The organism is Cohnella caldifontis, from assembly GCF_029360585.1.
GTDB classification, from domain to species: Bacteria; Bacillota; Bacilli; order Paenibacillales; family Paenibacillaceae; genus Cohnella; species Cohnella caldifontis.
The window spans coordinates 1-55,340 of sequence record NZ_JAQZSJ010000027.1 but is presented as its reverse complement, the minus strand read 5'-3'; the positions used below and the strand labels follow the sequence as shown (position 1 = coordinate 55,340).

Here is a 55,340-nt window from a genome sequence, read left to right as displayed (position 1 = left end):
CTTGCCCGTGATGCCCTAAAAAGCGACCCGTTCAGCAAGCCCTATTTAAAGGAGCATAATGTAATATGAAAAAATTGTTTTATGCAATGGTACCCGCACTGCTATTAACTGCGTGCTCCGAGGCGACATCAAACATCACAAATTCACCGACTCCTTTATACGCGGCAACAGCAAATCCAATCCAACCTTCGCTTACAGCCGCATCCAACACAATCCTTGTAACGGGACCACTCACATTGTCAAGGAACGATCTATTCCCGATTACAAAAAAGCAAGAATACTTGAGTGTGGTACTTACTAATGGAAAGTATTTCGAAGACTGGTCCCCAGGGCCTTTAATGGGTCGCAATTGGAAAGGGGAATTCCAAATCCAGCTTTCAAATGAAAACGGCGAAGTGAAAAGTGCCGTCGAATTAAACGGTTATTTTAATGATGAAATAGTGTTCAACTCGTTCTTTGACATCGATTTCGATGATTACAACGGGGATGGGAATATCGACTTTACCATTGGTCAATATGCATCGAGTAACGGTGGTATATTTAAACTGTTTACGCTTGATAAGTCTGGACGAATCGAAGAGTTGCCTATTAAGGGGCATCACGAAATATTCATGAGCGGTACTGGGCGTTATTCCACCAAGTTAGCTAAAAACAAATTGGGTTTTTCAAGCACGTTTTATGACAATAGTATTGGAAAAGACGTCATACAATCCTTTGTATGGGACGGAAAAGAATTCGTCAGTGAATCGAAATTCGATCAACCGATTACGGATTCAGATTACGATGTCTCTAATTTGGAACTGCCCCTGCCGAAGGGATGGAACTTGAGTACCGGAGACCGCTTTAACGCATCCATCACCGACGAGAACGGAGTTAATCTCGGGAGTGTTGTCACGTACCCGTATGCTGACGATTTTGACTTCAAATTTTATAAGCCCGACCATAGCGAAACCACAAGTGAAGAAGCGATCGAAACTCCCATCGGAAGCGGCAAGCTATATACGCTCGACGCTGACAACGGTACAGCCGCCTCCGGACTGACCGGCACACATGACGTCTATTTCGCTGTCATCCCGATACAAGACAAAATTATTTACGTACTGGAATTTTCAAAGCATGATAAGAAGGCAGCGACCAAAAAGCAATTTGTTGGTTTATTGAACGGGTTACGGTTAAAAAAGTGAACACCAACCGATTGGAGATAAGGCTGATCAGGGAGGTCCTTCAGCCCTTCGTTGTTGTTGGTCGATTACGCTAACTGGGAACGATAGTTGAATTAATTAGTAGAGAGCCGTTCAATCAATTTGTGGCTCTGCAATACCGAAAGTTCGCTAAAGCTATGATTAGAGGCCTTATATATGAAAGTTCAGGAGAACGCCCTTTTTGCGGCGTTCCCTTTTTATATAGATACTATTCAAACAGCCGGTTGCCCTGAAATATTCAGCGCAGCCGGCTTTTTGTGTGAAAGGAGAAATGTAGGATGTCCAAGGTGATCGCACTCGCCAATCAGAAAGGCGGCGTGGGCAAGACCACAACGGCGGTCAATCTGGGGATAGGTTTGGCTGGCGATGGAAAAAAGGTTTTGCTGGTCGATGCGGACGCTCAAGGCAACCTGACGGATTCGTTAGGGTTCCACGAACCGGATAATCTGTCAGTATCTTTAGCCACATTGCTGGCGAAAAAGATGCTCGAAGAATCCTATGAAGCGCGGGAAGGTATTTTGCATCACCATGAAGGCGTTGACCTGATGCCAGGCAACATTGAACTGTCTGCTGTTGAAGTATCGCTCGTCAATACGATGAGCAGAGAAACGATTTTACGTTCGTACATCGATTCGGTTAAAGCCGATTACGATTACGTGCTGATCGATTGCATGCCGAGTCTTGGCATGTTGACCATCAACGCGTTGGCGGCAGCGGACAGCGTCATTATTCCAGTGCAGGCGCATTATTTGCCGGTCAAAGGAATGACTCAACTGTTGCAGACTATTGCCCGTGTGCGCAGGCAGATCAATCCAAAATTGGTTTTGGACGGTGTGCTGCTCACGATGATTGACAGTCGGACAAAATTTGCCAAAGATATCTCCTTCATTCTTCGGCGGGACTACGGAGACATGTTACGTGTATTTAACACAGAGATTCCATTATCCATTCGCGCGGCGGAAACCAGCGCCAAGGGAAAAAGCATTTATGCCCATGACCCCAATGGTCAAACGGCAAAGGCTTATGCCGCCTTTACAAAGGAGGTGCAAGGCATTGGCAGCGAAAGACGACATGCGCGCCAGCATCAAACTGACCACAGTCGCTGATTTATTCTCCACTGAGGAGAGCCGCGCCGAGCAGCAGCGGGAAAAGGTGATGGAGATACCTTTGTCGGAAATCAGCGATTTTCCCGGCCATCCGTTCAAGGTGAAGGCGGATGAAGAGATGCTGGAAATGGCAGAAAGCATAAAGCAATATGGTGTACTGGTTCCCGGTCTGGTTCGTCCAAAGACAGACGGCAGCTATGAAATGGTAGCCGGTCATCGGCGTAAGAAAGCCAGTGAATTGGCGGGCAGAGAAATGATGCCTTGTATCGTTCGCGAACTGGACGACGATCAGGCAACCATCATTATGGTGGACAGCAACCTGCAACGAGAAAATATTTCGCCAAGCGAGAAAGCCTATGCCTATAAAATGAAGATGGAGGCGATGAATCGGCAAGGACAACGAACCGACTTAACTTCCCGACAAGTTGTCGGGAAGTTGGAAAGTGCCGATGTTCTTGGTCGAGAAGTTGGAGAAAGCGGTAGACAAATTCAACGCTACATCCGCCTTACCGAACTGACCCCCTACATTCTCGAAATGGTGGATGATAAACGAATTGCCTTTAATCCGGCCGTAGAGCTTTCTTACTTGGACGAAGAAGAACAGAAAGCCCTGTACGAAACGATGCAGTCCGAGGACTGCACTCCCTCGCTAGCGCAGGCGCAACGCATGAAAAAGCTGAGCCAGGACGGGCGGCTTAATGTGGATGTGATTTTCTCGATTCTCACGGAGGAAAAGCCGAACCAGAAAGAAAAGATGACCATCCAACGCGAGCGGATCGATCGCTTCTTTCCGAGGGAGTTTACTGAAAAGCAAAGGGAAGACCTGATCGTTCAACTGCTCGAAAGCTGGTATAAAAAGCGGCAACGGGAACAGGAACGTTAATCTGTATCCTGTTCGGCAGGCACTCTCCCCTAGGACGGAGAGCTTTTTTATGCCCATTTTTGGGGAGGCGATTCATGGTGTATTTCACGAAAGGGAGGCGTCGTCAATATGAGCGCCTGATGCAAGAAAAGCCGGGTTTCAACCGCTTTGAAGTTTTGGAGGATGAGACCGAGCAGCCGCGCACGCGAAACAAGAAATCTCGTGAAGCCGGTCAATCAAAGCGAAGCCGGGGAACGAAGAATCACCGCAATTTTCCAGGAAATGAGGACGGACAATGGAAGAAATAAAGCGAATGGTGGACAACTATGAAGTCGTTCAGGCCATCTCCATCGGGAAGGTGGAAGTGCTGCTTGGCATAGACGAAACCAATGCCGAACGTCCGCACATGGTTTGTACCTGCACCCGAAACAATTCGTTGGGTGTCGAGCAATTTTACGGGTTTGCAACCGGCGCGGATTATCTTGAAGCCGTGCATGACTTTGTTTCCCGCGTGCAATGGGAGCTGGAGGATCTCAAAGAAGAAAGGGCCAGTGTCAAGGTGCCCCTATCTCCCCTTACCCAAGCCCAATGCCAGCCGATTCGCGAAGACATGCGCATTGACAACCAGGTTGTTGTCATCCGGCCGGAACGGTTGCGACCCGAATATCGCACCGCTGTTAACCAGCTTGTGCTGGCACTAAGCGGTTTTGGCACCTCTGCCAATTCCCGAGGTCGCGCCGTCTACGTGATCAATCTGTATACCAGTGAAGAGGCTCGCTGGAATCGGGAGGATTTTATGGGTCTGATAAAACCGGAGCATATGCCTGCATGGGCGCAAGAAAAACTGGAGCAGCATCAGATTGGAACTCGGCAAAAGCCGAAGCGCCGTGACGAAGCCCGGTAAGAGATGAAATTCCATATAAAGGAGAAAGGAGACGTGAGCGATGTCGTGGACGTATCGGCACCGCAAGACGCTTATAATCGTCGCGATTGCCGTAAGCGTTTGTTTACTTGCGGCTGCGGCCATCTATTCTCTGATTAAGCAATCTGAGCAAGAGCAGAAACAGCAGCAAATGAAGGAACATTATGAAAAGCAAATCGAAGAACTGAAATCGATAAAGGAACAATCGCGCAGAAGCGTTTGGACTGTAGCGCGCACCATTCCTGCCGGTGACACGGTGAAGGCGGAAGACCTCAAGTCTGTCCCGATGCCTGCGAATCTGGTGCCGCAAGGGATGATTGCCGATCAGAATGCGGTCATCGGCAAAAGCGCCAAAATCGAATTACAGCCAGGCACGCCGTTGATGCCTTCCATGCTGTACGAGAGCGCGCCGATCCCGAAGGATTTGCGTGTGCAGGAGTTTCATGTCATTCAGCTTCCCTCCAATCTGCAAAAGGGACAGTACATCGACGTGCGAATCAACTTCCCGACCGGCGAGGATTTTATCTTGCTGTCGAAGAAGAAGGCGCGGGAGTTGTCCGGCAATGTCATCTGGCTGGAAATGAACGAGCTGGATATATTACGGACTTCAAGCGCGATCATCGATGCCTACTTGCAAGGCGCGCGGCTGTATGCCCTGCCCTACATCGAGCCGGGCTTGCAGGAATCGGCGGTAGTCAATTATCCCGCCAATCCGAAGGTGCTCGATTTGATGGAACATGATCCGAACCTGCTCGAAAAAGCGACAACCGAGCTTGCCCGCCAACTGCGAACGACACTGGACGACAACCTGAAGGCGATGAGCGAGTCGGACAAACTGCGCGTAACGAGCGGCAGCGTAACGGTTCAGCAGCAATTGCAAAACGAACGGATTGTCACGCAGCAAGGCAATGCCATGCATGAGGCGACCCCATCGCCGCCACCGGCAGGCGCAACGGTTACGGTCGATCAGGAACCGCCAGCAGCGCAGCCGCTGCCCTCCTCTTCCGTTCCGACAACGACGAGTGAGAATCGGCCGGAAACGTCAGCGGAGTCTACATCATCTGTTTCAACAGATCCGGCACCAGCTTCGCCGTCTGGAGAGACTGCAAAAGTGGATAAATTGGAGCAAATACTTAATCAGTGAAGGAGGCCGTCATGAAAAAAGTCGTATTTTTTGGCGCGCCGGACAAAAGCCACCTGCTCCTTGTGCTGGGCAAGCTGCTCACGGCGATGGAGCGAAAGGTGCTGATCGTGGATTCCACCCTTGCCCAGTCCATGCAAGGCTATTTGCCGCGAACGGATTTCGGCTGTTCGCTGCGGGAGTTTGAAGGCATCGATGTGGCGACCGGGCTCATCACGCCAGCGCAATTGGAACGTTCTTTGTTTCAAGCCGGAGGCGAAACAGCATACGATGTCATGCTGCTCGACACCGATTACACCGAATTTGTGAAAGGACGGGAGTTGCCGGGCTACGACAAGCGGGTTTGGTGCAGCAATTGGAGCCGACTCGGCATGCATAAAAACGCGGAACTGATGCAGCGGCTGTGCCTTCACGAAGCGGAAGGTCAGCCGCTTTCGTTTTACAAACTGATTGCTCCCACTCTGCCGATCGCCATACCCGAGTCGTATATCGATTCGCTGCTGCCGCAGCAGGCGATACGTTGGGAGGACACCGTGTTCCGCTTTCCGCTGGACGAACGGGATATGTCGGTCGAACTTGACAACCAGCATCATGGCCGCATCGACATCAGGCGGCTGTCCGGGGCGTATCGCCGGAACGTGCTGGACATGCTGCAACAGTTGTTTGAGTGCGATGCCAAAACCGCCCGGCGGGCATGGGCGCGGTCCCGAAGGCGCGGGTGAATCCAGGAATGTTGCACGAAAGGAGATGAAGCAAATGGGTTATACCGTGGTGTTTTGGAGTCCGGTTTCGGGACAGGCCGGTACGACGAGCAACCTGATTGCCGCCGCGGCGCTGCTCGGATTGGAATACTCCTCGCGCCTTTTGTTGCTTGGGCATTTGCAAAGCGAATACGCGGCCATCGAACGCGGCTTTTACCCGAGACGTTCCTGGATGAGCAGAGCGGACGCCCCGTCTGACGCGGGCATCGACGCGCTGCTCAGGCTTTTGCAAAACCGCAAGCTGGAACCGAACAGGTTGCGGGATTACACGCTGCCGCTGCTCGCCGATCGACTCGACATCCTTCCGGGATCGAACAAGCCGGATGCATCGTTTGTTTCCGCCGCACAGGACTGGCTTGCGCCCCTTTTGGAATTGACAAGTCGCGCTTACGATCTGTTATTGCTGGACGGCGGAAGCGGCAACCTTTCGGCGTGGACACAGGCGCTGCTGCGTCAGGCGAATTTGCTGGTCGTCTGTCTGCCTCAAAACGCGCTCAAGCTGGAGCAGGCCTTTCCGCTGATGGAGGCGCAGCTTCAGTCCGACCGGAAGCATTTGCTTGTATTCGGACAATACGATCCTCGCTCCGCTTTGACCGTTAAGAATATCAAGCGCCAGTTCCATCGGCGGGAGCCTGCGTACCCGATTGTCCATAATACGGGCTGGCTGGATGCGACCCAACAAGGAGAAGCCGTCCGTTTTTTATTTCGCAACCGGCAGGTGCCGCGCGATCATAAAAACTATCCCTTTATGCAACAGGTGCGGGCATTGGCGCAGGCGATCATCAACAACGTCGGACTGAACAAGCCTCTTTTCGGCGGGAAGGAGGACGATGACCGATGATGTTCGCGCTGAACGCTTTGCTTCTGGCGGGCATCCTCATCGCGGTAGGCGTCCTGCTCTATTTGCGCATGAGCCGCCGCTTGCCGGAACAGCCGGACGAAAAACCGGTCTATACGCTGGAAGCGATGACCGCGTTCGTGAAAGAGGCGCTGCACGAGATGACAAGCAGCAACCTGATCGATTTCGGCTTGTCGGAAGAAGAATACCGCCGCCGCAAAAACAAGCGCGCGGAACTCAAGAAAGCGTTGCGGGGCTGCACGTCCGGGGATTTGCGGGACAAGGCGTATGTGAAGCAGGTAATCGCCGATTTGCTCGACCAGCGCTACAATCTGGACGACGATAATCTGAACCGGCTTCTGCCTTTTGACGATCCGAAGTTGCTCTCGCCGCAAGATCAGTTTGACATCCTGCTCTATCTGTTTAAGAAACAGTATCGGTTGAGAGCGCTGGACGAACTGATCCGCCAATACGAACTGGACCGCCCCAAGCGGAGCATGGAAGACGAGGAGACCGAGTCGTACCGGATTACCGCCGACGAAATCCGCGACATCTACAAGCAGGAAGCGCGCAAGCTGTCTGCCGAGGACAAAACGCAGATCGTTGTGCAGCGGATATACCAGCAGTACAAAGGGTTTAGCGTCATCGACGAAATCCGCGACATGAAAATTGACGGCGTATCGGGAGGCGTCTCCGGCATCCCGCCCTCGATGTGGGAAGGCGAATGGAGCTTGGAGGAAGAAGCGCAGCTTTCCGAGGTGCCAAGGTCGCATGACAGCGTGTGGCTGTTTTATAAAGGGAAATCCATTCATTTGAGTTTTCTGTCCTTCGGCTCGGAGCAAGAACTCCGGCGCGTATGCCAGAACGTGTACAAACATAATTTTCCCGGCCAATTGTCCGAGGCGAACGGCTTTAAGGTGAACGAAATGGCCGATGGCTCCCGCGTCGTCGTGCTGCGCCCCCGGTTCAGCGAATCGTGGGCTTTTTTTGTGCGCAAATTCGATGTGCAAAACGCCACGCTCGAACAGTTGATCCAGGACGACAACGCGGAGTTGCCTATCGGACTGATTCGATATCTCGTCATGGGTGAGCGCATTACGGCCATTACCGGCGCGCAGGGCAGCGGCAAGACGACGCTCTTGATGGCGATGGTGCGCTACATTCCGGCCATCTTGCCGATTCGGGTGCAGGAAATGAGCTTTGAACTCCAGCTTCGGAAAATATACCGGGATCGCAACATTTTAAGCTTGCGGGAAACGGAAACGATCTCCGGGCAGGACGGTCTGGACATCCAGAAAAAAACGGACGGCTCGGTCAATATTTTGGGAGAAGTGGCGACCGACCCGGTTGCGGACTGGATGGTGCAGATGGCGCAGGTCGCGTCGCTGTTCACCTTGTTTACGCATCATGCCAAAACGTTCCGCGATCTCGTCTATTCGCTGCGCAACTCGCTGCTGAAGACAGGGGTGTTTACAAACGAAAAAGTGGCCGAGCAGCAGGTCGTCAGCGTCATCAACTTCGATATTCACCTCAGGCGGGACGCGGACGGACATCGCTACATCGAACGAATTACCGAATGCGTCCCGGTGGAGCAGGAGATGGCTTATCCGGAGACGTTTCGCCACAAAACGACGACCGAGGAGAAAATGACGGCGTTCATGGAGACGATGCTGGAATATTTCCGCCGCTCGACGGACCGACCGCTTTACGTCGCGCGGAACGTCATCGAGTACCGCGACGGACGCTATGTCGCCGTTCATCCGTTGTCCGAGCGAAGCCGCAAGGAAATCGCTGCATGCCTCGCCGGGCCGGACCAGGCGGCGTTCGAGGCGTTTTTGGCGGTTCACTGGGGGGATAGCGATGAGGCTAGAATGGCTGTCCCTGTTGCTGGGCGCCGCGACGGTGCTGTTCCTTGCGATGGTGGCGGCGTTTCAATGGGTATCCCGCCACGGTTCGGACGTGGAGGCCGTTCGGCGGTATGAAGCGTTGCGCAAACCGGGCAAAGTCCGCAAGAAGCAAGCGCTGCACAGCGTGTTGCAGCAGTTGTATCGCGTTTGCGAACGCGTGCCGATCCTGCGCCCTTATTTGCTTCATATTCGCAAACGAATGACCATTCTCCAGCTTGGCGACGAATGGAAGCTGCGGCTGGAGACGATGCGGACGGCACTGCTGATTTGGGGCGTGCTGCTCGCGGCGGCTATTCCACTGGCGCTCGGCGTGCGCGACCCGGCCGCGCTCGGCATGATTGGCATCGGCTTCTGGGTTGGCCACGGAATCCTTTCCGACAATCTGGTCCATCGGCTGGAGACGCGACTGCTTCGGCAACTCCGGCATTTTTTCTCGGATGTGCGTCATCATTATCATCGTCATGGCATGGTGGAAGAAGCCATTTATGAAGCGGCGGACGGCGCGCCGTATGAGATGGCGCTGCACGGACACGAAATATACGAAGTGCTCACGGCAAGCGACGCCGAGCAGCGGCTGGCGCAGTATATCGAGAGCGCGCCGAACCGCTATTTGCAGGGCTTGGCCGGGCTGTCGCATCTGGTGAAGGAATACGGCGACAAACGAACCGCAGCCGGTTCCGTGTACTTGAAGGCGCTCGGGAAGCTCGCGACAGAACTGAATCTGGAACTGCTGCGCCGCGAGCGCCTCAGTTTCCTGTTGCAAGGACTGACCGCCATCGCGCTGTTGCCGCTCTTGTTTACCCGGCCGATCGAAGCTTGGGCCAGCCATTACTTTCCGGCCATGGACGCCTTTTATGCGAGCACGACCGGCTGGATCGTGAAAATCGGCCTGATGGCGGTCGTATGGCTGTCCTACGTCCTGCTGCGGAACATTCAGGAGCTGGACGCGAGTCCAAAACCAACCGGCCGAAAAAGATGGGAGAAACGGGTTTGCGAATGGCCGTGGATGCGCTGGCTTGTGCATCGTTTCGGTCCCGCCCCCGGTTCCCGGGAAGCTGACCGCATGGTCAAGCTGCTTAAAGACACCGCGTCGCCGCTTCGGCTGGAATGGCTCTATGTGCAGCGCATCGTGGCGGGGGGCATGGCTTTTCTGGCAGTGCTCGGGATGTTTATTACGCTTCATGCCGCAAGCCGGCATCAAATCCTGTATGTGCCGGTAAAGCCGGGCATCCTGTTCGGCCAACTTTCGCCGGAGGAGGAAGCCAAGGCGCGCGAGGCGGCGGCGCTCGATCGCCGCATCATCGATCGCGTAAAGGAGGTGAAGCACCGCACCGAAGAAACGGTGATGGCCCTGCTCCGCAGCGAAACGCCGACGGCGAATCAGGACGATCAGCTTCGCGCCGCGGCTCGGCGCATTATGGGCAAGCTCACGAAGCTGGACAATCAGTATGTAATGTGGTGGGAAGCGCTCCTCGCCGCTCTCGCGGGATGGGGCGGCTACGCCATGCCGGTCGGCGTTCGGATGTTTCAGCGGCGCATGCGGCAGATGGAGATGAAGCATGAAGTGGATCAGCTGCATGCCGTCATCGCCATGCTGGCGGATCTGGACCGGATGTCGGTCGAGCATCTGCTCATCTGGATGGAACAGTTTGCCCGCGTGTTCAAGGAACCGCTGCAAACCTGCTTGCTCCATTTCGAACAGGGCGCAGATCAGGCGCTGGCGCAGCTGAAAGAGGATGCGCCGTTTGTGCCGTTCGTCCGCACGGTCGAAAAGCTGGAACTGGCGGCGCAAAGTTTGCCGATTCGGGAAGCGTTCGACGACCTGGAGTCGGAACAGGCTTACGCGCAGGAGCAGCGCAAACAGGAGTACGAGCAATTGATTGAGCAAAAGGCAGGCTGGGGAAAATGGATCGGGTTTGCGCCGATGATGGCCCTCATTTTCGGCTATCTGGTCATTCCGCTCGTCATCGTCAGCTTGCACCAGATGTCCGTTTACTACGAACAGCTTCAGCGCATTCAGTAAGCGGACATGTTGCGGCGCTTTCCAAACGGGAAGTGTCTTTTTTTATTCCAAATTTCATTTAAAGGAGAGATCGGTTCATGTCCAACGCGCAAAAAGCACTCGTGATGGCGGCAGGCATTTTTCTTGCCATCGCGCTCATTACCCTCGCGGTCGTGCTGTTTATTTCCGCGCAAGACTCCACCAAGGCGGCGCAAAGCAATTTCAGCAATATCCAGACGGAGCTGTCGCAAACGGCGTTTACGGTGTACGACAACACGACGTTGTCGGGCAGTCAGGTGGTCAACGCGCTGCGCAAGTTCAGTGATAAAGAAGAGTTCGGCATCCAGATTGTCACCGGGAAAAATCCGGCGGGTCAGTGGTATGGCAAGGTGATCAACACGGGTGTTCCGATCGACAGCGTGACCTACGGTTCAGTGGTTGGTGATGCGCCGGGGCAACTGAGCCATGCACTCGATGAAGCGAATATCAACTACGTCAATCCGAGCGGCAAATTTCGGGCGCAACTGGTGCACGATAGCAGCAACGTCATTCGCGGCATCGTGTTTCGGCAGCAGTAAGCGTCTTTACTGACATCACAACGCTGACGGGGCGTCCTTTCGGGTATAGACGGACGCCCCGGCGTTTTCAAGGAGGAAGCCGATGGAACATGCACCCAGAACGATGCTGGAAATGAGCGTGGCCTGTCTTCTCTTTCTGATGGCCGCAACGAGCGGACTCATGCTCTTTCAAACCGGGGCCGCGCTGAACGCCACCGCCTATGTGTCGGGAAAGACGCTGGATCGCAACATGCAGATGACGTTTTCGCCGATTGCCGGCGACGGCACCGTATCCGGCGCAGAGGTAGCGCAGTCCGTTGCCCGGCTGGAGACGGGAGACGCGGAAATTGTGGTGGACGGCGTTCGATACGCGCCGCCGCTCGATCGGGACCCGTTCGTCCCCGCCGGCATTCGCCTGAATGCCCGGTATACGGCAGTCGCCCAGCGGGATGCGTCCGGGCGGCTGCTGCGCCTCATTTTCGCTTTACGCTAAGGAGAATGCCATGAACAGTTTCTCGAAAGTTTTCGCGGCGCTCATTGCCGTTCTTTTGCTCTACCTCTACCCCATTTCCGCAGCCTTCGACCAGCAGGACGATATTTCGGAACTGGTCGTATTGAAAGCGACGACAACGTTTGTGGATGCAGTGCGGGACAAGGGCTTTGTGTCGCCGAGCATGTATACGGACTTTATGGAGGCGATTGCGGCAACGGGCAACACCTTCGATGTGCAAATGGAACACGGAAGCAAAAAGTACGTGCCGGTTTACGACGATCCGACAAGGCCGGACACGTTTCGGGACAGCTACGAAGTGCACTACGACATGTTTTACAACGCGCAGATCCTGCCTGTACTCTTCCCGAACAGCGCGGCCGCAAAAGACGATCCGGCGCGACGCTACAAGCTGCGGGTCGGCGACACGTTTGCGGTCACGGTCAAAAATACGAACCGGACTCCCGGCACGATCCTGTTCGATTTTCTGAACCAGGCCATCAGTCCGAATGAAAAAATCTTCATTCCTTACGGCGGGGTGGTGCGCAATGAGGCTGATTGAATGGGCCATTGTCGGGGCGCTTATTTTTCTGCCGTTTGCGACCGTGAATCGCATCGAGGTCGAAACGCAGCGGAAGGCGATATTGACCGAGCTGCGCTATAATGCCGCGCTGGATGCCGCGGTGGATGACGCAGCGCGGATGTTGACCGTCAATGCAAATCAGCAGCGGGAGACGCAATACGAATTGGCCAAGCGGGTGGCGCTGAACAAGGACGAGGCGATTGCCGCATTTTATCAAACGCTGTACACAAGCTTCGGCATTGCCGACGATCCCGTTGCGCAAGGCGTGCTGGGTCGGTATATCCCGGCTATTGCGGTGATTGGTTACGATGGCTTCTACGTCTATGCCGAGGAGGAGTGGACGGGAGCCGACGGGAAAACGGAGCGGAAACCGGTTTGGGGAGCGAAAAAGCCGTATGCTTACGCCGATTCATCGGGTAACAGCCTTTCGTTTACGCTGGATGATTTCGTCCTCGCTTACGATGCAGGCAGCCGGAGTTGGCACGAAGGCTTGCGCGCCGACGTCGGGCAGCAGACGAATATTGCGATATTAAAGGATGCGAAGCGATTTGAGCAGGTGCGCCGGAGCACCATCGTCCGCACAATTGAAGACGAACTCGCGTACCGGATCAATAAACACAACGAATCGGTTTCCCGATTTGGTCTCTCCTACACGTTTACATTGCCAACGATTTCACAGGAAGAATGGAACAATACCGTGGATGACGTCGGGGTGCTTGCTTTTATCCAGGGCGTTCCGATGGGAGGCAAGTTTTATAACAATTACGCCCTCGGCGGTAGCCGAATACTCAAGAAACCGGAGATTGTCGGAGCCAGGAAAGGAAGCATGAAGGTGTATTACCGCAGCACATGCGGCTTTACTTATCCGGTGGAAGAGACGTTTTCCAGCGAAAAAGCGGCCGCGCAAAAAGGCTATATGCCGCTGGACTGTCCTGTCTCGCCATCTTAACGAGACAGCGATGTTTCGGAAAGTGGACACGCCGTCAGATCGGCTCTATGATGAACCTGACAGTAGAAATCTTCCAAACTTGTCATGATCCCTATGAAGAGAGGAGTAAATGGCGTGAGAAAATGGATAATTGCAGGACTTGCCGCCGCGATGCTTTGCAGCTTGTTCACCGTAACAGCAAGCGCGGCGAGCAACCCTCCGTCCTTTGTCAGCGTCGTCATGGACGGACAAAAAATCTGGTTTCCCGATGCGCAAGCATTTGTCGATGAAAACGACCGGACGCTCGTGCCGGTTCGATTCATCGCGGAAAAGATGGGCGCGAACGTAGGCTGGGAACCCGAAACCATGACCGTACCGATTGAGCGGGACGACCTGCATATTGTGCTTACGATTGGCGATAGCAAGGCGCTCGTCAACGGCAAAGAGGTGGCTTTCGATTCGCAGGCGATCACCAGCGGCGGCCGGACGTTTGTCCCGCTGCGTTTTGTCAGCGAAGCGCTGGGGGCGGAAGTGAATTGGGATAGTCCGACATCGACCGTCTTTATTTCCACAGAAGAAGACGCCAATGCAAAGTACGATGAATGGGGTCGCCTGATTCGCACAACCCATTTGCCGAAGAACGCGAAAGATTACCCGTACATTCTCGCCGATGTGCCGAATGAAGCCTACGAGATGGCCTATCCCTACTCGCATCCTACGGACAGCAAAGTTTCATCGGTATTGTATTCAACCATACCGGAATTCAATAAGAAAAACGTGGATATATGGATGAGCCAACTGAAAACGTTTGGTGCACTTTGGCTGAACGTAGATTACAAAACGATTGACGACACGTGGGCGCAGGCGGTATTCGCCACGAAAATGCAAAGCTCCAATGCGGAATTGAAATACATCCAGCGGTATGTGGATTGGGTTAAAGAAAACAAGATTCAAATTGAAGGATACCTTGATCCCGAGCCTTCCATGATTTATAAAGACGGGTTTGGAAATAATTATGTACGTTCCAAGTTCAGAATCAAATTCAACTCATTCACGGAAAGTAAAAATTTGCTGTACGATGAGCGGTTCCCCAATGATCGCAAACTCGATAAGCAGGTTTGGTACGAAGGTTACGCGGATATTTCCCTTTCCACGAATGTTGGCGGCGATTGGGGCAGTACATTGAAAGTCGATCCGGGAGCCAGTTTATTCCGCAATTATTTCATCAGAAAGGCGGACTCGGAATAGATGAAGAAAAACAAATTCATAAAATCGGCGTTGAGCGTGCTTCTGGCATGCTCTTTTTTATTTTCGGGTTTTCCTTTCACAGCGAAAGCCGAAATCCCAAAAGTAAGAACCGAGGCAGGAAAAATCAGCTTTGAAATCACAAGTACGGCTGCAACGTCATCCATTAAATACAGAACTGTGGGTTGGACGGTGCGCCGTGACCAATTATGTACGAATTCGACGCCCAAGCAGTGCGGCGATCCGAGAAGCGGCCAACGCGCTTCTTTTTTGGACCAGCAAGTACGGCAAGTAGGACAGGAACCGAATCCGCCCATCCCCGGCCAGCCTGTCACGACCTATTACGAAGTCAGCGAGGCGCTCGTCACGGAAGGTATGTGGAAAGCGGGCATGGGCGACATCAAAGACAACGACGACTTATATTTGTATGCCATCATGGTGTCTATCGACGGAAACGGCAACGTACGCAAAGGGCCATTCTATACGTTGGATGAGATCAAGAGGGCCGAACCTTGGGCGCATCCGGACGATTTGGACGATTATTTCGGCATTCATGTACCCTATCGAAGCGCGGAATTTCCCGTCGATGTCATCGCAAAAACCGTTGACGGCACAGTCATTCAAAAACCGGAAGTTACATTTCTAAAGGGCAAATACAAAGTCGGGGAAACGATCGATCATGAATTTCCCGAAACGATTGAGGACAACGGAAAAACGTATACGATCGTTCGCTCCTATTTATCGCCCAAGCAGGACCCGACGCGGAAAGACTGGCTGCAAGAAAATCCCGAAACGAATCCGAAGGTGCGAACGCGAAGCTTTACGGTGCATCTGGGCGGAACGGACGCGGTTGCCGAATATGCGGAGAACAATCCGGTGAAAGCCATCTATCAAAAAGAAGACGGCACCAAACTCAAAGAAGTGGACAAAGGCGTTTTCGCTACCGGGGATGAGGCGAATCATACGTTCGAAGAGCAAGTCACATATGGCGGTCAAACGTATGAGATCATCCGATCTTATATTACAAATAATACCAAACCCGACGAGAAGCTGTTCATTCAGGAAAAAGGCGACCCCAACCTCAAAGAGCGCTCCATTCTGGTGGGATCGGGCGGCTCCAACTTTATCGGCATTTACAAAATTCCCTCCTCGGTAACGGTCACGTCCCGGATTGAAGCGCCGGAAACGGTCGACCAAAACGTGACCGAAGTGGACGGGGATTTTGTTTTTGAAGTCGAGTCGCTAAAGAATTTGAAGTCATACGAGATCACGGATATTCGAAATGCCAGGCTCGTTCAAACGGGCGACAAAACCGGAACCCTCTCCGGCACGTCAACGAGTAAAACGATTCCGATCAAAATCCCGTTCACGTCCGGAGACAAAGTGAGCGTGCAAATCACCGTCGTCGTGAAGGATGTGGACGGCAATACGGGGGATTCGACATCGGACCATTCGGTGCGTAAAGGCGACGGGGGCGGAGAACCTCAACCTGGCGATTCCCAGCAGGCCGAAGCGATGGAGCCGAACGTTTCTGCCGTCATTCAGGCGGATGCGCGCGGCTCAGAAAAATTTGATGTGCTGCAAGGCATTCCGACTTCAGAGAGCCTGTATGTGAACGCTTTGGCCAAATCGTACTTGTACCGAAACACGTTCACGGAAACGACCGGCACGAAGCAATACCCGATTCAGGTGAGTAAAACATATACCCTTACCTGGACGGAGACGCGATCCGGCCCGCCCGATGCGGACGGGAATCCGACGACCATTACCGTTCCGCGTTCAGATACACAGACGGTCACCAAAAACTATTTGATTGAACGCAAGTACAGCTTCTGGACGATTCAAAATCTCGAAGTGTACAGCATTCAAAAGGCGACGGTCTCCAATTATGCGCTTCCTTCGGGGACGGTTACACTGGAGCCGAATGGCTATACGCCGCCAACCGTTTCCGCCGCGCATGATGCGTCGCTCAGCGCGCATATTACCGATCCGGTTTATTCGAATGTGACGCTGCCCGGACAAACGATTTCCGGCGGTTCCAGCCGGCCTTCCGTACCGAACGAGGACTGGAAGTCAACTGCAGAAAGCGCCATCGGCAAGATTAAGGTGAAAAACGACTCGTTCGTTTTTAACGGAAATACGATTATGGACAATCGAATCGTTGAAGAAAAAGCACCGACGCCGGGGGCGATACCGGCCCCGTCGATGATCGGTCAGGATGTGCTGTACGGCAAAGGTTATCTCATTGACGCTTCCAAAACGAACAAAGCGAATCAGCCGAGTACCGGCACCATCTTTTATACGCTGGTCAAGGGCATTGGCGGCGGAGAAAACAAGAGCTTTCCGATCGGCGGCATCAATCCGGTGACCGTGCATACGCCGGTGGTGAACTACGCCTCGGTGTCGGACGATCAGGACCACAACCAGAAGACAACACCGACAGCGGGAAGATCCGCGCTTATTCTGGACCGGCCCTTTACCGTGACGATTCCGACAAGCGGCCCGCACAAGGACATCAAGGGCTACGGCAATCGGGATTATGCCAAGTATGTGAGGTACAAGCAGGTACGCTTTCCGTTCGATGTGTACAAAGCGGATCGCACGACGCTCGTCCCCAAGGACACGTGGGTATCCATCCCGGTCGGCCAGATGCAGACGACCTTCTATTTGCCCGTTTGGGTGGACGAGGGCCATTACGAAGTGTTATTCCGTACCTTCGCAGAAAACAGCCCGGCATCCTTCACATCCCAGATGAATGCTAATCTGGACTTGTCCAAACATGTGGCTACGCAGGTGGTTCCGGTGGAAGTGATCGGCCGCCTTTATGACTTCCGCATCACCGACATTGCCGATTTTGCATGGGAATCGGTGTTCCGCACCCAAAAGGGCAGCGCGACGCCGACAGGAAACGTCTATTGGGTCGGCACGAAAGGCATTGACGGCGCGGCGAGAGGAAATACTCCTCCCTACGTGCTGCCGGTACGGCAAGGCAGTCACTCGGAGAGCGGCAAGAAAAATGTTGTGGTCAAAACGGGTTACCATGTCAAATTCGAAGTCATGACGAAAGGCAACATGTTCGGCTCGGGCGACGGGATTAAAGTCACGCCAACCTTTTACTTCGTAGACAGCAAAGGCCGCAATCGGCAGGAAGTCGATCTTTACTATCATTCAGGCAGTCAGCGGTTTATTCGCATCGGTTCCAGCGACGATGTTGAGAAACGGTATGTGACGCTCGACGCTCGCCTGCGCAATGTGCCGAAGCAGGAGTTGACCGACACCGCAGCAACGCTTTGGTCGCTAAACGGTTCGCCCGGAGCGAAGCAGACGTTTATCGAACAATATGTAAAGGATGCGCAGAAGCCGACGTATGTGGGCGGCTACGATATCATGCTGCTGCCGCCTCAGCTTCGGACGTTCGTCGGAAGCATGCAGGTGCCCTCCGGCATCGATGCGGCCCGCGCCAACGCTTCGGTGCAGAAGTGGTTTGGCGAATACAGCTTGCCCGCCGCGCCGTACGTGGTGCCGAAAGGCTTCAATCTGGCCGAGTACGGCCGCACGCACCGGCTGGACGACCATGCGCCCGTATTTCTGAAGGATGGGTACATCATCGTCAATTTCAACATCGAAACGATCCGCAATCAAGACTTGAACCACCCGCATCTGCAATACAAAAACGCGCCGCTGGACAATCAGTGGCGAATGGAAGGGTTTCAGCGAAGCTTCGTCGATCCATACGGGGCAACGTTCTCCCTGCTGGACGGCGATGTCGTCTTTTATCATGCCAATTTGTCCAGCTACGACGATTATGGCACAGGGGGAACCCATTAGAGGACACTTGTATACCAGCCGGGAGGAAAAGAACATGCTGGAAAGACTGCAAACGGCCGTGTCGGAGGACGCGGCCTATTTTTATTCCGCTTCGATAAAGAAGGATACGGAACGGGGTTGCATCGGGCACCTGCGCGGTTATTTTGGCAGCAGCGGCGAGGCGTTCTGGTCTACCTGGTTCGATCATGCGCCAACGCTTAAAACGCCGGCTTTCCGGGCGGAACTGGATGCGGTTGTGCGGGCATTGACGGAGCAGGGACTTCTTCAAAGCCGCAGCCAGATGCACCGTTTTTGCCTGTCGCATCTGGAGGCCCGATTATCGGGGGCGTGGCATTCCGGCGTATACGGCTTTTGTTTTCAAACAGAGCGCCATCGGTACTACCTGCGTTGTTTCCCGCATGCGGGAGACTACAATTTCTATCTGTACTGCTACATCCGGCCGGATCGTTTGTCGGAACGGTCGCCGGAGCGTTAGCGTCTGCTGAGGAGGAAGCCTATGAACGATCTCACCAGGTATAAACTGCTGGCCGGAGCGAAGGTCCTTCCTGCAGCAAAGCTATTGTATAGCTACCTGATGGACCGCGCGGGCGGCATGGCTGCATCTTGTTGTCCGGCAAAAGGCTGGCTTCGGAGGTGGGTCTCTCTCCTTCCACTGTCCGCCGAAATCTGCATCGACTGCAACTTATTGGACTCATTCGGATTACGGCTCGTTATTCCGAGGAAGGCATTCGCCTGACCAATCAAATCACGTTTCGGTAAGGGAGGTGCTCTCATGACAGCCAAGTTGCAGCGCATCGTCGAACTGGCTGCCAGCACGGCTCGCACGGTGACGAATCACCCTGACCGCTGGACAGATTTTTTGCGGACGGCGGCCTGGAACTATAAATATCCGTTTCAGGATCAACTGTTGATCTACGCACAACGTCCTGACGCAACGGCCTGCGCGCCGATTGACGTCTGGAACAAGCGGCTGGATCGCTGGGTGAAACACGGCGCAAAAGGGATTGCCCTGATTGAAGACCGAGGCAACCACCTGGGTCTGCGCCATGTGTTTGACGTATCGGATACCCAAAGCAGACGCCAGCCGCAGGTGTCGCTTTGGCGGTTGCAGGACAGCGACACGGCTCATGTGATCGAAACGCTGGAAAATGCGTTCGGAGCGCCGGACGAGAGCGAACGGCGTGCGGATCTGCCTGCCGCGTTGCTCGCTGCTGCGCGGAATGCGGTGGATGATAACAGCGCCGATTATGTGGCGGAGTTGATGAAAGAGCGGGAGAACAGTTTGCTTGAGGACCTGGACGTTCCGCATGTGGAATTGTTGTTCAAACAAGCGTCTGAAAAAGCCGTCGCTTATATGGCCTTAACCCGCTGCGAGTTGAATCCCGAACTTTACATTAGCACCGAGGATTTGTCTTCCATTGGTTATTTCAATACGCTTCCAGCATTATCCCATTTAGGCGCAGCGATCAGCGATGTGTCCGAGATGATGCTGCGGGAAATTGAATCGACCGTCCGGGCGCTGCGCCGGGATGCACAACGTGCAAATGAGGGTCAGTCGCTTCATACCCTTGCAAGACCCGATTCCTTGCCGCAAAATGAAGCTACCCTGCAAGAAAGGAAGGATGAACATGGAACTGACGTACACGCCGCAAGGGGATTATCTGCTGCCCAACCTGACGCTGAGCGAAGCGGAGACGACCATCGGGAAGTACGGGATGATGCGCAAGACGTTTCTGAAAACCGAGCGGAAGGGCATGTACGCCCATCTGATGTTGTCGGAGCAGTTGAACCGGCATCTGGCGGACATCGACCGGACGGCGCGGGAGCAGATCGACCGGACGATGCAGGAGATGCTCGCTTCTTACCCGGCCCCGGACAAGGCGAGCGATCCGCTGGCCTGGACGGGACATATGAACAACCTGAAGCAGCAGGCGGAGGAACTGATTCTCGCGGAACTGATTTATCATTAAAATGGTACGACCGGGAAACGGAGGACCGAAGTCTTCCGTTTTTTCATGACCAGGCCATCATCAATGACATGCTTCGAGCCGCGCCGCTGCGGGAGAGCAAGTCGGACATCGCAGCATTTTTCCTTGCTAATGAGGACGAGCGCGAGCGCATGTTGTATGTGCGCGGTTTGTTTCCGACAGGCATCACCGAACTGACGCTTGATGAAGGCGTACGAGCAGGATTTGAACCGTATCGCAACGTTTTGCATCTGTGGACAGGTACGGCGGAGGAACGCACGGCGCAAAGCTTTTACGATTGGGGTGTCATCGCCGGGCATATCAACAGCATGATGCTGTTGAACGAATTTGACTTGTCGCGAAAGTCAGAACCATCCATCGAGCAACAGACGCTGTGGATGGAACAAGCGGAGGACGCAAAAGCCTCCGCTTTTTTCATGCCGCAAGCGGTTATTGACGCCATTTTGCAAAACGGCAGCGGTTTTGAGAACGGCAAGTTTCGGATTGCGCTGCATTTCCAGCAGTCGCTGTCCGCACAGGAGAACGCCGATTTCCTGAAACGGGAATACGGAACCGGCGGGCGTCTTCCCGCGCTGATCGGCACGGATATTCACATGAATTATGACAGCAAAGGCATCACGCTGACCCGCGGCTCCATCATGAACCCGGATACGCAGGTGGTGCTGCCGTGGATGAACGTGCAGAAACGTATCGGCGAACTGCTGGCAGCGGGTCGTTACTTGAACCGGCAGGAAGCCGAGCGATTGCCCGCTTTTGCAGAGGAACAGGAGGAAAAGCGGAGACAGCAGGCGGCGGAAATGGCCAGGAACGATGTGCCTCAGTCGGATGCATCGTCGGGGCTTTCCCCACGAGACGCACAGGTGGAACCGGAACAAACGCCGGTGAACCGGGAACGAGCGCGCTACGGTTTTGATACTGGCAGTATGGTCTGGATTGGTGCGGACGAATATGAAATTGTTGAACTGGCGCAGCGAACGGTGGTGCTGCAAGACCGGCAGTTCCCGCTCTTCATCAAAGAGGTAAATCGCCGGGATTTTGAGCGGATGCTGCGCGAAAACCCGCTGAACGATCATCTGATTACCGGAGAGCAGGAGCCGGAATGGATTGGCGAAACGGCATGGGAAACGGCGGAAGATGCGGTTTTACCGGAAGAGCCGGTGACGGAGGGGCCAGAAACCGTATCGCAGCCAGACACTTCCCTTTCCTCTGATGGTGCGGCCGGCCGCACCGCGCCAGCCCGTCCGTCTGTCCCGGCTGTCAACTACCGGATTACGGATGATGAGCTGGGGCATGGCGGCGCAAAAACGAAGTTCAAATGGAACATGGAAGCGATTCGGCTGCTGAACAAGCTGGAGCAGGAGCAGCGGCAAGCGACAGCGGAAGAGCAGGCGGTGCTGGCTCGCTATGTCGGATGGGGCGGCATTCCGCAGGCATTTGACGAAGCGAACACGCAATGGGCAGCCGAATATGCGGAACTGAAAAATGTGCTGGAGCCGGAGGAATATGCATCCGCTCGCGCGTCAACGCTGAATGCCCATTATACGTCTGCGTCCGTCATCAAGGCGATGTACGACTGTCTAGAATCGATGGGCTTTCGCAGCGGCAATATTTTGGAGCCGTCCTGCGGCATCGGCAATTTCTTCGGACTGGTGCCGGAGTCGTTCCAAGGCTCGCGGCTGTTTGGCGTGGAACTGGACAGCATTACCGGCCGTATTGCCCGGCAGCTATACCCGCAGGCGTCGATTGCGGTCAGCGGCTATGAACAGACGAATTTGCCGGACAGCTTCTTTGATCTCGCCATCGGGAACGTGCCGTTCGGCGGTTATGGCGTGGCGGATAAACGTTACGACAAACACAAGTTTCTCATCCATGATTACTTTTTCGCTAAGACACTGGACAAAGTGCGTCCGGGCGGCATCATCGCCTTTATTACGTCCAAAGGCACGATGGACAAGCAGAACCCGGCGGTTCGCAAATATATTGCGGAACGCGCCGAATTGCTCGGAGCGGTGCGTCTGCCGAGCAATGCGTTTCTGGCCAATGCCGGAACCGAAGTAACCGCCGACATTATCTTTTTGCAGAAACGGGATCGCATGGTCGCCGTCAGCGAGCAAACCGAAGCATGGCTATCCCTTTCCGAGACAGCGGACGGTGTTCCGGTGAATCGCTATTTCGCAGAACATCCCGATATGGTGCTCGGCACCATGGTTTTTGACGACCGGATGTACGGCAACCGGCAGGAAACGTCCTGCAAGCCATTCCCGGACGCCAATCTGGATGAGCTGCTGCGCGAAGCGTTGTCGGGCATCCATGCCGAATGGGTGGAGCTGGAACGGGAAGACCAGCCGGAGGAAGAAGACCCTTCTCTCCCTGCTGATCCGACTGTGCGCAATTTCAGCTTTGCGTTGGTGGATGGACAAATCTACTATCGGGAGAACAGCCGGATGCGGCGCGTGGACACTTCGGCTACGGCGTCAGGCCGCATCAAGGGAATGATTCTGCTGCGGGACACCGTGCGCGAGCTGATCGAGTATCAAACCGAAGACTACAGCGATGAGATGATAGAGCAGCAACAGCGCAAGCTGAATACGCAGTATGATCGGTTTACGGCGCAATACGGCCTGATCAACAGCCGCGCCAACAGCCTTGCTTTTTCGGACGACAGTTCTTACTTTCTTCTTTGCTCGCTGGAAATCATCGACGAGGAAGGGCGGTTGCTGCGCAAGGCGGATATGTTCACCAAACGCACCATCCGGCAGCGCATCCGCGTGGAACAGGTGGATACCGCTTCGGAGGCGCTGGCCGTTTCCATCGGCGCAAAAGCCCGTGTCGATCTGCCGTATATGGCGGAGCTAACCGGCTGGACGGAAGAACAATTGATAAAAGAGCTGCGCGGCGTCATCTTTCCCAATCCCGAAAATTTGGATGAGGAAGGGAAGCCGATCTACGAAACGGCGGATGCGTACTTGTCCGGCAATGTGCGGGAGAAGCTGCGGGTGGCCAGACAGTTTGCCGCATACGATGCCGAACGTTACGGCGAAAACGTCAAAGCGCTTGAAGCGGTGCAGCCGAAAGACCTGGACGCCGCCGAAATCGATGTCCGCTTGGGCGCAACCTGGCTCCCGCCGGAAGACATTCGGCAATTTCTGTTTGAACTGGTGGACACGCCGCCGATGTACCAGACCTACATCAATGTCATGTATTCCGAATATACGGCGGCCTGGAACGTCAAAGGCAAAAGCGATGACCGCAGCAACAATATCAAGGCGAACGTCACATACGGCACAAACCGCGTTAATGCGTACAAGATTTTGGAAGATACGCTCAATCTGCGGGACGTGCGCGTATTTGACACCGTGTATGAGGACGGAGTGGAAAAGCGTGTGCTGAACAAGCAGGAGACGGCCATCGCCCAGCAAAAGCAGGAGATGATAAAAGAAGCGTTTCGCGATTGGATATGGCGAGATCCGCAGCGGCGCGAACGGCTGACAAGGCTGTACAATGACCGGTTTAACGCCATCCGTCCCCGCGAATACGACGGCAGTCATATTCGTTTCACCGGGATGAACCCGGAAATTCGGCTGCGCCAGCATCAAGTCAACGCGGTTGCCCGCGCTTTGTACGGCGGCAACTCCCTTTTCGCCCACTGCGTCGGAGCGGGCAAAACATTCGCCATGACCGCCGCAGCGATGGAGAGTAAGCATCTAGGGTTGTGCAACAAAAGCATGCTGGTCGTTCCGAACCATCTGACTGAACAGTGGGCGGCGGAGTTTTTGCAGCTATATCCGTCAGCGAATATTCTGGTGGCGACCAAAAAGGACTTTGAAACGAAAAACCGCAAAACGTTTTGCGCGCGGATTGCCACCGGCGATTATGACGCGATCATCATCGGCCATTCGCAGTTCGAAAAAATACCGATTTCTATGGAACGTCAGCGGCAGCAACTGTATGAGCAGATTTCGGAAATTACAAACGGCATCCGGGAACTTAAGGAAGCCAGAGGCGAACGCTATGCGATCAAACAGCTTGAAAAAACAAAAAAGACGCTGCAAACCAAGCTGGAGAAGCTGAACGACACGAGCCGGAAGGATGATGTCGTGACCTTCGAGGAACTGGGCGTAGACCGACTCTTCGTGGACGAAGCCGATTCGTACAAAAACTTGTTTCTTTATACGAAAATGCGCAATGTGGCCGGACTGTCGCAAACCGAAGCGCAAAAGTCGTCGGACATGTTTGCCAAATGCCGCTATCTGGACGAACTGACCGGAGGCCGGGGCATTATTTTCGCGACCGGAACGCCGATCTCCAACTCGATTACCGAGATGTACATGATGCAGCGCTATTTGCAATACGAGCGACTCAAACGGCAAGGCTTGCAGCATTTCGATGCGTGGGCTTCGACGTTTGGGGAAACCGTCACCGCGATCGAGCTTGCGCCGGAAGGAACGGGCTATCGGGCGAAAACCCGGTTTGCCCGTTTTTACAATTTGCCGGAACTGATGAATATGTTCAAGGAAGTGGCCGACATCCAGACGGCGGACATGCTTCAGCTTCCCGTGCCGAAAGCTCATTTCCACAATGTTGCTGTGCCGCCAAGCGACTTTCAGCGCGATATGGTTGCGGATCTTGCCCGCCGCGCCGAACGGGTGCGGGCGAAGGAAGTGGAGCCGCACGAAGACAATATGCTGACGATCACCAACGACGGACGCAAATTCGCGCTCGATCAAAGGCTGGCGAATCAGATGCTTCCCGACGACGAAGGCAGCAAAGTGAGCGTTTGTGCGGACAACGTTTACCGGTATTGGGCGGAACATCAGGAGCAGCGTTTGACCCAGTTGGTGTTCTGCGATCTATCCATCCCCAAACAGGATGGCTCCTTCAACGTCTACGACGAGCTGCGGCGCAAGCTGATGGAAAAAGGTGTTCCTGCTGAGGAAATCGCCTACATTCACGACGCCAATACCGAAGTCAAGAAAAAGGAACTGTTCGCCAAAGTACGCAGCGGACAGGTTCGGATATTGCTCGGATCGACGTTCAAGATGGGGGCGGGCACGAACGTGCAAACGAAGCTGATTGCCCTTCACGACCTTGATTGTCCGTGGCGTCCGCGCGATCTGGAGCAGCGCAGCGGGCGCATTGTCCGGCAAGGCAACCAGAACAGCGAGGTGCATATTTTTCGCTATGTGACGGAGAACACGTTCGACGCGTACCTTTATCAGACGCTGGAGAACAAACAACGCTTCATTTCCCAGATCATGACCAGCAAATCGCCGGTTCGTTCGGCTGAAGATATTGACGAGACGGCGCTCTCTTATGCCGAGGTTAAGGCGCTGGCGACCGGAAACCCGTACATTAAGGAGAAAATGGACCTGGACATTCAGGTATCCAAATTGAAGCTGCTCAAAGCCAATCACTTGAGCCAGCGGTATGCGTTGGAGGACCGGCTGCTCAAAATGTTGCCGCAGCAAATCAAGTCTACAGAGGAACGAATTGCCGGCTATGAGCAGGATGCAGCTTTGTATACACGATCTTTGGCATCCGAGGCGGATGGGACAGATAAATTTCCCGGCATGACGATCAAAGACTACACCTACTCGGAGAGGGCGGCAGCGGGAGCGGCTTTGCTGGACGCTTGCAATGGAATGACATCGCCCGATCCGCAGGAATTCGGCAGCTACCGGGGATTTTCCATGTGGCTGTCCTTTGACAGCTTCCATAAGGAGTACAATGTCACGCTTCGCGGCGCGCTCGGTCATACGGTGACGCTCGGAGCGGATGCAGGCGGTAACATAAGCCGCATTAACAATGCCTTGTCCGACTTGCCTGCGAAGCTGGAGCATGCCCGCGAGCAGCTTGCCACCTTGCGTCTGCAAATGGAAACGGCGAAGGAACAAATCGCGGCTCCATTCGAGAAGGAGCAGGAGCTGCAAACGAAATCGGCGCGGCTTGCGGAACTGAATGCCCTGCTGAATATGGACAAACGGGAGAACGAAGCCGTGAACAGCGTGCCGGACGAAGAACCGGAAGCGCCGGAACGGCGGATGGTGGGCCGTGAGCGATAACGGGTTGATACCATCGTTCCTCTTCTTGCTTCCTGTTATAGTAGAAGCAGGAAGGGGACGTACTTGGAATCGACGTATTTATCACGAATGGAGGTCGTATTCGACCAGATTGAAAGCGCTAGCGAGGAGATATACGTGCGATTTTTCCAGCAGTAAAATTATCTCCGAAATATTCCGATGATGGCGAGTTGGGGGTTGCACCATCAACCGATGATCTCAACAATACTACTCTCTCTAAAGCTCCATTGGTGAGGATGCCGTATGAAATTTGGATCAAGGAACTGTTGGAGATGGAGAGTTAAGAATCTGGAAAGTAAACTGTAAACATAGAAGAGTTCCAATAATTACTTGAGATACCCCTCCTGTCGCTGTAACATCTGTACATTCTGAATGAAAGGAGGGTTAAATATGCATGATATAGGTCCAGAATGGTTAAGACCAGCTTTTGATCAACGCTTTATTGAAGTTGCTAAGGAAGCTGGAAGTCAAATGGAGGTTGAACAATTCCGATTTAGGCAGAACGAAATAGTAAAGCTGCTTAAGGATGAATTATCACAAGCCCATTTGGATCTTCTTCTCGAGTGGGAAGACATTTTTAACCATCGGTGTACACTTGAAAAAGAGTGGGTATATTTTGCTGGTATAAGGGATGGAATGCAATTGTTGCGGAGATTCAGTAACTTCTAAGTCGATCTACCGGTATAAGTAAGAAAATCGCATTGCCGGGGTATCAATTCCCTACAATGCGATTTTTTTACTAAGGAACACAGGGGGCAGAGTTTCGATCTTCTTGTTGTACTCAAATGCGTTTTTTATTGCTGTTATGATTCATTCTTATTTTCGCATTCAAGCTCGACATGTTGAATTATCACGGAAGCTTTGATGTTTAAAGCTTTTGACAAGGCAAATAAAGTGGAAATGGTCGGCTGATGAATACCTCTTTCCAACATTGAGATGTAAGTTCGATCAAGATTACTTCTAAAGGCAAGTTCCTCTTGGCTCAACTTATTATTAATCCTCAACGTTTTTAGAATTTTAGCAAACGATAGTTCAATTGTCATAGTTGCCCCCCTTTAAAGCTTTATCTTTAGTTAGTATGGGGGGAATTACTACGGAGTATACTCTACAAAATGGGTTTATTTAGATGAATATCTGTAGTAATATTGAACCATACAAATATTACGTCGATTCTTGTCGTTTTTGTGTTAGGTGATGTTAAAACTATACTTGGATTTTGACAAATTTTTGAGCTGTTTTCGTTTTGTACATATAAGAGCTAACTTTAGAGTTCTCATAAACGAAACGGAAACCCTATTGAAAAGAAGGGGGTGAAATTTTGGGACTAGGGAAGACAATTCTACGGTAGTAAAGTTACCGAAGGTAAGTTGAGCCTCTAAAACATTACTTTCTTGATTTTCTATTGGAGGGATGCCTATGGCGAGAATTATGATCGCAGACGATAATCCTTCTGTTCGATTATTGATTTCAGCCCTAGTTACGGATGCAGGTCATGAAGTCGTTTTACAAGCGAAGAACGGTCAAGAGGCATTAAGCGCTTATTTCAATGCAAAACCCGATTTGTTGATAGTCGATTATCGAATGCCAGTCATGGATGGCATTTCACTTATAGAACAAATCACAAAAGTTGATCCTGAAGTCAAAGTCTTGCTGTGCACTGCTTCCACTGATGCGTTAGGAAATGATTCTAGATTGATTAAAGACATTGCAGTTATTTCAAAACCATTCGACAACAATGAATTTTTAGGATTAGTTGCAGTTGCGCTAGAAAATTAGTTCTCACTGCTGTCGATGAGGTGATTCGTATGTCAGACTTTATCAGTGAGCAAGAAGTATTGAAGCTAATGAAGAAACTCGACCAAGATTCCCAAGAGTCGGAAAGTGAACGGATGGGGTCATCTTCAGTAAGGGGGATTAACAATGGTCAAGTAGTGGATGGATATATCAGAGTTGAACACGGTAAAATCATCGTCGTAAATCCCTTAAATGGGGGTAAGATTCCGACTATCGAGGCCCATTCACCTGTGATCCTATTTGTGGATGGTCAAGAGATCCACAAAAGGATTAAAGTATCATCAGAAAGCGTCATTGAGTGGAAGATTGAAGAAAAGCCATTATTCGAGATTGAAGTTTCGGATGATAAGTTAACAGCGTATTTGATTGTTCATCGTCCACAGAGGTATGCGTGGGTGTTATCTGATAATACCTCAACTTTAGATTTGACCCTTACTGCCAAAGAAGATTCAGCGATTATTTTGGAAACACTAAACTTGCAGGATATTCTCGCGGTTGTTGAAAACATGAATATCAAAATGAATCTTGATGTTGCAGTTATTCAAACCGAGATTATTCAACCTACATATAGACCAGTGACCATCGCCAGAGGAAAAGCTCCGGTGCAGGGTCAAGATGCTCGTTTAGATATTTTCTTTTCAGAAAATATCGAGAACATATTTACAGAGGTAAGAGGTTTTGTGGATTTTAAGAATCATTTGAACATTCCTTCTGTCAAAAGCGGAGATGTAATAGCAAAGAAGACACCCCCCGTAGACGGTCAGGCGGGGTATGATGTCTTTGGAAATATATTACTTCCTGAACCGGTTCACGATATTCGCATTGCTGGGAAAGAAAGTGTTGAAATAACACCAGATGATATCGTGATTGCTCGGAAAGAAGGAAGACCGCGAATAACTGGTAACAAGATAAAGTATTTCGATATTAACACCGCCTTCATTGTACCAGGGAATGTTGATTTGCAAACAGGTAATATCGTTTTTGCTGGAGACGTTATTGTGTATGGCGATGTCATGGACAACATGATTATTGAGTCGCTGGGGAACATTTATATATCTGGAAGTGTCTTCAACTCAACCTTAACGGCCACAGGAAGTATTGCAGTGAAGGGTAATGTAATTAGAAGCAATCTGTATTCGGGGTATTTCGGCATGCTTTTCAACAGACTTTATAACGGTTCCAAACAGTTGTTGGATTTCCTCGAAAAAATGGCGGAAAGTGTAAAGCTGTTAATGAATGAAATTAGTAAAAAGAAACTACAAGTTAAGTATGGACAAGTATTATTGTTAGTAATTGAGAGCAAATATCAGCAGGTTTGGGAAGTTGTGAAGGAACTGCTTGGCGTTATTTCCAGCCTTCAGACTTATAATAAGGACGCTATGCAGCAATTGAAAGATTATTTGGAATTATTCTTGTTGCCGACTAAGATTGTTGAAGTGATGTCAGCTCCAAGAATGGAAGATTTCATTCGAGTATTGAAAGAAGCTTACATGAGAGTTGCGTTAAGCCAAGAATCACAAGTTCAGATAAATATTAACCAAGCTCAAAACTCTACATTAAAGTCAAATGGGGATATTTTGATTCGAAGAGAAGGTGTTATTCAATGTGATCTATATTCCGCGGGCAATATCATCTTCTTCCTAGATAATTCAGTTTGCAGAGGCTCTAATCTTGAAGCTGGTGACACCATTTCTGCGATGTATGTAGGTGGAATCACTGGAGTTGGAACAATCTTAAAAGCAACAAAAAAGGTTATTGTAAAGAAAATGTTTGAAGGTAGAGTAACTGTTGATCGGTATAGTACAGATATCTTTGAGCCAGTAGAAGAAATGACTTTTGATTGTACTAGTATCATACGACTGGCTTAGGAAAGTGGGTGATTCCTATAGACAATACATCTTTTATTGGAAGAAAATTAAATACCAATATTTATTCTAGGCAAGGCAGCTTGCTTTTACCTAAGAACAGTGTATTAAGTTACCATAATCTTGACCTCTTGAATCAACATGGTATTAATTTGTTGGACGAGGATACCCAACTTGTTACCGAATTTATAATAGATGAAACAATCTCCGAGGTTCAATTAATATACGAAAAGATAAATCATAGCACCGAGAAGCCTTCAAATCAAATGATTCGTCAAAAGGTAATGCCAAAGATCCAGGAATTGTGTTCCAATTATAATTTTTCAAATGTAATTTTGGTTTTAAGAAAGAAAGATAATTATACGTATCGACATTGTATTGGCGTTTCGGTGCTATCCTATTTTATTGGAAAATGGTTAGGTCTGAAAGAGAAGGAGTTAAATGACCTTGCTGTTGCGGGATTGTTACATGATGTAGGTAAGACAAAAATATCTGACTCGATTTTACTAAAGGCAGGTAAATTAAGTTCGGATGAGTATGCTGAAATGCAGCTTCATACGGTGTACGGGTATGAGATGATTCTTAGACTCCCAAACATGACGGATCAACAAGCTCTGGTTGCCCTACAACACCATGAACGAGAAGATGGTAGCGGCTATCCTTATAGGAAGCCTAGTGAAGAAATAGAATATTTTAGTAAGATTGTGGCTGTTGCCGATGTGTTTCATACGATGGTTTCAGAGCGGGTATATAAGAAAGCAATCCCATTATTCCAAGTATTACAGGAGATTTATCAAAGAGCATTCGGATTGTTTAACCCTGTGATCGTACAATGCTTCATTACTAACTTGATGAACAGAATGATTGGAGATTCAGTTCTTTTGTCAGACGGTAAAGTGGCTCGAATTGTGATGCTCCATCCAGATGACCTGATCAATCCGTTGGTTGAATCGCAAGGGAAATATTATGATTTAAGGCTGTCTAAAAGTAAAATTATGGACTTTGCCAGTTATACTACAGGCGGAGGGATGTGAAATGGACACTTTTCAGGATGAATAATTTGCATTGACCTGACAACAAAGCTTGTTACTGGCCAAAAAGAAATGGTACGAAAATATATATTGCAGCATGATCGGTAAGAAAGCTTGTTGTGCTTCATCGCGCGGCAGGTTTTTTTGTAGTTTGGGGAATTATGACTTCGATGCGTAGCATTTACAGGTCGAATATAGGTCACTTGTTAAAATCACATGACGAAATGGACTCCGATTTTGGGGTCCTTTTCTCATTTCCGGAGGAATGAACATGTTGTATGCCATCCCAAGCGGCGGATGCTTTTGTCCGATTCTACCGCCTTTTTGTTACGGAACCGGCTTGATCGAGGAGGGAGAAGCCGTGCCAACATTGGAGTTGATATCCAAAGAAAAGAACGGATTTGGCGACACGTATTTTTACATCCGCGACTCAAACGGGGTGACCAGTCAAGTTTATGAAGGCGATTTAGACGCATTCATGAAAAAGAAAGGCGTTACGAAGTTGAAGGAAGGCAGAGCTTATACGTACCCCAAAAAGAGGGGTAAGGCACGATGAGCAATATACCCATCGGACGCTGCTTGGATTTCCAAAAGGAGCTGCGGCAATGAGCTATGTTAACAAGGAACAGATCGAACGTGCAAAAAGACTGGATCTGCTCACGTATTTGCATATGTGCGAGCCTGCAGAACTGGTACGTTGCTCTCGGAATGTCTACACCACCCGGACACACGACAGTTTGAAAATTTCCAACGGCAAATGGTACTGGTGGTCAAGGGGGATCGGCGGACGTTCGGCGCTGGACTACTTGATCAAGGTGCGCGGCATGTCTTTTCCCGATGCGGTGCTTCGGATTGAAGGCGTTCATCCCGGCAATATTCTTATGGTTTCGCAATCATGCCGACAACGCACATCTACGGCGCGGCTGGAGCTTCCAGAACCGTATGAAAACTCTCATCGCGTCATGGCTTATTTGAGCAAACGCGGTATCCATCGCACGTTGATCGACTACTGTCTCAAAACGGGACGTTTGTATGAAAGCCGACGCTATCACAACGCGGTATTCGTCGGATTTGACCAGGAAGGGACGCCGCGCTATGCGGCGATACGCGGTACGACAAGCACCCGTTATATGGGGGAAGCCGCTGGCAGCGACAAGCGGTATTCGTTTTCCATTCCGGCCTCGGAAAACTGTACGGAACTGCATCTGTTTGAGAGCGCCATTGATCTCTTATCCTACTGCGCGTTGGAACATCTCGCCGGCCGGGATTGGCGGCAGGCGCATAAGCTGTCGCTGGCCGGAATATACAGGCCTAGGACAAATGGGGAGGACTCTACTCCCCCGTCTGCCCTAACGCATTACTTGCAGTGCTTTCCCCAGGTGAATCGACTTGTCCTGCACCTGGACAATGATGAGCCGGGGCGATTGGCGGCAGCCACGATACAGAAGCTCCTCTCCCCCGCCCTTCTCATATCCGATGAGCCGCCCAAGTTCGGAAAGGATGTAAACAACGAATTGATGGAATTCCGGCGAAGACGCGGTGAACCATCCCGATAGCGGTAGACGCTGAACGGTCGACGTCTTTTCTTTCTGGGCTACGGAAAATTTTCACAGCATGTGGATAAGATGTGAATAGATTGGGGATAAGCGCAACCGCATTGATTGTATAGCATGTAATAGGTATAATAAAATTAATATACAGCTATGCAAGGAGTGACCAAGATGATTATCAAGCCTTCCGCCAGTATCCGTCAAAACTATAATGAAATCGCCGATCTATGCAAATCTTCCGGGGAACCGGTGTATCTGACCAAGAACGGTGAAGGCGATCTCGTCGTGATGGACATTGAGACGTACTCGCGTCGCGAGAAGATGTTAAAGCTGCGCGAAGAACTGCTCGCTGTGCAAGAGGATCGTTTGGCGGGCCGTGTTGGTGTGACGCCAGATGAACTGGACGATTACTTGGAGGGCATTATCGACGAGGTTCAGCATGGAAAAGATGCCCCGTTATAAGATCGTCGTTTCCGATCGCGCCCGCCAAATGCTGGCGGTTCATGTGCGATTTCTTGCGGAGAAAAGTCCGGATGCGGCGCGGAAAACGAAAAACGAATTGCTGCATGCGATACGTTCCTTGGCGCAAATGCCGGAACGTTATCCTTTTCTCGAAGCGGAATTTATCCCGTCAAACAAGTATCACAAGATGTTCGTAGATAAATGGTATCTGGTGTTGTATCAGATTCAGGATGAAGTTGTGTATGTCGATTTCATAGTAGACTGCCGCCAGGATTACCGCTGGTTGGTGCGATAACAAAAAAGTATTGCGGAAGACGCCCGAGCGGATCGGCGTCTTTTTTGTGTTTTTGGGGTCCTCCCTTTTTCCCGGCAGGTGCTTTTGAAGGCAACACGAGACGACTGTCTCGTGTTGCAGCAAGCACTGAATTTGGATATCCAAATTCGCTTGTTAGGGGCCTGCGCCCCTAAGACCCCTCATCGCGATGTTAACGATTCGATAAGCGGATGGTTTTCAGATCGCATGTTTATTGCGGCGTAAACTTCTTAGAATAGTTGATTTTGAAAGGGGGTTGTTCGTTGAGAAAACGTTCGATCTCATTTCTGCTTCGTTTAAGTGAAAGCGAACATGTTCGTCTAATGAATGAAGTGAAACAAACAGGTCTTTCTCGGGAAGCGTACATCCGGGCGCTCATCAATGGGTATATACCGAAGCCGCTGCCGCCGCCTGATTATTACGCGATGATGCGCGAGCTTCACGCCATTGGCAACAATCTCAACCAACTGGCGGCGAAGGCGCATGCGACAGGTTATCTGGATCGGGCTTCTTTTCAGCAGGAGGCAGATCAGTTGCGCCGCGCCGTCCAACAGATTCAACAGGCCGTGACTGCCCCGGAAAGAAGAACAGAGCAAGCGATTCCACGTGCGCATCCGATGTAAAGGGGGCGTCACATATGGCGACGACGGCGATATGGGATGTCACCGACCGCTTGAAGCGCGTGATTGATTACGCCGCCAATCCTGACAAAACAGCGCAAGATCGCGACGAGAAAAATGAAGGTTTGCAACAGGCGATGGATTATGCAGTATCGGATCTCAAGACGGAGAGGCAGCTTTATGTGAGCGGAATCAATTGCGATCCGCTCACCGCTTACGAGCAAATGCAGCGCACCAAGCGTCAATTTCAAAAGATGGATGGCATCGTCGCGTTTCATGGCTACCAAGCGTTTGCACCAGGTGAAACGACGCCGGAAACGGCGCACGCCATTGGCGTCAAGTTGGCGCAGGAGCTATGGGGCGATCGATTTGAAGTCGTCGTATCGACCCATCTGGACAAGGAACATTTGCACAATCACTTTGTGCTAAACTCCGTCTCCTTTATGGACGGCAAACGGTATTACGACAACAAAGCCTCCTACGCCCTCCTAAGGAGAACATCCGACCGGTTATGCCGTGAACATGCATTGTCAGTGATCGAGCAACCCGAGCCGGGCAAGGCCAAGCACTACGGAGAATGGAAAGCAGATCGGGAAGGCAAGCCGACTTGGAGGGGGACGATTCGGAGCGATGTGGATCAGGCGATTGCGGCATCCATGACGTGGACCCAGTTTATCGCCTCTTTGCAAAAGCAGGGCTATGACGTGAAAACGACCGTGAAGCATATGGCGGTTCGTCCACCGGGTAAGGAACGTTTCGTTCGTTTGCGCAGCTTGGGAGACGACTATACGGAAGAGGCTCTGAAACAGCGGATTTTACGAAATCGCATTCCCCGTAAAACACAGCCTCTGCCAATGCCGCAACGCAGGCGCGCCGTTTGCAAAGGAACGCTTCGATCCGGCAGGAAGTTCAGCGGCTTACAAGCATTGTACCTGCGCTATTTATATGAGATGGGCATATGGCCCCGTTTTCGCGCGTCCGTGAGAAGGACGCCTTTTTTATTACGGGAAGACTTGCGACACTTGGCGGTTATTACCGCTCAGACCAAACTACTCTGCCAGCGCCGTATCTCCAGCAAAGAGCAGCTTTTGGACTATGTATCCATTGCCCAACAGGAGATGCGCCTGCTTTCCAGCGAGCGCAAAGCGCTGTACAACCGTCTTCGCCGCTGCAAGGAGGAAGGCCGGATCGACGCTTGCAAAGAGCAGATAGCCGTATTATCCAAGCGGCTTGCCGCGCTTCGAAAGGAGGTGAAGCTGTGTGCGGGCATCCTGGCCCGATCCGGGGAAATGATGACTAAACTACATGGTGACAGGAAAAATCAACCATTACGAAGGGAGGATTCCATCCATGAGCAGTGGAGCCGAGGCGGCCGATCAGGTCGTCAACATGAGTCTGAGGGGCATCGAGGTTATGGCCAAGATTTCCGGCGAAGGCGCTAAGCATCTGGCCGTCTATTTGTTTGCCGCCCTGCAGGGGCAGAAACGGACAAAGGGCAGCATTCGTCTGGAAAGCTTGCTCCGCAGCGGCAAGGAATTGAAAGTATTTGCCGTCAAAAACGAAGACTTGCCTACCTTCTGCAAGGAGGCCAAACGATACGGCGTTTTGTACTGTGCCCTGCGGGACAAAAAGAATGTCGATGGCTTGTGCGATGTGATGGTGCGTGCCGAGGACGCTTCCAAAATCAACCGCATCGTCGAGCGGTTCAAGCTGGCGACCGTGGATACGGCCAGCATCAAGAGTGAAATTGAGAAATCCCGCGCCGGGAAACAGCAGGACCATCCAGCGTCCGGGGAGCGTCAACAACAAGCATCGAACCAAACCCGGCAGAGGAAGGAGGTACAAGGAGCGGAAGTCAAGGGAACGCCAGGAGCGAAGAGCACCGACGATTTTTTGGCCGAACTGATGCAGAGGCCCGAATCGACGCAGCCAACTTCCCCGGCGAACGGCAACCCAAACCCCACGATGGCGACGACGGAGCCGCCCCATCCGTCCGAGCCTACCTTCGGGCGCAGCGAAGCATCCGCAAGGGGTATGATTGAACTGAAAGCCGATAAAGTGCAGCGGCGGCCATCGATCCGCGAACTGTTGCGCGAGATCCGGGAAGAAAATCGGAAGGCGGAGAAAGAACGGCGTCAGATGGTCAAGGAATCGTCGCTGCCCAAGCGAAGCGAGCCACATAATGGAAAAGCGAAGACGGGCAAAACCAAATCCAACGGAACCCGAAAGCGAGGGAAAGCCAAATGAACAATCTGGACGATTTATTCCGGCAGGAAGCAACGGGCCATTCTTCCACGAATTCGTCCGAGCAACCTTTTGACAAGGAAGCGTGGGTACAGAAAAAGCAGGAACTCAGGCAATGGGCCTATGAGACGATTGATGCAGCCACGATTTCCATCTCGCGCAGCGGCGATGAATTTCAGCGGTATCTGGATGTGCAAAGCCGTTTCGACCGCTACAGCGTATCCAATGCGCTTCTGATTCTCACGCAGCGGCCGGAGGCGACCCGCATCGCCGATTTCGATTCGTGGAAGGAACAAGGCGTCTTTATTCGCCGCAAGGAAACCGGCTTTTATATTTTGGAGCCGGGCGAGGAGTACCGGAGGGAAGACGGCAGCACCGGCATCAGCTATAACCTCAAAAAGATGTTCGACATCGCACAAACGACGGCCAATCCAAAACGGGAGCAACCGACCTATCCGGACGACCGAGTGCGCATCAAAGCGCTGATGGATCGCGCTCCTGTTCCGATCGTTATTGGCGATGCGATGCCGCCGGAAACGCATGCGTTCTATCAGCCGGACATGCGCAATATTGTCATCCGCCGCGGCTTGGATGCCGGGGACATTTTCCGGTCGCTCGCGCAGGAGCTGGCGCATGCGGATCTGGATCGCGGCGATGGCCGTTACAGCCGTTCCTATTTTACGTTCCATGCATATTGCGCCTCTTACATGCTGTGCAAACAGTTCGGCGTGGACACGTCTTCCTTTCGTTTCCATCGTGTGCAGGAGAAGCTGAAGGACATCGAGCCGCAGCAAATTCGCGCCGAACTGGCGGTGATGAAGGATACCGCACATGACATGGCCCGCAGGATGAACCGGATGCTGGCGCAGCAGCGGCAGCATCATCGGACAGAACCAGCAAGATAGGAGCGCTGCGCGGGACATGCTCAATTTTTGTTCAGGAGGGAGCGCCTGTGAAGGAAGAAGAACGGATTCTCTGTTTGGATCATTACGAGCATGGCATCGTGGTGCATGCACTGAATGCGCTGCGAAACGATTTGATCGGCGAGAAGCGCCCCACCGACGCCGTCGATGAACTGTTGCTCAAAACGATTGATGCCCCTTATCAAAAACATAAGCGACGGAGCCATCATGAGGCGCGTTGAAACCGCAAGGAGTCATTTGATACTCTTTGCGGTTTTTTTGATTCCCGTCGTTTGGGCGGCATTGCTCACCGCCCCTGCACTTTCCGGGGGGCTGCCAGCGATGGTGGAGCATCTCAGCGCGGCGATCAACCACCCGTTCGACATTCAGTGGGTGGAAGATACGCCCCGCTGTCTGCTCTCTTTTACGCTGGCCTATGGACTCGGTGTCGGCGTTTATCTGGCCTCCCCGCGAAACTACCGGCGCAGGGAGGAACACGGCAGCGCCCGTTGGGGCCGGGCGAAAAGCATATGCGCCAAATATCGAAGCAAGCAGCTGGAGCAAAACAAAATTTTAACCAAGCAGGTTTGCATCGGACTCGACGGCCGCAAGCATCGCCGGAATGTGAATGTGCTTGTCGTAGGCGGTTCCGGCTCCGGGAAAACGCGGTTTTACGCCAAACCGAACGTCATGCAAGCGAACACGTCGTTCGTCGTTCTCGACCCGAAAGGCGAAATCTTGCGCGATACCGGCCATCTGCTCAAAGCCAAAGGGTATGACATCAAGGTGCTCGACCTGATCAATCCGCATCGTTCCCATGGCTACAACCCTTTCGCCTATTTGCACGACGACAAGGACGTGCTGAAACTGGTCACCAACCTGATTCGCAATACGACGCCGAAGGGCAGCAACACGAACGACCCGTTCTGGGAACGATCCGAAACGGCGCTATTGGAGGCGCTCGTTTTGTATTTGCTCTATGAAGCGCCGCCGGAGGAACAGAATTTCCCGATGGTGATGGAAATGATCGCCGCCGCCGAAGTGCGGGAAGAAGACGAAACCTACCAGAGTCCGCTGGACGAGTTGTTTGAACGGCTGGCGATGCGCGACCCGGAGCATTTGGCGGTCAAACAGTACAACATCTTCAAACTGGCGGCGGGGAAAACAGCCAAATCGATATTGATCGGCCTAGGCGTTCGGCTGGAGAAGTTCAACTTGCATTCAATCGCCGGAATGAGCTTGGTCGATGAAATGGAATTGGCTGTCATGGGAGAAAAGAAAGCGGCCCTGTTTGCCGTCATTCCCGACAACGACAGCAGTTTCAACTTCATCGTCGGGATGCTTTACACCCAGCTTTTCCAATGCCTGATGTACGAGGCCGACTATCGGCACGGCGGACGCTTGCCGGTGCACGTGCATTTCGTGATGGACGAATTTGCCAACGTCGCCTTGCCCGATGAATTCGACAAGCTGCTCTCCACCATACGCAGCCGCGAGATTTCGGTTTCCATCATCCTGCAAAATTTGGCGCAGCTCAAAGCGCTGTATAAGGAGACGTGGGAATCAATCGTGGGGAACTGCGACGTGTTTTTGTACCTGGGCGGCAATGAACAATCCACTCACAAATACGTCTCGGAACTGCTGGGCAAGGAAACGATCGACACGAACACATACGGTCAAAGCAAGGGCCGCAGCGGCAGTTATTCGATCAACTATCAGTTGTCCGGCCGCGACTTGCTGACGCCCGATGAGGTGCGGCTTCTCGATAACCGTCATGCCTTGCTCTTTATTCGCGGCGAGCGTCCTGTTCAGGACGACAAGTACGATTTGCTCAGGCATCCCCATGTCGAGCTCACGACGGATGGCAGCGGTCTCCCCTACCAGCATGGCGGCACGGAACACGCTTTGGATTGGCGAAAGGTGTTGCTTCATGAAAACGGAGAGTACGAGCTTCTGTCAGAAGAAGACATGGAGTCGCTATTTTTACGAAGGGAATGATGAAGTTGAAAATCAAAGGGAAACGGCTGCTGGCGCTTTACATCATGCTTGTCTTAACGGGAACCGTATTCGTCTCTACCGCTTATGCCGAGGGCGATCCGATGACGACCGTCAATAACTTGTCCACCTTCATATTCGGATTAATACGGGCCATCGGTATGATCATACTCGGCTTCGGCATTGTGCAGATCGGATTGTCGCTCAAGTCTCACGACCCTTCCCAGCGAGCGAACGGGTTCCTGACGCTTGCCGGCGGGATTATCATTACCTTTACGAAGGAAATTCTTACCCTGATTGCCGGTTAAACGGGAGTCGCAAATGAGGGGAACGGGCGATTTGTCCGTTCCCCGTCTACAGAAAAGGGGTGAGAATATGGCCAAAAACAGTTGGATTATTGACTACCTCGAACATGCGCTCGATACATGGAACGAGAAAATGAATGAAATCTGACAGCTTGTTACCGAGTCGCCGGCCGACTTCAAGGGTGGCGGCGTGTGGCGCGTCATTACCGACATTCACGGCGCGTTGCAGGCGACGGGACTGGCGCTTCTAGTCTTGTTTTTTATGATCGGCGTGGTGAAGACGACCGGCAGTTTTGCCGAAGTGAAAAAGCCGGAGATGGCCGTCAAGCTGTTTATCCGCTTTGTCCTGGCCAAAGCAGTCGTTACCTACGGACTGGAGCTCATGATGGCGCTGTTTACCATTGTTCAGGGAATCATTTCCACGATGATGGGACGTTCCGGGTTCGGAAGGACGGAGGCTATGACTTTGCCGAACACCATTGCAAACGCGATTGAAGACGTCGGTTTTTGGCAAAGCATTCCGCTGTGGGTCGTCACCCTTCTGGGCAGTCTGTTCATCACGGTGCTGTCTTTTGTGATGATCCTCTCGGTGTACGGACGTTTTTTTCGTATCTACTTATATACGGCCATCGCTCCCGTTCCGTTGTCCGCCTTTGCCGGGGAACCGAGCCAAAATATCGGCAAATCGTTTCTCAAAGGGTATGCGGCCGCTTGTCTGGAGGGCGCGATAATCGTACTCGCCTGCATTATCTACTCCGCCTTTGCCTCCGCTCCCCCGGCGGTTGATGAAGGCGCTGGCGCGGTTACGATGGTGTGGACGTACATTGGCGAGTTGATTTTCAACATGCTGGTGCTTGTGGGGACGGTCAAAATGGCGGACCGGGTGGTGAGGGAGATGATGGGGCTGTGAAACGCGCTTCCGTTGCTGAGATTGAGTCTTGCATTAACGAATTGCGGTAAGAAACAGCTTTAAAAGAGCCAATGCGTCCTTGCGTTGTTTCTCCGTACAATGACGAAGGGCGGCTACAATCAATTCCGTTTCATCGCTCGGCGTAACCTTTGCTTCATGCTCTAAGAGCAGTTCGTTAGGAGAAAGTTTGAGCAAATTGCAGATGTTGAGCATGGTTTCAATGGACATACCGGCTTTACCTCGTTCAATGTCGGCACAGAATCTCGGGACTCGTCCAATCCGTTCAGCCAATTGCTCACGAGAAATTTCCAAAGCCTCTCGTTGCTTCCGAATGCGTTGCCCCACCTTCTTTTTATCGTAAACACCTATCATTTTATCACCTATATCCATTGGGTTAGGAATTTATAACTTCCATTATGGAGGAGTATACAATTGACATAAATGAGGTTTGAAATTACGATCAAAGTAGTTTTTTAACATACACCATAGATTTTTCATAAATAGCTGCCCTCACACGGAAGAACGGGAGGATGAAGGATGGATGATTTGTTAAGAAAACTGGAGGAGGAGCGACGAAAGCTGAATACGCTTGGGGATAAGTTAATGGAACAATCGATTTCTTTATCCTGCAGCCAAGCGCTTCAGGAACAGAGTCGAAAGGTAGATGAGTTAGTAGCCCGTTATTATGACCTGAAGGTCCAGCGAAAGCAGCGGGTACGGTAAAAGGGGCACCTGGGAGGAAGAAGGCGATGGAATTTCCAGCGTGGTTTCGGCAAGCTATTCAAAGCCGATTGGATGATATTTCTGCTCGAATTGAATATCATCCTGATCTGAGTCGTCCTCGTGCTGAAGAAAGCAAGGCATTTCAAGTTTTGTTCGCTGGTATGGACATTGGGCGCATGCCGGAGTATGCGGAATGGGAGGACAAGCACCATTTTAGGCAGGCGATCATGAATGAATGGATATATTTGCAAGGCATGCGGGACGGCGCTCAGCTTGTATTTGCGCTTTTGGCCGCTCCCTTTCCATCCGGCGATGAGGTGTTGGCAAGATCGAAAAAGACAGAGCCAACAACGGTTCAACCGGAGGATGGGGCCGAGTTGTAGACCATAACGAGCATTGTTAATGGGAGGACTTTAAATGGAAGTGAAAATCAACCGGGAAATCCGGGATTATACGGAAAGCTTATACTTTGGACTGTCCTTGCGGCAGTTCTTTTTTTCTGTGCTGGCTGTCGGCGTGGCGATCGGCCTTTATTTTGGACTGCGCGGCCGCTTTGGCTTGGAAACGCTCAGTTGGATGTGCATTTTGGGGGCCGCGCCCTGCGCAGCCTTGGGTTTCATCAACTATCACGGTATGACGGCCGAGCAGTTGCTTTGGGCGTATGTGAAATCGGAATTTCTGCTGCCAAGGCGCTTCGTCTTCTATTCGACCAACATCTACGTTGAAGCGATGAAAAAGAGCATGCAGCATCATGAGCAGGAAAGGATGATGCGCCGTGATTAAAACGCTCAGACGCATCATCAAGCAGGACAAGGAACGATTTGTCATCCCGAAAGGCGTTCAGCAAGTTATCCCGATTCGCGCCCTCTGGCCGGACGGGATTTTTTTTGTCGGCAACAAATTTTCCAAATCGTATCGATTCGAGGATATCAACTACGCCGTCGCGTCCAGGGAAGACAAGGAAGCGATGTTTTTGTCTTATTCCGAGCTGCTCAATTCCTTTGACAACGGAGCGACCACGAAAATTACAATCCATAACCGGCGTTTGAATCGGGCCGATTTTGAAAGCTCGATTCTGATTCCGCTTCGGCAAGACCATCTTGATGTGTACCGGCAAGAGTATAACGAGATGTTGCTCGCAAAGGCCATTGGCGCAAACGGCACGATTCAGGAAAAGTACGTTACCATTTCTGTCGTCAAGAAAAATGTGGAGGAAGCCCGTCAATACTTTGCGCGGGTCGGGACCGAATTGATGTCGCATTTTTCCCGTCTCGGTTCCAAATGTATCGAACTGGATGCAACTGACCGTATGCGCATTTTCCATGATTTCTTTCGGATTGGCGAGGAAGCGGATTTTCGTTTCCATCTGTCCGAAACGATGCGCAAGGGCCATGATTTCAAGGACTACATTTGCCCGGATACGTTCGAGTTTGAAAAAGATCATTTTCGGATGGGCAACTTTTTTGGCCGCGTCATCTTTCTGCGGGAATACGCCAGCTATATTAAGGACAGCATGGTGTCCGAGCTTTGCGACCTGAACCGGAATTTGCTGCTGTCGCTGGATATCATCCCGATTCCGACCGACGAGGCCGTTCGTGAGGTGGAGAGCCGTTTGCTCGGCGTGGAGACGAACATCACCAACTGGCAGCGGCGACAAAACCGGAACAACAATTTTTCCGCCGTGGTCCCTTACGATATGGAGCAGCAACGCAAAGAGAGCAAAGAATTTCTGAACGACTTGACCACCCGCGACCAGCGGATGATGTTCGGTCTTCTGACGATGGTCCATATCGCGGACAGCAAGGAGCAGCTCGACAGCGATACGGAGGCGCTGCTCACAACCGCCCGCAAGCATTTGTGCCAGTTTGCCACGCTTACCTATCAGCAAATGGACGGTCTGAATACGGTGCTGCCTTACGGCTTGCGGAAGGTTCACGCTTTGCGGACGTTAACGACGGAAAGCACGGCTGTCTTTATTCCGTTTCGGGCGCAGGAAATCATGCATCCGGGCGGCATTTACTACGGACAAAATGTGATCAGCAAAAACATGATTATTGCCAACCGCAAGCAATTGCTGAACGGAAACAGCTTTATCCTCGGCGTATCCGGTTCCGGCAAAAGCTTTACCGCGAAACGGGAAATCGTCAACCAGATGCTGGCCAGCGACGACGATATGATCCTGATCGACCCGGAACGGGAATACTCCGCACTGGTGAACGCATTGGGCGGCGAGACGATTCATATATCCGCCACTTCGCCGAACCATATTAATGCGATGGATATGAATCGTCAATATGGCGACGGAGCTAATCCAATCATTCTCAAATCGGAATTCGTCCTCTCGTTGTGCGAGCAGTTGATTGGCGGATACCAACTGGGAGCCAAGGAAAAGTCGCTCATTGACCGCTGCACCGCCAGCGTGTACAGGAAGTATTTGCAGAGCAACTATAAGGGGCAGCCGCCGACGTTGCAGGATTTCCGCGCGGAACTGCTCAAGCAAGCGGAGCCGGAGGCGCAGGACATTGCGCTGGCGATCGAGCTGTTTACTTCCGGCAGTCTGAACACGTTCGCCAAACCGACCAATGTCAATGTCCATAACCGGCTCATCTGCTACGACATTCTCGATTTGGGCAAACAACTCCTCCCGATCGGCATGCTGGTCGTCTTGGACAGCATCCTGAACCGAATTACGCAAAATCGGGCTAAAGGCAAAAATACATTTATCGTTATCGACGAAATTTATCTTCTGTTTCAGCATGAATACAGCGCCAACTTTCTGTTCACGCTTTGGAAGCGCGTCCGAAAATATGGCGCTTTTTGTACGGGAATTACGCAAAACGTGGATGATTTGCTGCAAAGCCATACGGCCCGCACCATGCTGGCGAACAGCGAATTTATCGTCATGCTGAATCAGGCCAGCACCGACCGGATGGAGCTTGCCGGGCTTCTCAATATTTCGGACCTGCAACTCTCCTATATCACCAATGTTGACGCCGGGAATGGATTGATTAAGGTAGGCAGCTCCCTTGTGCCGTTTACCGACAAGTTCCCGCGGCATACGAAGCTGTACAGCCTGATGACGACGAAGCCCGGGGAGTAATGAACGAAGTCGCATCCGACGAAAGGCAAGGAATTGGACCATTTTTGTCGAATATGTCCGTAATGTGGCCATGAATGGCGAAGATTGCAAATGAATGGACGATTTTTTTCTGTATGTAACAGGTGTCTTTCCATAGGCGTGCAAAGGAGGCAAGCCCAATGATTCGTGTGTTGCTCGTGGATGATGAAGAAGATGCGCTCAATCTGTTAGAGATTTTGCTTGGGCAAATCGGGGATGTCAAGGTCGTCGGAAGGTTTGTGAATCCGATTCGGGCGATCGAAGCTTTGAACACGACGCCTGTGGACGCCGTTTTCCTGGATAACCAGATGCCGGGCATGACGGGCATGGAGGCGGCGAGGAAAATGAGGGCAATCCAGCCCCAAATGCCGATTGTGTTCACAACGGCGTACGCGGAGTATGCGGTGGAAGCGTTTGAAATTCAATCGACCGACTATCTGCTGAAGCCGATTACGATGAGCAGGCTGCAACATGCGGTATCGCGCATCAAGCAAACCGTATCCGCGATTCGGGCCCGCCCGGACGCCAGCGTCCGTCCTTTGATCCGATGCATGGGGGGCTTTTCCATTGGGCTTCCTCATGCCGATAATCGGCTGCTCCCCTGGAAAACGAACAAGGAAAAAGAGGTCTGCGCTTTTTTGATCCATCACGAAGGGACGCCCGCGGATACCGCGCTCATCATTGAGTCGATTTGGCCGGGGTACGATGTGAAAAAGGCGAAAACGTATTTGTATACCTGCCTGTCCTACTTGCGGAGAAGCTTGCAGGAGCATGACGTGCCCATAAGCGTAGACAAATCCGGAAACGGGTTCGCGATCCGGCTGGACGGGGCGGCTGCCGATGTGGCGACATTCGAGGGGATGCTGGACGACATTTTGTCGGCGGAGGAACCGGATGAGCAGTTGTACGACAAGATCAACGGTTTGTACAAAGGCGAATATATGGAGGGCTGCGATTATAGCTGGGCTGCAGCAAGGCAGGAGGCAATCAAAGCGAAGTATATCCGTTCGCTGCGCTGCATGCACCGGCTTTTTCGCAAGCGGGGCCGCGCGGCGCTCGCTTCGGACAGTTTGCAGCGCGTGCTCGCGATTGCGCCGGATTCCGAGGCGGACGGACGTGAGCTCATCCGGCTGCATCTGGAAGCGGGAAACCGGAATGAGGCGCTGCGCGTCTATCGGCAGCTGGAGCAGGTCGTTCGCGATCAGCTCGGTGTCGCGCTGGAAGAGGAGACGGTAAGGTTGCATGGGCAAATGGGATGGTCTGGATGAGCGGACGATGAGAAAAAAAATTGCAGCGGCGATGGTCACGCTGGCCATATTGGCCGCAACATACGGCCTGTTTCTCGTTTATTTCTCGCTGGGCGGGAAGCAGACGCCAAGAGCGGAAAACGGATTTCTCGATTTGACCGCGTGGCGGTTCGCGGACGATGGCGTCGTTCCATTGGACGGCGAATGGGAGTTTTACCCGGACAAGCTCCTCTCTCATGAAGATTTCGCATCCTCCTTCGCGCATGCAAGCGGCCTTTCACCGGAGCGAATCGAAGTGCCGGGATCGTGGTCGAATCGAATGAAGACGCTCGGCATGGCGACGTACCGTCTGCGGATCAAAGTCGGCGATTCTGCGTCCGTTTACGGACTGAAAACATCGTCGATCCAAATGTCCAACCGCATCATCGTCAATGGCCAGGTCGCGGGCCAAAGCGGGAATCCGGCGGAAAGGCGGAACTATGAAGCGGTGAACCGGCCTTATGCCGGCTATTTTACGTTAAAGCCCGGATGGAACGAAATCATCGTGCAGGCGGCCAACTACGAATTTCCCGCCAGCAGCGGCATCAACGAATCGATCTATTTGGGATATGCCGCGCAAATTTCCGGGCTGCGCGACAAGGCGCTCACGCACGACTGGATTACGTTTACAGTCTTTCTAATGATGGGATTGTATTTCGTCGGCTTGTATTCCCAACGGAAAAACGATTATTCCCTGATCGTATTCGGGCTGGTGTGCGTGTTTTTCGCCCTGTTCACCAGCACGCGCGGCGAAAGAGTGTTGTTCAGCCTGTTCGGCTCCGTTCCGTTCTGGCTTTATCTGCGCATTCAGATGGTTTCGGCGCTTGGCGCAGGCATGGGATTTCTCCTGTACGTGTATACGGCGTTCCGTCCGTTTTGCTCCCGATGGTTGATCCGGATCGGGGTGGCCGTCGGGACGGTTCTGGCGGTCTGGGCAATCGGCTTCATCCCCCGGTTCGCGACGGATCTGTTTCGGCAACTGGTCACGATCTACGCCACCTTCCCGCTGCTGTATGCGATTTATGTCTTCGTCCTGGCGGCATTTCTAAAAGTGGAGGGAAGCCTGTACCTGGCTGTCGCCGCGATCGCCCTGAACGTCTATGCGCTGGTGCAAAATCTGAACGTTTATTTCGCCGTACCGGTTGATTCGGTGCCGCCGTTCGAACCGTTCGTGTTCCTTCTGATGCTGGCTTTGCTCATGTCACTCCGGTTCTCCAACGCGTTCCGGAAAATTGAAGAGCTCACCGTTCAATTGCTGAAAGCGGACAAGCTGAAAGACGACTTTCTGGCAAGAACGTCGCACGAGTTCAAGTCGCCGCTGCATGGCGTCATGCATATCTCCAGGTCGATGCTTGACAACGCCAATCATCCGCCCTCGGCGGAGCAGCGGGAAAAACTTCAATTAATCACGAGCATCACCGGCAGGCTTTCGCAGCTGGTTTACGATATATTGGATTTTTCCAAATTGAAGCAAGGCGAATTGGCCGTTGACCCGACGCCGGTCGATGTCCGCCCGGCTGTCGAGATGCAGGTGCGCATCTATTCGTTTCTGTGCAAGGACCGCAACATCCGGCTCGAGAACCGCGTTCCCGAACATTTGCCCTATGCGCTTGCCGATGAAAGCCGGTTCGGTCAGATCGTCGGCAATCTGCTCGACAACGCGGTCAAGCATACGGAGAACGGGAGCATTGTCGTCACAGCGGCGGAGAATCGCGGCGTGATTGAAATCTCGGTTCAGGACACGGGCGAAGGCATCGAAGAGCAGAATATCCCGCACCTGTTCGAAGCGTTCCAATCATTTGACGAGACAATGGAACGCCGGGTCTTCGGGCTCGGGCTGTCCATTGTCAAACAGCTGGTCGAACTGCAGAACGGAAAAATATCGGTATCTTCGACGAAAGGCGTCGGCACGACGTTCACGTTCACCCTGCCGATCGCAGGCAGCGGCGGGAAACCGAAAACGGCTTCCCGGGCAAGCGGACATCCGGTCAAAGCGCCGGAGTACGCGCTCGCGACGCCTTATTATCTGAATCAAAAAGGGAAGCACACGGTTTTGATCGTGGATGACCAATTTTTGAATTTGAAAGTATTGATGGACGCGCTGGAGCCCCTTGGCTATAACGTCATCGCCGTCAAAAACGGTTATGAAGCGCTCGAACAAATCGGCAAACCGAATCGGATCGATCTTGTCGTTCTCGACCTGATGATGCCGGGCCTGTCGGGGTACGAAGTGTGCCAGGAGATCCGCAAAACCTATACACTGCCGGAGCTACCCGTGTTGATGGTGACGGCGGCGATCGGGGCGCAGGACAAGGTGGCGGCATTCGAGGCGGGAGCGAACGACTTCTTGCCAAAGCCGTTCGACCTGGCGGAACTGAAGGCGAGAATCGGCAGCTTGCTGGCGATGAAGGAATCGCTCGCCAAGGCGGTCGATCTGGAAGTGGCGTTTTTGCAATCGCAGATCAAGCCGCATTTTTTGTACAACGTCTTGAACAGTATTGTCGCTTCCAGTTATACGGATGCGGAACGTTCGCGAAAATTGACTGCGGATCTGGCCGATTATTTGCGCGGCAGCTTCCGGTTCAGCAATGCGGAGCATCGGATCACCTTTGAAGAAGAGTTCAGCCTGATCCGGACTTACGTCGAAATTGAAAAAGCGCGCTTCAAGGATCGCTTGCAATTCGAATATGACATTGCGGAAGGGATGTTCCGGGTGAGCCTCCCTCCCCTGCTGCTGCAACCGCTCGTCGAAAACGCGATTCGGCACGGGATCGGCAATCGGATCGAAGGCGGAACGGTCAAATTGACGGCTTATGAAGCGGAGGGCGAATACCGGTTTGTCATTGAAGATAACGGTGTCGGCATCGAGAGCACGGTAATGGGTGAGTTGTCGGCTTCCGGATCGGACAGGCGTCAGGGCGTCGGTCTGCTGAACATCAACAAACGGTTGAAATACGAATACGGCACGGGGCTGCAAATGGAAAGCGAGCCGGGCCGGGGAACGAAAGTAACGGTGCGGATTCCGGCGGTTTCCGACGGAGCGGCGTGAACGGAGGGGCTCGCCGCCCCTCTTGATGGTTGCGGATGATCCTGCTGGATCAGAGCATCTGTCTTTTACGGGGATAAAAGAGTAAGCGTCGCGATTGGATCGAGGATATTCGGACAGCGGCGCGGAACGAAAGAACCGTCCGGGACGATTCTCTCCCGGATGGTTCTTTCTTTATGTCGAATCTTTTTTAAGATTTTTTTAAGGTGTCTACTGCTAGAATGGATGATCATGATCCTTAACTTGACAATAGGGAGAGAGAAGCATTGAGGAGAAGAAGCGTGAACGCATGGTGTGCGAAAGGGCTGTTGATTCTTGCCCTGGTCTTCGCGATGGTAACCGGTCCGCTGGGAAGTCCTGCGGCTGCGGATACGCCGCCGTTTCCGGGATCCGGTTCGGGTACGGCGTCGGATCCGTACATCATCACGTCGTACGAAGGCCTGGACTGGATGCGCAATACCGTGAAAACCAATACGTTTTATAAGCTGGGGAACGATATCACGTTCGAGGACGATCAGGTCTGGCAGCCGGTAGGCAAGGATTTGAGCAGCTATTTTCAAGGTACGCTGGACGGCGACGGGCATACGATCCGCAATCTGACCATCGATAACAGTACCGATGCGAATATCGGCTTGTTCGGAATACTGTTTAACGGTACCGTTAAAAATCTGAAACTGGAAAATGTCAACGTAAAGGTTACGAATCCATCCCCTTCTAGTAATTTCGTAGGAGCTCTAGTCGGCTATGCCAGAGGCAGTACGAGGATAGAAAATGTTTCCGTAACTGGCCAGGTGATCGGAAACAATTCCTCATACGCGGGTTTGTTAGGCGGATACCTGGCGAACACCACGACTGTCTCTAATGTTTACCTGAACGGGACGGTTAAATCCAGCGGGATGTTTACGGGCGGTGTTGCGGGGGCATTAAGCGACCAACCGAATATCACAAACTCGGTCGTTCATGCATCGCTGGAGGTCACTTCGACGGCCCCGTATGCATACGTGGGTTTGGTCGCAGGGGAGACGTCCACTGGCGGAAAAATTACCAATGTGAGCGCGTCCGGCAGCTATTCGGGGAACACGGGCAGCGCCTCGAACTGGGCCGTTGGCGGTATGATCGGCAGGGCGAATACCGGGCTTGTGATTACCAACAGCTTTGTATCGGCGTCCGGATTCCCTTCTTATGCCGGAGGGATATGCAAACAAATATTCGGCGGTTCCAGCTTTACCGTCGACAACAGCTTTTGGGATACCGAGGTTTCCGGCATTTCGACTTCGTGCGGCGGAACGGGTAAAAGCACGACTGAGATGAAGCAAGCCACGACTTACTCCGCCTGGGTTACAACCGTATGGAAGATAAGCGACGGACAGTATCCGCAACTCATCCTGCTGCCCCAGATCGTCATCGACGCATCGGGCCTCTCGCCTGCCGGGAGCGGGACGGTGACGGTGAACGGGTATACGTTTGATGGAACTTTCGTCACGGAGTACAAATGGGCGTCCGGCGTCAAGGGACTCGAAGATTTTCGGACGGGCGGCGGCACGTCCTTTACAGACGCGTTCGACATTTCGGCCCCCGGCGCCTATACCGTATATGTGAAGAACGGGAACGGAGCCGATGCGGTCAAATCATTCACCGTCAAGTCGGCCGCGTTAAACAGTCTCTCAGCGAAAGACGTCGGCTCAACGCCCAACAAGGACCTTTCCCTTACTTATGACAGTACGAATTTCACCTACTCGGGCGTCGTATCCAGCAACGTGACTTCCGTCCGTTTCTATCCGGTCCCCGCGGACTCCGCCGCGACCATCGTCATGAAGGACGGAGACGGGAAAGATCTTTCGGGAAACGCCGGTTCGGGATTCTCCGACACGCTCTCCGGCAACGGCACCCAACGGTATACGATCGCGGTGACGAACGGGGGGTTGAGCCAGGAATACAAGCTCGAACTTCGCACCGCCTCTCCGCTGAACGTCACGCTGACGCCTTCGACGACGGGCGCGACGAAGAAAGTGACGGTCAACATCGAAGCATCCGGAGATGATAACAGCGCGGACGCGATCCGCTGGGCGCAGGGCATTCGAACGATTGAGGATTTCTCCAACGAGTCGTTCGGCCACGATCTGACCGGTAAGATCAACGCGGAGGATGACGTCAGCAAAGCGGATTTCGAAGTCGAGGAGAACGGCGTTTACACCGTGTACGTTCGGGACGCGTTCTCCACTCCGTCGGTAAGCACGATTCGCATTGAGAACATCGTCAAGGATGCGCCTTCGATCTCGTTTGGCGACCCCGTCCCGGATGAGCCGACTGCGGGCGAAGTGTCCGTTCCGGTAACGGTGTCCGTCTATGGTTTCGACAACGGATTGAAGGAAGCCCGGTGGAAGCCCGGCCAGTTGAACGCCGATTCGTTCGCCGGCGGGGCCGGCACGGATCTGATGTCCGGACTCACGGTGACGGGCGCTGTCTATCAGGGTCAACTGACGGTGTCCGAAAATGGCTGGTACACGGTTTACGTGAGCGACCTGGTCGGGAACGAGAGCGTGAACAGCGTGAACGTGACGAATATTTTCCCGGCGAGCTCCGATCTGGACGGGCTTGCGCTGTCGCATGGCGATCTGACGCCGGCATTCAGCCCCAGCGTGGTCGACTATACGGCGCAAGTCGAGAATAGCGTGTCTGCCATTGCCGTCACTCCGACGCCAGCGGAGAGCCACTCCACCGTCGCGGTGAATGGAACCCCCGTGTCAGGCGGCACTCCAATCGACATTCCACTGGTTGTCGGAGAGAATGTGATTACGATCGTGGTCACGGCGCTGGACGGTCAAACCAAGACCTACACGATCACCGTTACGCGTTCCGAACCGAGCGGATCTCCCGATCCTGAACCGAACGAACCTACCGATCCTGAACCGAACGAACCTTCTGATCCTGAACCGGGCCCAACATCCGGTCCTGCATCGGATCAGCCGGAGGACATTCGGGTGATCGTGGACGGCAAACCGCAGGAACAAATCGCCTCGGGCAAATCGTCCAAAGACAAAGAGGGACGCAGCGTGTTTACGGTAACGGTGGACGCGGCCAAGCTGTCGTCGCAGTTGGTACGGGAAGGGGACCAACCGAACGTCTTGATTCCCGTCGCTCAGGATTCGGACAAAATTACGGCGGTATTGACCGGAGACGCGGTGAAAGCGATGGAGAACAAGCGTGCGGTGCTGGAAGTCCGCACGCCGAACGGGAGCTACAAGCTTCCGGCTGTCGAAATGTTTATTGATCGGGTATCTTCCCAGCTTGGAAATTCGAAGGACCTCTCCCTGATCGAAGTGCATGTGGAGATCGCCAGGAGCGGAGAAGCCCAGACGGCACGGCTTGAGGCTGCCTCGGAGAACGGCCGATTTACTATCGCCGCTCCTCCGGTGGAATTCACGATAACCGTCAGCTATAACGGCAACACCGTAACGGTCGACAAGTTCAGTTCCTACGTGCAGCGGGAAATTCCGCTGCCGGACGGCACGGACCCCAGCAAGATCACGACAGGCGTCGTCGTCGAACCGGACGGAACCGTGCGGCACGTGCCGACCAAGGTCATCTTGATCGACGGCAAATATTACGCCAAAATCAACAGCTTGACGAACAGCACGTATGCCGTCGTATGGCATCCGCTCGAATTCGGCGATGTGTCGAACCATTGGGCGAAAGAGGCGGTCAACGACATGGGCTCCCGCATGATCATCGAGGGGATCGGAAACGGCTTGTTCCATCCCGACCGGGACATTACCCGCGCGGAGTTTGTGGCGATCATCGTCCGTGCATTGGGACTCAAGCTGGAGAGCGGAACGAGCGTCTTTTCGGACGTGAAAGAATCGGATTGGTACGGCAGTGCCATTAACACCGCTTATGCGTACCATTTGGCGGGCGGGTTTGAAGACGGCACCTTCCGGCCGAATGACAAGGTTACGCGCGAACAGGCGATGGTCATCCTCTCCAAAGCGATGGCGATCACCGGACTGAAAGCCAAACTGTCGGTTCACTCGGTAGACGCGGCCCTTCGTCCGTATACGGATGCGGCAGTCGTATCTGCTTGGGCGCAAAGCAGCATTGCCGACTGTTTGCAAGCCGGCATTGTATCGGGAAGAAGCGGTACTGCGCTTGCTCCGAAAGATTCCATCACCAGAGCCGAGGTTGCGGCAATGGTCGAGCGGCTGCTTCAAAAGTCCGGCCTGATTTAATAAGCGTTCCCCATGCGAAGGTTATCCTGTTCATGCAGCAAGAGGCATGACCGGGGTAACCTTTTCGTTTATGAACAGGAACAATTGACCGGGTTCTTATCGTATGAGTTATAAGTAGCTGGTATAAGATTGGATTCATTTACATAGCAAGATGCGTTTTAAGGTTTTTTTTAAGGTGCGATTTTATATGATTGTAGTAGAAATTGTCGAATCAGGAGGAAGTGAGTGGGATTGATGAGAGCAACACGATTGAAACAACTGTTATTTCGAATACTCGTTGTTGTTATCGTTGCCGGGACTATGCCCGGTCTTGGCAGTACCGTGGTAAGGGGCTCTCCGGCAGGCGAGGTCTATACAGTGACATATGACGGTAACGGGAATGACGGTGGGAGCGTCCCTGTCGATATCATGAGTTACGAACAAGGGGACTCGGACATCGTACACGACAACAGCAAGGGTTTGACGAAAACGGATTTATATTCGGCGGTTGGAATACCGCTGCGGATGGGAGCGGGACAGATTATATCGCAGGCGCAACGCTCCCAATGGGTACAGACAACGTAATTTTGTATGCCAAATGGATTAATCCGATAGCATCCTGGTCACTCCGGTCCCCGCTTACGAATGAACTGAACAATATTGCTTTCGGCAATGGCGTCTTTTCCGCGGTTGGAAACTCCGGAGTGATCGTCTCTTCAGGCGACGGGACCCTATGGACGAAACAAACGAGTGGAACCGCCAAACTTTTGTACGGCATCACAGGCGGAGAGGGCAAGTTTGTCGCCGTCGGGGCATCGGGAGCGGTGCTGACATCAGACGACAATGCGACTTGGATTAGCCAAACGAGCGGAACAAGCAAGAATCTGCACGATGTCATATTTGCAAACGGCATGTTTATGTCGGTCGGGGTAAGCGGGACAATCATTTCTTCGTCAAATGGGGATTCGTGGTCGTCGGTAACGTCTGGGTCAACGTATAATCGGACTGGAATTGCTTATGGCAACGTTTTATTTGTCAGTGTTGGATACTTAGATATTGTGACATCCACGAATGGGACGAATTGGACCACGTACGCAAGTCCTGCGTATTTGTATGGCATAGCTTATGGTAACGGTATGTTTGTAGCGGTAGGGACAAGCGGCGGAATTTATTCCTCCGCTAATGGAGCTATATGGAAGAAACAGACAAGCAATACGCAGAATACACTTAACGGCATCGCATATGGAAACGGATTTTTCGTTGCTGTTGGCAACAGCGGCACGATTCTCACATCAAGCAATGGCGCAGATTGGACCGCCCAGACAAGCTCTATAACTAATCACCTTTACGGTGTTACCTATGGCAATGACAAATTTGTAGCGGTTGGTATGTCTGGAGCGGTTGTTTATTCCGACGACGGCGTGGATTGGACAGTGACAGACACCGGAGAGAAATATACTCTGAGAGCAGTAGCTTATGGGATGGGCAAATATGTAGCCGTTGGACTTTCTTTTAATACAGCTGGTGTAATTTTTATTTCTGAGGAGGTTTTCGTATGAAAGCAACGGTTGTGCGGATCATGTTGTTTGCCATGATATATTCGTTATTCCAGCCGTTATACGGGGGAGACAAAACGTTTGCGGCTACTACGACCATATATGCAATGGCGGATCTTTATACGGACCAGACGGGCACATTTCCAAATGGAAACGCGGTAAAAGTAAACCTGGTCGGATATCAGAATGACTCCAGTGGGAATTACGGGGCATCTGCAATGCTCGCGAAATTTGATGTAAGTGAGGTTCCGCCCAATGTCATTTCTGCCAAATTATCTTTATACGTCCGACAAAGGCAAGCGGTTGTCGGGACTCCTTATCTCAATATTTATGGTTCTTATGATGATTCATGGACAGCACCTGCAGGTAATACGGCAACACCAACCGACATTCCTTCCAAGGATGTAACGATCGTTACGAATGACTCATCAGCTACAACCATAAACCAAAGGATTTCCTATGATGTTACCGATTTTATTCAATCACAAGTTGCTGGTGATGGCATCGCTACCTTTGTCCTGGACGGAGTTGACGAGGGTCCCTTTGGCACAAAGGTGCAATATGGGATAGGTGACACTGCCTTAAGTGGCGGAGCACCGTATCTGGAGATTGATGCGGATAACAACGTGCCAAATCAGCCGCCAACAGACATCTCGCTGTCCAGCGATACGATCATGGAAAACAGCAGCACAGGCACGACGATTGGCACGTTTACGGCAACCGATGCAGACTCGAGCCCGCCGTTTACCTATACGCTTGAACCGGGGGCGGACAGCGACAGCTTTAGCATTTTGGGAGACAAGCTGCAGTCCAGCGCCGTGTTCGATTACGAGGCGAAAAACAGCTATACCATTACGGTGAAAGTGAAAGATTCCAGCAACAATGAATTTACCAAATCCTTTACGATCTCGGTGACGGACGAGAATGAAGCGCCGCCGAACAGCACGATCAGCCCGACGACAGCTGATTTCGACA

At 52.4% G+C, this 55,340-nt stretch carries 46 protein-coding genes and 2 pseudogenes; 45 read left to right on the top strand and 3 right to left on the bottom strand.

What is annotated here, in order from left to right; genetic code table 11:
* The first annotated feature begins 65 nt into the window (after nucleotides 1-65).
* The 18 genes from PTZ19_RS23730 to PTZ19_RS25495 all read left to right on the top strand — a co-directional run bounded on the left by PTZ19_RS23730 (nucleotide 66) and on the right by PTZ19_RS25495 (nucleotide 19,131).
* A complete protein-coding gene (locus tag PTZ19_RS23730; RefSeq protein WP_276358098.1) occupies nucleotides 66-1,184 on the top strand; it encodes a hypothetical protein in 1,119 nt (372 codons plus the stop codon).
* A gap of 296 nt (nucleotides 1,185-1,480) precedes the next feature.
* Nucleotides 1,481-2,308 carry a ParA family protein gene (locus tag PTZ19_RS23725; protein ID WP_276358097.1) on the top strand — a complete coding sequence of 276 codons (828 nt, stop codon included), beginning with the start codon at nucleotides 1,481-1,483 and terminating at the stop codon, nucleotides 2,306-2,308.
* Nucleotides 2,256-3,191 (top strand): ParB/RepB/Spo0J family partition protein, encoded by a 936-nt coding sequence (locus PTZ19_RS23720; protein ID WP_479686552.1) that lies wholly within the window; start codon nucleotides 2,256-2,258, stop codon nucleotides 3,189-3,191. Before PTZ19_RS23725 ends, PTZ19_RS23720 begins: the two co-directional genes overlap by 53 nt.
* A gap of 74 nt (nucleotides 3,192-3,265) precedes the next feature.
* Complete coding sequence (locus tag PTZ19_RS23715; protein ID WP_276358096.1) at nucleotides 3,266-3,478, top strand: hypothetical protein; 213 nt, start codon at nucleotides 3,266-3,268, stop codon at nucleotides 3,476-3,478.
* Nucleotides 3,479-3,483: 5 nt separating this feature from the next.
* Entirely contained in the window at nucleotides 3,484-4,074 is a 591-nt protein-coding gene (locus tag PTZ19_RS23710; RefSeq protein ID WP_276358095.1) for a hypothetical protein, read from the top strand.
* Nucleotides 4,075-4,114: 40 nt separating this feature from the next.
* The gene (locus PTZ19_RS23705; RefSeq protein WP_276358094.1) at nucleotides 4,115-5,236 is read left to right on the top strand and encodes an SAF domain-containing protein; all 1,122 of its coding nucleotides are present in this window, start codon (nucleotides 4,115-4,117) and stop codon (nucleotides 5,234-5,236) included.
* An 11-nt stretch (nucleotides 5,237-5,247) separates the two neighbouring features.
* Nucleotides 5,248-5,955 (top strand): hypothetical protein, encoded by a 708-nt coding sequence (locus PTZ19_RS23700; RefSeq protein WP_276358093.1) that lies wholly within the window; start codon nucleotides 5,248-5,250, stop codon nucleotides 5,953-5,955.
* The gene (locus PTZ19_RS23695; RefSeq protein WP_276358102.1) at nucleotides 5,906-6,835 is read left to right on the top strand and encodes a MinD/ParA family ATP-binding protein; all 930 of its coding nucleotides are present in this window, start codon (nucleotides 5,906-5,908) and stop codon (nucleotides 6,833-6,835) included. Before PTZ19_RS23700 ends, PTZ19_RS23695 begins: the two co-directional genes overlap by 50 nt.
* Entirely contained in the window at nucleotides 6,832-8,814 is a 1,983-nt protein-coding gene (locus tag PTZ19_RS23690; RefSeq protein WP_276358092.1) for an ATPase, T2SS/T4P/T4SS family, read from the top strand. The genes PTZ19_RS23695 and PTZ19_RS23690 overlap by 4 nt, the downstream gene beginning before the upstream one ends.
* Nucleotides 8,750-10,762, top strand: coding sequence for a hypothetical protein (locus PTZ19_RS23685; RefSeq protein ID WP_276358101.1), 2,013 nt, complete (start codon nucleotides 8,750-8,752; stop codon nucleotides 10,760-10,762). Before PTZ19_RS23690 ends, PTZ19_RS23685 begins: the two co-directional genes overlap by 65 nt.
* Nucleotides 10,763-10,839: 77 nt before the next feature.
* Nucleotides 10,840-11,319, top strand: coding sequence for an ABC transporter permease (locus PTZ19_RS23680; protein WP_148456349.1), 480 nt, complete (start codon nucleotides 10,840-10,842; stop codon nucleotides 11,317-11,319).
* 82 nt (nucleotides 11,320-11,401) lie between these two features.
* Complete coding sequence (locus tag PTZ19_RS23675; protein ID WP_148456352.1) at nucleotides 11,402-11,791, top strand: hypothetical protein; 390 nt, start codon at nucleotides 11,402-11,404, stop codon at nucleotides 11,789-11,791.
* Nucleotides 11,792-11,801: 10 nt separating this feature from the next.
* Nucleotides 11,802-12,350 carry a hypothetical protein gene (locus PTZ19_RS23670; protein ID WP_276358091.1) on the top strand — a complete coding sequence of 183 codons (549 nt, stop codon included), beginning with the start codon at nucleotides 11,802-11,804 and terminating at the stop codon, nucleotides 12,348-12,350.
* Nucleotides 12,337-13,320 carry a hypothetical protein gene (locus PTZ19_RS23665; protein ID WP_276358089.1) on the top strand — a complete coding sequence of 328 codons (984 nt, stop codon included), beginning with the start codon at nucleotides 12,337-12,339 and terminating at the stop codon, nucleotides 13,318-13,320. Before PTZ19_RS23670 ends, PTZ19_RS23665 begins: the two co-directional genes overlap by 14 nt.
* 114 nt (nucleotides 13,321-13,434) lie before the next feature.
* Entirely contained in the window at nucleotides 13,435-14,547 is a 1,113-nt protein-coding gene (locus tag PTZ19_RS23660; protein WP_276358088.1) for a copper amine oxidase N-terminal domain-containing protein, read from the top strand.
* The gene (locus tag PTZ19_RS23655; protein ID WP_276358087.1) at nucleotides 14,548-18,372 is read left to right on the top strand and encodes a DUF5704 domain-containing protein; all 3,825 of its coding nucleotides are present in this window, start codon (nucleotides 14,548-14,550) and stop codon (nucleotides 18,370-18,372) included.
* Nucleotides 18,373-18,406: 34 nt separating this feature from the next.
* Entirely contained in the window at nucleotides 18,407-18,847 is a 441-nt protein-coding gene (locus tag PTZ19_RS23650; protein WP_274364790.1) for a hypothetical protein, read from the top strand.
* A 128-nt stretch (nucleotides 18,848-18,975) separates the two neighbouring features.
* On the top strand, nucleotides 18,976-19,131 hold the full coding sequence (locus tag PTZ19_RS25495) for an HTH domain-containing protein (protein ID WP_422615041.1): 156 nt from the start codon (nucleotides 18,976-18,978) through the stop codon (nucleotides 19,129-19,131).
* On the opposite strand, the gene PTZ19_RS23645 is transcribed toward PTZ19_RS25495, so the two are convergent.
* Nucleotides 19,118-19,702 (bottom strand): hypothetical protein, encoded by a 585-nt coding sequence (locus PTZ19_RS23645; RefSeq protein WP_274364791.1) that lies wholly within the window; start codon nucleotides 19,700-19,702, stop codon nucleotides 19,118-19,120. The two genes, PTZ19_RS25495 and PTZ19_RS23645, sit on opposite strands and share 14 nt — an antisense overlap.
* Before the next feature lie 199 nt (nucleotides 19,703-19,901).
* Between PTZ19_RS23645 and PTZ19_RS23640 the strand changes: the two genes are divergently transcribed.
* From PTZ19_RS23640 to PTZ19_RS23630, 3 genes are all read left to right on the top strand, one after another.
* Entirely contained in the window at nucleotides 19,902-20,342 is a 441-nt protein-coding gene (locus PTZ19_RS23640) for a TnpV protein (protein WP_339329356.1), read from the top strand.
* Nucleotides 20,343-20,410: 68 nt separating this feature from the next.
* Complete coding sequence (locus PTZ19_RS25330; RefSeq protein WP_339329355.1) at nucleotides 20,411-26,422, top strand: helicase-related protein; 6,012 nt, start codon at nucleotides 20,411-20,413, stop codon at nucleotides 26,420-26,422.
* Between the two features lie 408 nt (nucleotides 26,423-26,830).
* The gene (locus PTZ19_RS23630; RefSeq protein ID WP_276358085.1) at nucleotides 26,831-27,109 is read left to right on the top strand and encodes a hypothetical protein; all 279 of its coding nucleotides are present in this window, start codon (nucleotides 26,831-26,833) and stop codon (nucleotides 27,107-27,109) included.
* Between the two features lie 134 nt (nucleotides 27,110-27,243).
* Here PTZ19_RS23630 and PTZ19_RS23625 read toward each other — a convergent pair whose 3' ends face one another.
* Nucleotides 27,244-27,483, bottom strand: a complete 240-nt coding sequence (locus tag PTZ19_RS23625) for a helix-turn-helix domain-containing protein (protein ID WP_276358083.1) — start codon at nucleotides 27,481-27,483, stop codon at nucleotides 27,244-27,246.
* Nucleotides 27,484-27,856: 373 nt separating this feature from the next.
* Here PTZ19_RS23625 and PTZ19_RS23620 point away from each other — a divergent pair, with 373 nt between their 5' ends.
* The 15 genes and pseudogenes from PTZ19_RS23620 to PTZ19_RS23550 form a co-directional block, all read left to right on the top strand.
* Nucleotides 27,857-28,216, top strand: a complete 360-nt coding sequence (locus tag PTZ19_RS23620; protein WP_276358082.1) for a response regulator — start codon at nucleotides 27,857-27,859, stop codon at nucleotides 28,214-28,216.
* 29 nt (nucleotides 28,217-28,245) lie between these two features.
* Nucleotides 28,246-30,102, top strand: coding sequence for a DUF342 domain-containing protein (locus PTZ19_RS23615; protein ID WP_276358081.1), 1,857 nt, complete (start codon nucleotides 28,246-28,248; stop codon nucleotides 30,100-30,102).
* Nucleotides 30,103-30,110: 8 nt separating this feature from the next.
* Entirely contained in the window at nucleotides 30,111-31,133 is a 1,023-nt protein-coding gene (locus tag PTZ19_RS23610; protein WP_276358080.1) for an HD-GYP domain-containing protein, read from the top strand.
* 268 nt (nucleotides 31,134-31,401) lie between these two features.
* Entirely contained in the window at nucleotides 31,402-31,686 is a 285-nt protein-coding gene (locus PTZ19_RS23605) for a hypothetical protein (protein WP_276358079.1), read from the top strand.
* Between the two features lie 49 nt (nucleotides 31,687-31,735).
* Nucleotides 31,736-32,686, top strand: coding sequence for a DUF3991 domain-containing protein (locus PTZ19_RS23600; RefSeq protein ID WP_276358078.1), 951 nt, complete (start codon nucleotides 31,736-31,738; stop codon nucleotides 32,684-32,686).
* Between the two features lie 165 nt (nucleotides 32,687-32,851).
* Nucleotides 32,852-33,142: a type II toxin-antitoxin system Phd/YefM family antitoxin gene (locus tag PTZ19_RS23595; RefSeq protein WP_079913945.1), complete on the top strand. Its 291-nt coding sequence runs from the start codon at nucleotides 32,852-32,854 to the stop codon at nucleotides 33,140-33,142.
* Nucleotides 33,120-33,437 (top strand): type II toxin-antitoxin system RelE/ParE family toxin, encoded by a 318-nt coding sequence (locus PTZ19_RS23590; protein ID WP_276358077.1) that lies wholly within the window; start codon nucleotides 33,120-33,122, stop codon nucleotides 33,435-33,437. The genes PTZ19_RS23595 and PTZ19_RS23590 overlap by 23 nt, the downstream gene beginning before the upstream one ends.
* A gap of 281 nt (nucleotides 33,438-33,718) precedes the next feature.
* Nucleotides 33,719-34,078, top strand: coding sequence for a plasmid mobilization protein (locus PTZ19_RS23585; protein ID WP_041052549.1), 360 nt, complete (start codon nucleotides 33,719-33,721; stop codon nucleotides 34,076-34,078).
* A gap of 14 nt (nucleotides 34,079-34,092) precedes the next feature.
* On the top strand, nucleotides 34,093-35,517 hold the full coding sequence (locus tag PTZ19_RS23580) for a relaxase/mobilization nuclease domain-containing protein (RefSeq protein ID WP_276358076.1): 1,425 nt from the start codon (nucleotides 34,093-34,095) through the stop codon (nucleotides 35,515-35,517).
* Nucleotides 35,426-36,322: a PcfB family protein gene (locus tag PTZ19_RS23575; RefSeq protein WP_276358075.1), complete on the top strand. Its 897-nt coding sequence runs from the start codon at nucleotides 35,426-35,428 to the stop codon at nucleotides 36,320-36,322. Before PTZ19_RS23580 ends, PTZ19_RS23575 begins: the two co-directional genes overlap by 92 nt.
* Nucleotides 36,319-37,224, top strand: a complete 906-nt coding sequence (locus tag PTZ19_RS23570; RefSeq protein ID WP_041052547.1) for a hypothetical protein — start codon at nucleotides 36,319-36,321, stop codon at nucleotides 37,222-37,224. The genes PTZ19_RS23575 and PTZ19_RS23570 overlap by 4 nt, the downstream gene beginning before the upstream one ends.
* Nucleotides 37,225-37,271: 47 nt before the next feature.
* Nucleotides 37,272-37,463, top strand: a complete 192-nt coding sequence (locus PTZ19_RS23565; protein WP_041052546.1) for a hypothetical protein — start codon at nucleotides 37,272-37,274, stop codon at nucleotides 37,461-37,463.
* A gap of 100 nt (nucleotides 37,464-37,563) precedes the next feature.
* Entirely contained in the window at nucleotides 37,564-39,219 is a 1,656-nt protein-coding gene (locus PTZ19_RS23560; RefSeq protein WP_276358074.1) for a VirD4-like conjugal transfer protein, CD1115 family, read from the top strand.
* A 5-nt stretch (nucleotides 39,220-39,224) separates the two neighbouring features.
* On the top strand, nucleotides 39,225-39,524 hold the full coding sequence (locus PTZ19_RS23555) for a glutamyl-tRNA amidotransferase (RefSeq protein ID WP_079913937.1): 300 nt from the start codon (nucleotides 39,225-39,227) through the stop codon (nucleotides 39,522-39,524).
* Between the two features lie 163 nt (nucleotides 39,525-39,687).
* Nucleotides 39,688-40,431: pseudogene (locus PTZ19_RS23550) on the top strand (VirB6/TrbL-like conjugal transfer protein, CD1112 family); the annotation flags it as partial.
* 33 nt (nucleotides 40,432-40,464) lie between these two features.
* Here PTZ19_RS23550 and PTZ19_RS23545 read toward each other — a convergent pair.
* Nucleotides 40,465-40,803, bottom strand: coding sequence for a helix-turn-helix domain-containing protein (locus PTZ19_RS23545; RefSeq protein ID WP_274364816.1), 339 nt, complete (start codon nucleotides 40,801-40,803; stop codon nucleotides 40,465-40,467).
* 165 nt (nucleotides 40,804-40,968) lie between these two features.
* Between PTZ19_RS23545 and PTZ19_RS23540 the strand changes: the two genes are divergently transcribed.
* From PTZ19_RS23540 to PTZ19_RS23500, 9 genes and pseudogenes are all read left to right on the top strand, one after another.
* Nucleotides 40,969-41,154, top strand: a complete 186-nt coding sequence (locus tag PTZ19_RS23540) for an aspartyl-phosphate phosphatase Spo0E family protein (RefSeq protein WP_274364817.1) — start codon at nucleotides 40,969-40,971, stop codon at nucleotides 41,152-41,154.
* Between the two features lie 26 nt (nucleotides 41,155-41,180).
* Nucleotides 41,181-41,537, top strand: a complete 357-nt coding sequence (locus PTZ19_RS23535) for a hypothetical protein (RefSeq protein WP_274364818.1) — start codon at nucleotides 41,181-41,183, stop codon at nucleotides 41,535-41,537.
* Nucleotides 41,538-41,571: 34 nt separating this feature from the next.
* Complete coding sequence (locus PTZ19_RS23530) at nucleotides 41,572-41,937, top strand: PrgI family protein (RefSeq protein WP_274364819.1); 366 nt, start codon at nucleotides 41,572-41,574, stop codon at nucleotides 41,935-41,937.
* Nucleotides 41,930-44,254: a VirB4-like conjugal transfer ATPase, CD1110 family gene (locus PTZ19_RS23525; RefSeq protein WP_276358071.1), complete on the top strand. Its 2,325-nt coding sequence runs from the start codon at nucleotides 41,930-41,932 to the stop codon at nucleotides 44,252-44,254. The genes PTZ19_RS23530 and PTZ19_RS23525 overlap by 8 nt, the downstream gene beginning before the upstream one ends.
* A 158-nt stretch (nucleotides 44,255-44,412) precedes the next feature.
* Nucleotides 44,413-45,540 (top strand): response regulator, encoded by a 1,128-nt coding sequence (locus tag PTZ19_RS23520; protein WP_276358070.1) that lies wholly within the window; start codon nucleotides 44,413-44,415, stop codon nucleotides 45,538-45,540.
* Between the two features lie 7 nt (nucleotides 45,541-45,547).
* Nucleotides 45,548-48,607 carry a hybrid sensor histidine kinase/response regulator gene (locus PTZ19_RS23515; RefSeq protein WP_276358069.1) on the top strand — a complete coding sequence of 1,020 codons (3,060 nt, stop codon included), beginning with the start codon at nucleotides 45,548-45,550 and terminating at the stop codon, nucleotides 48,605-48,607.
* 278 nt (nucleotides 48,608-48,885) lie between these two features.
* Complete coding sequence (locus PTZ19_RS23510; RefSeq protein WP_276358068.1) at nucleotides 48,886-52,830, top strand: S-layer homology domain-containing protein; 3,945 nt, start codon at nucleotides 48,886-48,888, stop codon at nucleotides 52,828-52,830.
* A 473-nt stretch (nucleotides 52,831-53,303) separates the two neighbouring features.
* A pseudogene (locus tag PTZ19_RS23505) lies at nucleotides 53,304-54,368 on the top strand (sialidase family protein); the annotation flags it as partial.
* Nucleotides 54,365-55,340 (top strand): CBM96 family carbohydrate-binding protein (locus PTZ19_RS23500; RefSeq protein WP_276358067.1); only part of this gene is annotated, 976 nt, incomplete at its 3' end. The pseudogene PTZ19_RS23505 and the gene PTZ19_RS23500, both read left to right, overlap by 4 nt.

Excerpts from the sequence above, each read along its gene's own strand:
- PTZ19_RS23560 (WP_276358074.1), top strand. The coding sequence starts at position 37,564 with ATGGTGGAGCATCTCAGCGCGGCGATCAACCACCCGTTCGACATTCAG.
- PTZ19_RS23530 (WP_274364819.1), top strand. The coding sequence starts at position 41,572 with ATGGAAGTGAAAATCAACCGGGAAATCCGGGATTATACGGAAAGCTTA.
- PTZ19_RS23710 (WP_276358095.1), top strand. The coding sequence starts at position 3,484 with ATGGTGGACAACTATGAAGTCGTTCAGGCCATCTCCATCGGGAAGGTG.
- PTZ19_RS23570 (WP_041052547.1), top strand. The coding sequence starts at position 36,319 with ATGAACAATCTGGACGATTTATTCCGGCAGGAAGCAACGGGCCATTCT.
- PTZ19_RS23665 (WP_276358089.1), top strand. The coding sequence starts at position 12,337 with ATGAGGCTGATTGAATGGGCCATTGTCGGGGCGCTTATTTTTCTGCCG.
- PTZ19_RS23545 (WP_274364816.1), bottom strand. The coding sequence starts at position 40,803 with ATGATAGGTGTTTACGATAAAAAGAAGGTGGGGCAACGCATTCGGAAG.
- PTZ19_RS23675 (WP_148456352.1), top strand. The coding sequence starts at position 11,402 with ATGGAACATGCACCCAGAACGATGCTGGAAATGAGCGTGGCCTGTCTT.
- PTZ19_RS23690 (WP_276358092.1), top strand. The coding sequence starts at position 6,832 with ATGATGTTCGCGCTGAACGCTTTGCTTCTGGCGGGCATCCTCATCGCG.
- PTZ19_RS23670 (WP_276358091.1), top strand. The coding sequence starts at position 11,802 with ATGAACAGTTTCTCGAAAGTTTTCGCGGCGCTCATTGCCGTTCTTTTG.
- PTZ19_RS23640 (WP_339329356.1), top strand. The coding sequence starts at position 19,902 with ATGCACAACGTGCAAATGAGGGTCAGTCGCTTCATACCCTTGCAAGAC.
- PTZ19_RS23575 (WP_276358075.1), top strand. The coding sequence starts at position 35,426 with ATGAGCAGTGGAGCCGAGGCGGCCGATCAGGTCGTCAACATGAGTCTG.
- PTZ19_RS23515 (WP_276358069.1), top strand. The coding sequence starts at position 45,548 with ATGAGAAAAAAAATTGCAGCGGCGATGGTCACGCTGGCCATATTGGCC.
- PTZ19_RS23625 (WP_276358083.1), bottom strand. The coding sequence starts at position 27,483 with ATGACAATTGAACTATCGTTTGCTAAAATTCTAAAAACGTTGAGGATT.
- PTZ19_RS25330 (WP_339329355.1), top strand. The coding sequence starts at position 20,411 with ATGCTTCGAGCCGCGCCGCTGCGGGAGAGCAAGTCGGACATCGCAGCA.
- PTZ19_RS23540 (WP_274364817.1), top strand. The coding sequence starts at position 40,969 with ATGGATGATTTGTTAAGAAAACTGGAGGAGGAGCGACGAAAGCTGAAT.
- PTZ19_RS23630 (WP_276358085.1), top strand. The coding sequence starts at position 26,831 with ATGCATGATATAGGTCCAGAATGGTTAAGACCAGCTTTTGATCAACGC.
- PTZ19_RS23520 (WP_276358070.1), top strand. The coding sequence starts at position 44,413 with ATGATTCGTGTGTTGCTCGTGGATGATGAAGAAGATGCGCTCAATCTG.
- PTZ19_RS23595 (WP_079913945.1), top strand. The coding sequence starts at position 32,852 with ATGATTATCAAGCCTTCCGCCAGTATCCGTCAAAACTATAATGAAATC.
- PTZ19_RS23685 (WP_276358101.1), top strand. The coding sequence starts at position 8,750 with ATGGTGGCGGCGTTTCAATGGGTATCCCGCCACGGTTCGGACGTGGAG.
- PTZ19_RS23730 (WP_276358098.1), top strand. The coding sequence starts at position 66 with ATGAAAAAATTGTTTTATGCAATGGTACCCGCACTGCTATTAACTGCG.
- PTZ19_RS23590 (WP_276358077.1), top strand. The coding sequence starts at position 33,120 with ATGGAAAAGATGCCCCGTTATAAGATCGTCGTTTCCGATCGCGCCCGC.
- PTZ19_RS23695 (WP_276358102.1), top strand. The coding sequence starts at position 5,906 with ATGCCAAAACCGCCCGGCGGGCATGGGCGCGGTCCCGAAGGCGCGGGT.
- PTZ19_RS23650 (WP_274364790.1), top strand. The coding sequence starts at position 18,407 with ATGCTGGAAAGACTGCAAACGGCCGTGTCGGAGGACGCGGCCTATTTT.
- PTZ19_RS23605 (WP_276358079.1), top strand. The coding sequence starts at position 31,402 with ATGTTGTATGCCATCCCAAGCGGCGGATGCTTTTGTCCGATTCTACCG.
- PTZ19_RS23700 (WP_276358093.1), top strand. The coding sequence starts at position 5,248 with ATGAAAAAAGTCGTATTTTTTGGCGCGCCGGACAAAAGCCACCTGCTC.
- PTZ19_RS23620 (WP_276358082.1), top strand. The coding sequence starts at position 27,857 with ATGGCGAGAATTATGATCGCAGACGATAATCCTTCTGTTCGATTATTG.
- PTZ19_RS23580 (WP_276358076.1), top strand. The coding sequence starts at position 34,093 with ATGGCGACGACGGCGATATGGGATGTCACCGACCGCTTGAAGCGCGTG.
- PTZ19_RS23535 (WP_274364818.1), top strand. The coding sequence starts at position 41,181 with ATGGAATTTCCAGCGTGGTTTCGGCAAGCTATTCAAAGCCGATTGGAT.
- PTZ19_RS23600 (WP_276358078.1), top strand. The coding sequence starts at position 31,736 with ATGAGCTATGTTAACAAGGAACAGATCGAACGTGCAAAAAGACTGGAT.
- PTZ19_RS23715 (WP_276358096.1), top strand. The coding sequence starts at position 3,266 with ATGGTGTATTTCACGAAAGGGAGGCGTCGTCAATATGAGCGCCTGATG.
- PTZ19_RS23655 (WP_276358087.1), top strand. The coding sequence starts at position 14,548 with ATGAAGAAAAACAAATTCATAAAATCGGCGTTGAGCGTGCTTCTGGCA.
- PTZ19_RS23725 (WP_276358097.1), top strand. The coding sequence starts at position 1,481 with ATGTCCAAGGTGATCGCACTCGCCAATCAGAAAGGCGGCGTGGGCAAG.
- PTZ19_RS23705 (WP_276358094.1), top strand. The coding sequence starts at position 4,115 with ATGTCGTGGACGTATCGGCACCGCAAGACGCTTATAATCGTCGCGATT.
- PTZ19_RS23615 (WP_276358081.1), top strand. The coding sequence starts at position 28,246 with ATGTCAGACTTTATCAGTGAGCAAGAAGTATTGAAGCTAATGAAGAAA.
- PTZ19_RS23680 (WP_148456349.1), top strand. The coding sequence starts at position 10,840 with ATGTCCAACGCGCAAAAAGCACTCGTGATGGCGGCAGGCATTTTTCTT.